Source organism: Mesotoga sp. UBA5847 (genome assembly GCF_002432735.1).
GTDB lineage: Bacteria > Thermotogota > Thermotogae > Petrotogales > Kosmotogaceae > Mesotoga.
Map to the genome: position 1 here is coordinate 33,321 of NZ_DJGL01000094.1, position 55,963 is coordinate 89,283.

48 protein-coding genes and 1 pseudogene are annotated in these 55,963 nt (G+C 44.8%); 23 read left to right on the top strand and 26 right to left on the bottom strand.

Going from position 1 to position 55,963, the window contains the following annotated elements:
• The first annotated feature begins 225 nt into the window (after positions 1 to 225).
• The 4 genes from purB (at position 226) to B3K91_RS11870 (ending at position 5,037) form a co-directional block, all read left to right on the top strand.
• Complete coding sequence (purB, locus tag B3K91_RS11855) at positions 226 to 1,524, top strand: adenylosuccinate lyase (RefSeq protein WP_292589481.1); 1,299 nt, start codon at positions 226 to 228, stop codon at positions 1,522 to 1,524.
• A 4-nt stretch (positions 1,525 to 1,528) separates the two neighbouring features.
• A complete protein-coding gene (locus B3K91_RS11860) occupies positions 1,529 to 2,782 on the top strand; it encodes an adenylosuccinate synthase (protein ID WP_292589483.1) in 1,254 nt (417 codons plus the stop codon).
• Positions 2,783 to 2,813: 31 nt separating this feature from the next.
• On the top strand, positions 2,814 to 4,202 hold the full coding sequence (gene cysS, locus B3K91_RS11865) for a cysteine--tRNA ligase (protein WP_292589485.1): 1,389 nt from the start codon (positions 2,814 to 2,816) through the stop codon (positions 4,200 to 4,202).
• A gap of 391 nt (positions 4,203 to 4,593) precedes the next feature.
• Positions 4,594 to 5,037: an OsmC family protein gene (locus B3K91_RS11870; RefSeq protein ID WP_214078547.1), complete on the top strand. Its 444-nt coding sequence runs from the start codon at positions 4,594 to 4,596 to the stop codon at positions 5,035 to 5,037.
• 46 nt (positions 5,038 to 5,083) lie between these two features.
• On the opposite strand, the gene B3K91_RS11875 is transcribed toward B3K91_RS11870, so the two are convergent.
• The 3 genes from B3K91_RS11875 to ggt all read right to left on the bottom strand — a co-directional run bounded on the left by B3K91_RS11875 (position 5,084) and on the right by ggt (position 9,188).
• A complete protein-coding gene (locus B3K91_RS11875) occupies positions 5,084 to 6,727 on the bottom strand; it encodes a S8 family peptidase (protein WP_292589488.1) in 1,644 nt (547 codons plus the stop codon).
• 146 nt (positions 6,728 to 6,873) lie between these two features.
• Entirely contained in the window at positions 6,874 to 7,326 is a 453-nt protein-coding gene (mscL, locus tag B3K91_RS11880) for a large conductance mechanosensitive channel protein MscL (protein WP_099829951.1), read from the bottom strand.
• A 179-nt stretch (positions 7,327 to 7,505) separates the two neighbouring features.
• Positions 7,506 to 9,188: a gamma-glutamyltransferase gene (ggt, locus tag B3K91_RS11885; protein WP_292589491.1), complete on the bottom strand. Its 1,683-nt coding sequence runs from the start codon at positions 9,186 to 9,188 to the stop codon at positions 7,506 to 7,508.
• A 188-nt stretch (positions 9,189 to 9,376) separates the two neighbouring features.
• On the opposite strand from ggt, the gene nadE reads away from it, so the two are divergent.
• Complete coding sequence (gene nadE / locus B3K91_RS11890) at positions 9,377 to 10,216, top strand: NAD(+) synthase (protein WP_214061211.1); 840 nt, start codon at positions 9,377 to 9,379, stop codon at positions 10,214 to 10,216.
• On the opposite strand, the gene B3K91_RS11895 is transcribed toward nadE, so the two are convergent.
• From B3K91_RS11895 to B3K91_RS11905, 3 genes are all read right to left on the bottom strand, one after another.
• Positions 10,197 to 11,279: a hypothetical protein gene (locus B3K91_RS11895; RefSeq protein WP_214061210.1), complete on the bottom strand. Its 1,083-nt coding sequence runs from the start codon at positions 11,277 to 11,279 to the stop codon at positions 10,197 to 10,199. The two genes, nadE and B3K91_RS11895, sit on opposite strands and share 20 nt — an antisense overlap.
• 448 nt (positions 11,280 to 11,727) lie before the next feature.
• Entirely contained in the window at positions 11,728 to 14,175 is a 2,448-nt protein-coding gene (locus B3K91_RS11900) for a hypothetical protein (RefSeq protein WP_214061209.1), read from the bottom strand.
• A 55-nt stretch (positions 14,176 to 14,230) separates the two neighbouring features.
• Positions 14,231 to 14,695, bottom strand: coding sequence for a hypothetical protein (locus B3K91_RS11905; RefSeq protein WP_214061208.1), 465 nt, complete (start codon positions 14,693 to 14,695; stop codon positions 14,231 to 14,233).
• A 134-nt stretch (positions 14,696 to 14,829) separates the two neighbouring features.
• Here B3K91_RS11905 and B3K91_RS11910 point away from each other — a divergent pair, with 134 nt between their 5' ends.
• The 7 genes from B3K91_RS11910 (at position 14,830) to B3K91_RS11940 (ending at position 23,252) form a co-directional block, all read left to right on the top strand.
• Positions 14,830 to 15,681, top strand: coding sequence for an aminotransferase class IV (locus B3K91_RS11910; RefSeq protein WP_214061207.1), 852 nt, complete (start codon positions 14,830 to 14,832; stop codon positions 15,679 to 15,681).
• A 137-nt stretch (positions 15,682 to 15,818) separates the two neighbouring features.
• On the top strand, positions 15,819 to 17,903 hold the full coding sequence (locus tag B3K91_RS11915) for a peptide ABC transporter substrate-binding protein (RefSeq protein WP_292595273.1): 2,085 nt from the start codon (positions 15,819 to 15,821) through the stop codon (positions 17,901 to 17,903).
• 70 nt (positions 17,904 to 17,973) lie between these two features.
• Positions 17,974 to 19,350 carry a M14 family zinc carboxypeptidase gene (locus tag B3K91_RS11920; protein WP_214060484.1) on the top strand — a complete coding sequence of 459 codons (1,377 nt, stop codon included), beginning with the start codon at positions 17,974 to 17,976 and terminating at the stop codon, positions 19,348 to 19,350.
• Positions 19,347 to 20,333, top strand: coding sequence for an ABC transporter permease (locus B3K91_RS11925; RefSeq protein WP_214060485.1), 987 nt, complete (start codon positions 19,347 to 19,349; stop codon positions 20,331 to 20,333). The genes B3K91_RS11920 and B3K91_RS11925 overlap by 4 nt, the downstream gene beginning before the upstream one ends.
• A gap of 2 nt (positions 20,334 to 20,335) precedes the next feature.
• Complete coding sequence (locus tag B3K91_RS11930; protein WP_214060486.1) at positions 20,336 to 21,268, top strand: ABC transporter permease; 933 nt, start codon at positions 20,336 to 20,338, stop codon at positions 21,266 to 21,268.
• 5 nt (positions 21,269 to 21,273) lie between these two features.
• Positions 21,274 to 22,257, top strand: coding sequence for an ABC transporter ATP-binding protein (locus tag B3K91_RS11935; protein ID WP_214060487.1), 984 nt, complete (start codon positions 21,274 to 21,276; stop codon positions 22,255 to 22,257).
• Complete coding sequence (locus B3K91_RS11940; RefSeq protein ID WP_292589504.1) at positions 22,254 to 23,252, top strand: ABC transporter ATP-binding protein; 999 nt, start codon at positions 22,254 to 22,256, stop codon at positions 23,250 to 23,252. The genes B3K91_RS11935 and B3K91_RS11940 overlap by 4 nt, the downstream gene beginning before the upstream one ends.
• A 73-nt stretch (positions 23,253 to 23,325) precedes the next feature.
• On the opposite strand, the gene B3K91_RS11945 is transcribed toward B3K91_RS11940, so the two are convergent.
• The 3 genes from B3K91_RS11945 to B3K91_RS11955 form a co-directional block, all read right to left on the bottom strand.
• Entirely contained in the window at positions 23,326 to 24,606 is a 1,281-nt protein-coding gene (locus B3K91_RS11945) for an alpha/beta hydrolase (RefSeq protein WP_214060112.1), read from the bottom strand.
• Positions 24,607 to 24,747: 141 nt separating this feature from the next.
• Positions 24,748 to 25,941 carry an ABC transporter permease gene (locus B3K91_RS11950; RefSeq protein ID WP_292595276.1) on the bottom strand — a complete coding sequence of 398 codons (1,194 nt, stop codon included), beginning with the start codon at positions 25,939 to 25,941 and terminating at the stop codon, positions 24,748 to 24,750.
• Entirely contained in the window at positions 25,928 to 26,677 is a 750-nt protein-coding gene (locus tag B3K91_RS11955) for an ABC transporter ATP-binding protein (protein WP_292595279.1), read from the bottom strand. The genes B3K91_RS11950 and B3K91_RS11955 overlap by 14 nt, the downstream gene beginning before the upstream one ends.
• Positions 26,678 to 26,943: 266 nt before the next feature.
• Between B3K91_RS11955 and B3K91_RS11960 the strand changes: the two genes are divergently transcribed.
• Genes B3K91_RS11960 through B3K91_RS11970 form a run of 3 tightly spaced genes read left to right on the top strand, consistent with a single transcriptional unit; the run spans position 26,944 to position 30,331 of the window.
• On the top strand, positions 26,944 to 28,374 hold the full coding sequence (locus tag B3K91_RS11960) for a TldD/PmbA family protein (protein WP_214060114.1): 1,431 nt from the start codon (positions 26,944 to 26,946) through the stop codon (positions 28,372 to 28,374).
• Positions 28,374 to 29,648: a metallopeptidase TldD-related protein gene (locus tag B3K91_RS11965; protein ID WP_292589512.1), complete on the top strand. Its 1,275-nt coding sequence runs from the start codon at positions 28,374 to 28,376 to the stop codon at positions 29,646 to 29,648. Before B3K91_RS11960 ends, B3K91_RS11965 begins: the two co-directional genes overlap by 1 nt.
• Before the next feature lie 17 nt (positions 29,649 to 29,665).
• Positions 29,666 to 30,331: a nitroreductase family protein gene (locus B3K91_RS11970; protein ID WP_292589514.1), complete on the top strand. Its 666-nt coding sequence runs from the start codon at positions 29,666 to 29,668 to the stop codon at positions 30,329 to 30,331.
• A 76-nt stretch (positions 30,332 to 30,407) separates the two neighbouring features.
• Here the strand turns inward: B3K91_RS11970 and B3K91_RS11975 are convergent, their stop codons facing one another.
• The 4 genes and pseudogenes from B3K91_RS11975 to B3K91_RS11990 all read right to left on the bottom strand — a co-directional run bounded on the left by B3K91_RS11975 (position 30,408) and on the right by B3K91_RS11990 (position 34,830).
• Entirely contained in the window at positions 30,408 to 32,465 is a 2,058-nt protein-coding gene (locus B3K91_RS11975) for a heavy metal translocating P-type ATPase (RefSeq protein WP_292589517.1), read from the bottom strand.
• Positions 32,446 to 32,817 (bottom strand): ArsR/SmtB family transcription factor, encoded by a 372-nt coding sequence (locus B3K91_RS11980; protein WP_214061479.1) that lies wholly within the window; start codon positions 32,815 to 32,817, stop codon positions 32,446 to 32,448. The genes B3K91_RS11975 and B3K91_RS11980 overlap by 20 nt, the downstream gene beginning before the upstream one ends.
• Positions 32,818 to 32,974: 157 nt before the next feature.
• A pseudogene (locus B3K91_RS13710) lies at positions 32,975 to 33,939 on the bottom strand (PhoPQ-activated protein PqaA family protein).
• A gap of 213 nt (positions 33,940 to 34,152) precedes the next feature.
• On the bottom strand, positions 34,153 to 34,830 hold the full coding sequence (locus B3K91_RS11990) for a hypothetical protein (RefSeq protein WP_099829973.1): 678 nt from the start codon (positions 34,828 to 34,830) through the stop codon (positions 34,153 to 34,155).
• 128 nt (positions 34,831 to 34,958) lie between these two features.
• Here B3K91_RS11990 and B3K91_RS11995 point away from each other — a divergent pair, with 128 nt between their 5' ends.
• Complete coding sequence (locus B3K91_RS11995) at positions 34,959 to 35,618, top strand: HAD family hydrolase (RefSeq protein ID WP_214061482.1); 660 nt, start codon at positions 34,959 to 34,961, stop codon at positions 35,616 to 35,618.
• Here the strand turns inward: B3K91_RS11995 and ltaE are convergent.
• Together ltaE and B3K91_RS12005 are read right to left on the bottom strand one after the other, a co-directional pair.
• Positions 35,596 to 36,633: a low-specificity L-threonine aldolase gene (gene ltaE, locus B3K91_RS12000; protein ID WP_214061483.1), complete on the bottom strand. Its 1,038-nt coding sequence runs from the start codon at positions 36,631 to 36,633 to the stop codon at positions 35,596 to 35,598. The genes B3K91_RS11995 and ltaE overlap by 23 nt on opposite strands.
• A gap of 314 nt (positions 36,634 to 36,947) precedes the next feature.
• Complete coding sequence (locus tag B3K91_RS12005) at positions 36,948 to 37,370, bottom strand: DUF3795 domain-containing protein (protein WP_292589523.1); 423 nt, start codon at positions 37,368 to 37,370, stop codon at positions 36,948 to 36,950.
• 92 nt (positions 37,371 to 37,462) lie between these two features.
• On the opposite strand from B3K91_RS12005, the gene B3K91_RS12010 reads away from it, so the two are divergent.
• Positions 37,463 to 38,200 carry an acyl-[acyl-carrier-protein] thioesterase gene (locus tag B3K91_RS12010; protein ID WP_214061484.1) on the top strand — a complete coding sequence of 246 codons (738 nt, stop codon included), beginning with the start codon at positions 37,463 to 37,465 and terminating at the stop codon, positions 38,198 to 38,200.
• 22 nt (positions 38,201 to 38,222) lie between these two features.
• Here the strand turns inward: B3K91_RS12010 and B3K91_RS12015 are convergent, their stop codons facing one another.
• The 4 genes from B3K91_RS12015 to B3K91_RS12030 all read right to left on the bottom strand — a co-directional run bounded on the left by B3K91_RS12015 (position 38,223) and on the right by B3K91_RS12030 (position 43,069).
• The gene (locus tag B3K91_RS12015) at positions 38,223 to 39,317 is read right to left on the bottom strand and encodes a KamA family radical SAM protein (protein ID WP_349680369.1); all 1,095 of its coding nucleotides are present in this window, start codon (positions 39,315 to 39,317) and stop codon (positions 38,223 to 38,225) included.
• Positions 39,318 to 39,693: 376 nt separating this feature from the next.
• Positions 39,694 to 41,898: an Ig-like domain-containing protein gene (locus B3K91_RS12020; RefSeq protein ID WP_292589527.1), complete on the bottom strand. Its 2,205-nt coding sequence runs from the start codon at positions 41,896 to 41,898 to the stop codon at positions 39,694 to 39,696.
• A gap of 92 nt (positions 41,899 to 41,990) precedes the next feature.
• Positions 41,991 to 42,632, bottom strand: coding sequence for a DUF4230 domain-containing protein (locus B3K91_RS12025; RefSeq protein ID WP_292589529.1), 642 nt, complete (start codon positions 42,630 to 42,632; stop codon positions 41,991 to 41,993).
• Positions 42,633 to 42,658: 26 nt separating this feature from the next.
• The gene (locus tag B3K91_RS12030; RefSeq protein ID WP_214079569.1) at positions 42,659 to 43,069 is read right to left on the bottom strand and encodes a DUF5362 family protein; all 411 of its coding nucleotides are present in this window, start codon (positions 43,067 to 43,069) and stop codon (positions 42,659 to 42,661) included.
• Positions 43,070 to 43,516: 447 nt separating this feature from the next.
• Between B3K91_RS12030 and B3K91_RS12035 the strand changes: the two genes are divergently transcribed.
• On the top strand, positions 43,517 to 44,473 hold the full coding sequence (locus B3K91_RS12035) for an aldo/keto reductase (protein ID WP_214060587.1): 957 nt from the start codon (positions 43,517 to 43,519) through the stop codon (positions 44,471 to 44,473).
• 231 nt (positions 44,474 to 44,704) lie between these two features.
• Positions 44,705 to 44,932: a hypothetical protein gene (locus B3K91_RS12040; RefSeq protein ID WP_292589533.1), complete on the top strand. Its 228-nt coding sequence runs from the start codon at positions 44,705 to 44,707 to the stop codon at positions 44,930 to 44,932.
• A 239-nt stretch (positions 44,933 to 45,171) separates the two neighbouring features.
• Here the strand turns inward: B3K91_RS12040 and pruA are convergent, their stop codons facing one another.
• Genes pruA through B3K91_RS12060 form a run of 4 tightly spaced genes read right to left on the bottom strand, consistent with a single transcriptional unit; the run spans position 45,172 to position 50,009 of the window.
• The gene (gene pruA, locus B3K91_RS12045; protein WP_292589535.1) at positions 45,172 to 46,743 is read right to left on the bottom strand and encodes an L-glutamate gamma-semialdehyde dehydrogenase; all 1,572 of its coding nucleotides are present in this window, start codon (positions 46,741 to 46,743) and stop codon (positions 45,172 to 45,174) included.
• Positions 46,744 to 46,755: 12 nt separating this feature from the next.
• Positions 46,756 to 47,904, bottom strand: a complete 1,149-nt coding sequence (locus tag B3K91_RS12050) for an NAD(P)/FAD-dependent oxidoreductase (protein WP_214061243.1) — start codon at positions 47,902 to 47,904, stop codon at positions 46,756 to 46,758.
• Positions 47,888 to 49,705 carry an FAD-dependent oxidoreductase gene (locus B3K91_RS12055; protein WP_214061244.1) on the bottom strand — a complete coding sequence of 606 codons (1,818 nt, stop codon included), beginning with the start codon at positions 49,703 to 49,705 and terminating at the stop codon, positions 47,888 to 47,890. Before B3K91_RS12055 ends, B3K91_RS12050 begins: the two co-directional genes overlap by 17 nt.
• Positions 49,698 to 50,009, bottom strand: coding sequence for a (2Fe-2S)-binding protein (locus B3K91_RS12060; RefSeq protein WP_214061245.1), 312 nt, complete (start codon positions 50,007 to 50,009; stop codon positions 49,698 to 49,700). Before B3K91_RS12060 ends, B3K91_RS12055 begins: the two co-directional genes overlap by 8 nt.
• Positions 50,010 to 50,225: 216 nt before the next feature.
• On the opposite strand from B3K91_RS12060, the gene B3K91_RS12065 reads away from it, so the two are divergent.
• Genes B3K91_RS12065 through B3K91_RS12075 form a run of 3 tightly spaced genes read left to right on the top strand, consistent with a single transcriptional unit; the run spans position 50,226 to position 53,034 of the window.
• The gene (locus B3K91_RS12065; protein WP_292589539.1) at positions 50,226 to 50,966 is read left to right on the top strand and encodes a glycerophosphodiester phosphodiesterase family protein; all 741 of its coding nucleotides are present in this window, start codon (positions 50,226 to 50,228) and stop codon (positions 50,964 to 50,966) included.
• Positions 50,963 to 51,730, top strand: coding sequence for a YdcF family protein (locus tag B3K91_RS12070; RefSeq protein ID WP_292589541.1), 768 nt, complete (start codon positions 50,963 to 50,965; stop codon positions 51,728 to 51,730). The genes B3K91_RS12065 and B3K91_RS12070 overlap by 4 nt, the downstream gene beginning before the upstream one ends.
• A gap of 11 nt (positions 51,731 to 51,741) precedes the next feature.
• Positions 51,742 to 53,034: a carcinine hydrolase/isopenicillin-N N-acyltransferase family protein gene (locus B3K91_RS12075; RefSeq protein WP_292589543.1), complete on the top strand. Its 1,293-nt coding sequence runs from the start codon at positions 51,742 to 51,744 to the stop codon at positions 53,032 to 53,034.
• Here the strand turns inward: B3K91_RS12075 and B3K91_RS12080 are convergent.
• Complete coding sequence (locus B3K91_RS12080; protein ID WP_292595284.1) at positions 53,027 to 53,626, bottom strand: MBL fold metallo-hydrolase; 600 nt, start codon at positions 53,624 to 53,626, stop codon at positions 53,027 to 53,029. The two genes, B3K91_RS12075 and B3K91_RS12080, sit on opposite strands and share 8 nt — an antisense overlap.
• A gap of 255 nt (positions 53,627 to 53,881) precedes the next feature.
• Between B3K91_RS12080 and B3K91_RS12085 the strand changes: the two genes are divergently transcribed.
• A complete protein-coding gene (locus tag B3K91_RS12085; RefSeq protein ID WP_292588570.1) occupies positions 53,882 to 55,561 on the top strand; it encodes an HD domain-containing phosphohydrolase in 1,680 nt (559 codons plus the stop codon).
• A 27-nt stretch (positions 55,562 to 55,588) separates the two neighbouring features.
• Here the strand turns inward: B3K91_RS12085 and B3K91_RS12090 are convergent, their stop codons facing one another.
• On the bottom strand, positions 55,589 to 55,735 hold the full coding sequence (locus B3K91_RS12090) for a hypothetical protein (RefSeq protein WP_214061249.1): 147 nt from the start codon (positions 55,733 to 55,735) through the stop codon (positions 55,589 to 55,591).
• A gap of 43 nt (positions 55,736 to 55,778) precedes the next feature.
• A complete protein-coding gene (locus tag B3K91_RS12095; protein ID WP_292595289.1) occupies positions 55,779 to 55,925 on the bottom strand; it encodes a hypothetical protein in 147 nt (48 codons plus the stop codon).
• Positions 55,926 to 55,963: the final 38 nt, after the last annotated feature.

Here is a 55,963-nt window from a genome sequence, read left to right on the forward strand (position 1 = left end):
CCCCATTAGAAGCTCCACTTTTCTATCTCATTCTGAGTTGGTTCTTCGGATATGATAACCAGTCTGCTCTTGTCAAATCCCGGCAGAAGCTGGACAAAGATGGTTCCCAATTCTCTTCATATCTGCCCCGATTTGACCATAACCTTTTTCATTGGAATGACACATATGAAAAACAATGGCAGATGGTTTGATGTAAACTATTATCTGTTGGATGGGAGGTAGACTATGATAGAGAGATATGCGCTTTCCCCCCTGAAAGAACTTTGGGAACTGGAAGCCCAGTACAAAAGATGGCTCGAAGTGGAACTGGCCGTCGTCAATGCCTATGAGAAGACAGGGCGAATTCCTCAAGGAACGCTTGAAAAGATGAAGTCCGCTGCAAGAATTGATTTGGAAGCTATTTCCGAGATTGAAAAGCAAGTAGATCACGATGTCATTGCTTTCATAAAGTTCGTGACACAGGGAATGGGGGATGAAGCCCGTTATTTCCATCTTGGATTAACATCATCCGATGTTGTGGACACTGCCCTTTCGCTTGCCGTTAGAGAGTCCGGGCGCCTTATTGTCGGGTCTCTGGAACAGCTCTCGAGAGCACTGAAAGAAAAAGCAGTTGCCTATAAAGATGTAGTATGTATGGGTAGGACTCACGGCATACATGCTGAACCCACTTCGTTTGGGCTGAAGTTTCTATCGTTCTTTGTTGAAATAGAGAGGGCAATCCTTCGCTTGAACGTAGCTATAGATGGTTGCTCAGTTGGGAAACTGAGTGGAGCCGTTGGAAACTACGCTAATATTTTGCCGGAGATCGAGAGTATTGCTCTTGGCGAGCTCGGTCTGAGGCCGACCGCTGTTTCCTCCCAGATCATCCCGAGGGATATACACGCCGAGTTTCTTTCGGCGCTGGCAATTACGGCCTCTTCAATAGAGAGAATGGCTGTGGAGTTCAGGCATCTCCAGAGAACAGAGGTCCTGGAAGTTCAAGAGCCATTTAAGAAGGGGCAGAGAGGCTCTTCCGCTATGCCTCACAAAAAGAATCCCATTATATGTGAAAGGCTCACCGGTATGGCGCGTTTGATAAGAAGTTACGCAGGTGCTTCACTAGAAGATATCGCCCTTTGGCATGAAAGGGACATCTCCCATTCCAGTGTAGAGAGAGTAGTCCTGCCGGATGCGACAATGCTTCTGTATTATATGGCTGAGAAGTCTGTTTATCTTGTGAGCAATCTTGTTATCTATCCCGAAAGAATGAGAGAAAACTTCAAGGCCTCCAGAAACCTTGTTTTCTCCCAGAGGGTCATGTTGGCCTTGATTGAGAAAGGTATGTCGAGAGAGGAAGCTTACAGGTTGGTACAGGAGTTGTCAATGGATTGCTGGAACGGCAATCTTGATTTCGAACAGTTGGTTCTTACTAATCAAGTGATCACAGGGCTCATGAATTCAGAAGAGATTGGAAGACTTTTCAATCCTGATTATTTTTTGAGAAACGTTAATTGCGTATTTGAGAGAGTTCTTAATGGAGGTTGACCGAGTGAAGAAACTGGCCGTTGTTGGAGCCCAATGGGGCGATGAAGGAAAAGGAAAGGTTGTCAATTACTTTTCCAGGGATTTTGAGTGGATAGTAAGGTTTTCCGGTGGCGCAAATGCCGGTCATACGATCTATGTTGAGGATAAAAAGTATGTGAATCATCTTTTGCCCTCGATAAATCCCGTGATTGATTCAAAGGGCTTTCTTGGTGCAGGGATGGTAATAGATGTCGGGCAGTTGATTGAGGAACTGAAAATCCTGGAAAGAGATTTCCCAGGCATCTCCAGTAGATTCTATCTTGATCCCGAAGCCTTCATCGTTCTTCCCTGGCACAAAGAGGAAGACCTGTTGCTTGAGAAGATGCGCAAGGTACCGATCGGCACAACGGGAAGAGGGATAGGACCCGCTTATACCGACAAGGCATCGAGAGAGGGGCTGAAGCTCTTCGTCCTCTTTGACGAGGCACTCTTGAGAGAAAGACTCGAAGCGATATATCACATGAAGCGGAGCAAGTATAACAGGGATTTCGCTGTCTCTATAGAGGAAATGTTGGTCTATCTGCAAGGTTTTAGAGCTGAGCTTGAAAGGCTCAGCGTCAATTTCACAAGTGCGGTAGATATGTATAGAGTCTTCAGGAGTACTTCCGTCTTGTTTGAAGGAGCTCAGGGTGTTCTTCTGGACCTGGATTTTGGCACATATCCCTTTGTGACATCGGGGGCGTGTATGGCTCACGGGGTATCCTCGGTAGGTTTTTCTACTTTTGAACTAGACGGTGTCTACGGGGTTCTCAAAGCTTACACGACTCGAGTAGGAGCCGGCCCCTTTCCGACAGAAGAGTCCTCCGGGGTAGGTGGGCTTCTGCGCGAAAGAGGAAAGGAATTCGGTGCAACAACTGGTAGAGCGCGAAGGATAGGCTGGCTGGATCTTCCCGCTCTTAGGTATGCAAAAATCAGGTCTGGTCTAACGGGCCTCGTTATTACGAAAGGAGACGTACTGAACGGACTGGATGAAGTGAAAATCTGTGTGGCGTATGATGTCGATGGAGTCATAAAGGAATTGCCTTCTACTTCGTATGATTTTTTCAGAGCAAAACCAATTTACGAAACTGCTAGTGGATGGCCCGTTACTGATCACGTTAACTTCCTGAAGTACATGACTTTTATCGAAAGAGAAACGGGTGTCGAGATTGACTATATCTCATATGGGCCGAAAACTGAAGAGATGAAAACCAGGAACGATCTTATATTGAACATATAGCCCGGTTTTGGGGAAGGAGGGAAGGCAGAGAATGGAAATACTACTCACGAACACGATGTCACGAAGAAAGGAAGTCTTCAAGCCGCTAAGGGAAGGCGAGGTGGGCATATATACTTGTGGACTCACTGTTTATAACTTCGCTCACATTGGTAACCTAAGGGCGTACGTCTTTGCCGACACCCTCAAAAGGATGTTCCTTTTCAACGGGTACAAGGTCAATCATGTCATGAATATTACTGATGTGGGCCACTTGACCGGAGACGAGGATGAAGGCGAGGACAAGATGGAAGCCGGTGCAAGACGCGAGGGGAAAACCGTCTGGGAGATAGTGGACTTCTATACCAAGGCTTTCTTCGACGATCTGAAGAGATTGCGCATCATCTTCCCAACTGTCACATGTAGGGCAACCAGGCACGTAGACGACATGATTGACATGATAAGCAAGATAGAATCTAACGGATACACATATGTCGCTGGTGGAAACGTATATTTCGACACTTCGAAACTGCCGGACTATGGAAAGCTGGCAAGGCTTAAGCTTGACGAGGACAAGATGCGTTCTAGAGTGGAAAGCGATCCCTATAAAAGGAACCCCTTTGATTTCGTCCTGTGGTTCACTCGATACAAGTACGATAGCCATGCAATGCAGTGGGACTCTCCGTGGGGCAGAGGTTTTCCGGGATGGCATATCGAGTGTTCTGCGATGTCTTCGAAGTACCTCGGTGAAAGATTCGACATCCATACGGGCGGCATAGACCATATTCCAATTCATCACACAAACGAGATTGCCCAGAGCGAGGCCGCTTTCGGTCATGAATGGGTTAATTACTGGCTCCATTCTGAATTCCTCGTCATCGGCGAGGGGGAGAAGATGTCCAAATCCTTGGGCAACTTCATTACTTTGCAGACGCTGATCGACAAGGGTTACGATCCTGCAGAGTATCGATACTACCTTCTGGGAGCTCACTATAAGAAGCAGTTGGCTTTCACACTCGAGGCTCTCGATGGAGCGAAAAGCGCCATGAAGAGGCTTACCACTAAGATAGGAGAACTGAAGGGATCAGAAGCACCTGTTAGTAAACTCAATTCAGTGCTTCTGAATGAATTTCATGAAGCAATAAACGACGATCTGAATACACCCAGGGCACTCGCTGTTTTGTGGAAGGTAGTAGACAGCGAGGATCTTTGTCCTGGCGAAAAGCTCTCATTGATCAACGAATTTGACAGAGTTCTTGGACTAGGTCTTTCCGAAATCGAAACTGAGGTAATTCCCGAAGAAGTAGAAGAGCTTGCAAAGCAGAGAGATCAGGCTCGAAGGGGCAAGGACTGGAAGAAAGCAGATGAACTGAGGAAACTGATTTCCGAAAAGGGGTATGAAGTTCTGGACGAAAGAGACGGATACAAGATAAGAAAGAAGTGAATCGCAGCGAACACCGGTAGATGAAGAGTTTTCCGTGAATTCAACGTTTCTCGATGTCACGTTTGCAGTAGGATCTTGGCCTAAGATCTGTCTTCAAGCAGAGTTTTTTGACTTGTGAAGGAGGTTTTTCTTACAGGTTCGGTTTTCTTCACGGTTCTCACTTCAGACAACGATCTGTCCATCCGTACCATATCGTACGATATAAATACTTCAGTTTATGAACTCAGAACCAGTAGGTAAATGACAAAGGACTTCTGTTCATTGCGTTTCTGCAGACTTGGTCCGTCATTATTGCGGGTATTTAACTGATAATTTATATCGGCTTAACTGAGAAGAATCTCCATGCTGTTAGAATATTTGTGAAAGATATAACAAATTAGGAGGTATTTGTATGCCAGATGCGAATTTCAGAGTGAGAGCAGTTTCGGAAAGTCCGACGCGAGTTGCCGTAAAGGCAAGGAATTTTACTATGATAGTTGATGAGCCACCAAATCTCGGTGGTGACGATAAGGGTGCCAATCCTGTCGAGTATGTTTTGGCCGCATTGGCCGGTTGTTTGAATGTAGTCGGACATCTTGTAGCAAATGAGATGGGCTTTCAAATAGACAAGCTGGAGATCGATGTTTATGGCCCGCTGAACCCGGCCAGATTGTTTGGCAAATCGTATGAAGACAGAGCGGGTTACAAGGAAATAACCGCAGAGATGAAGGTTGACACCGACGCAGATGAAGAGACACTCAAAAGATGGGTCGAGGCTGTGGAGGACCGTTGCCCGGTCTCTGATAACCTGGGAAATTCTACACCGGTAAGGGTGGTTGCAAAAGAACTTACATAGGTCTGATAAATCTGAGAGGGCTCCTTCAGAGGAGCCCTTTCAGATTCTAATAACCGGACGATTCGTTGACCGGAAAGAACTGGACCGGAGTCTCGAGCTCATTATGCCCGCTGCTGAAAAAAGATAGAGTCACGGCGTTCTCAATTTCCGGGTGCCAGGTTGTAGTTGCACTGGAGCTAGAGAAACCGTAATAGCCCAGGAGGTCGCCTTTGTCGATCTCTTTGTTTCCATTGAAATCTCTCCAGACCCTTATTTTGATGTAATTTTCCGTGAGTCCGCTTACGTAAAATGAACCGTCTGCCTCAACTTCGGCTTCCTTCAGAACCTGGCCCGAAGTGGAGAGGATTTGGACCAAGAGAGGTCTCCGCTCTTCGTCGAAATTTAGAGCATCGAATGCCTGAATAAGGCCGTATCCATAGTACTGATCCCATCCCGGATCTCCCAGATCAAGGGCCGTTCCCCGAAGGATCTTCCTGATAATCTCTTCGCCAGAAGAATCTCTGCCTGCGTAACCTTGTGCCATCAAGAGAGCCGCAAGCCCCGTTACATGTGGCGCCGCCATCGAAGTGCCATACATAGCGGAATAAGTGTTTCCCTCGCCAAACGAGTATCCCGTGCTCAATATCTGTGGGGATGACGAACCTCCCGGAGCGACAAAGTCAAGATGTTCTCCGTAGTTCGAGTAGCTTGCCCTTTGCATCGTATTGTCGACTGCGCCTACTGATAGTACTTCTTCGTAGGAAGCCGGGTAATACGGCCTTGAGGAATAGTAATTGCCTGAGGCAGCTATCATCAAGACTTCATTTTCCGATGCGTATTGGATGGCTGCTGCAACAACCGGAGAGTCCGGCCCCGCAAGGCTCATGTTTATAATCTTTGCTCCGTGATCAACCGCAAAAATGATGCTACTAGCGAGTATGTCATCGGTGGTTTTTCCTGCTTCGAAAATTTTGATTGGAATGATTGTGCAATACTCTCCCCATGTAATCCCAGAAACACCCAAAGAATTATTCGTTTTCGCAGCAATCGTACCTATGACATGGGTTCCGTGGGATCTAACGGGATCATAATCTGTAGGGTCATCATCACCGTTTATTAGATCGTATCCCGGAAGAAAGACACCTTCTAAATCCGGATGATCCAGCCTAGCGCCCGAGTCAATAACAGCTACAACAACCGTTGACGATCCCCTTGCAATTGTCCAGGCTTGAGGCATCTGAATCATCGGGTAGTTCCACTGATAAGGATACAACGGATCGTTGGGGACACTCTCCTCGGATTGAAGAGTGAAAATCTTTTCCGGCTCGATTGATTTAACTCCTTCAATGCCATACAACGAAGATGGATCGTTTGTTTTCACAACTGCATAGCCAAGAGACCCGTCTCTTGAATAGAACTCATCAAGGATCTCTACTCCAGAAACGCCTGAGATTATTCCTGAATTAAACCCTCTATCAAATAGGACAACGAATTGATTACTCAGGAAACCCTGCTCAATGTCTTTAGTGGAAAACGTGGGAGAATATGCCGCGGTTCTTTGAAAATTATCGATTGCTGAAGTTTCTGGAAAGTAAAAAATGACCTGACCTGAAAGAGAGTAATAAACCTCGGGTTTGATGCATCCCGTTAGCGAAAAACAAAGAACAATAAATAGCGTAATCAAAAGCGCGAAAAATTTCCTAAGCAGCATCTGAACCTCCGGATCTAGATAGAAAGATTGTACCATCATCTCTGAAGCATTGTATTCCTTTGACAAATCGATTTAGATAACAACCACGAATGGAAACACGCAAACAAAAAAAGCGGCCGCTAGGCCGCTTTTTGCTTGTTATTATCTCAAGTTTTCTTTCCAAGTTCAGATGTACAGTTAGGACACCTCACTGCATCGATAGGAATCGATGTGTGACAGAAAGGACAGGTCTTGGTTGTTGGTGCAGCCGGAGCCTCTTCTTTCTTCAGTCTGTCCCGCATTTTGTTGATTGCTCTTATAATCAAGAAGATCACAAAAGCGAGAATAATGAAATTAATAATCGCGTTGATGAAAAGACCGATGTTTATAGTTGCTGCACCGGCCGCTTTTGCCTCTGCGAGTGTTGCATAAGATTCCCCTGATATGTTTATGAATAGGTTGCTTAAATCAATGCCGCCTGTGAATAGACCGAGAATTGGCATCAGTATGTCGTCTACAAGAGATCTCACAATTACTTGAAACGCACCACCGATTATGATACCAACAGCAAGATCAATGACGCTGCCGCGACTGATAAACTTCTTGAACTCTTTCCACACACCACTCACCCCCCTCTACCCATGACGTTATAAAAAGATTATAATCTGGTTTAATTCCAAAAGCAAAGTCCAAAACACTCTTAATAAGCGGTTCGTTTTGATCTACTCACCAACACCATTATTAAAATTAGACTCTGCATTGCTTTCGATTGAGCTTCGGGGAACTCCAAAACATCATCTCAATAAGCGACAGCCTGCCCGTCTCTTCTGGGATCGGCTCCTCCAAATAGTATTCCAATATCTCTGTTGAACAAGACGGCATGAACCCCACCGAAGTAGGGATCATAGTCGTTTCTTACAGTTATGTCATGTCCCATTTCGATTAGCCTATTGTAAGCGTTAATTGATATCCTTCCTTCTATGGTCATCGGGCCAGTCTGTGTCCTAAATACTCTGGGTGCGAGAATTGCTTGCTGTACAGTCATTCCGTGGTCAATGATGTTGCTTATCGTTTGAGCCACAGTAGTGATAATCCGTGTACCTCCTGGCGCGCCGATAGCCATATATGGTTCACCTTCAGGATCAAGAACGAGTGTAGGACTCATGCTGCTGAGAGGCCTTTTCCCGGGTTCGACTGAGTTTGCTGAGCCGGGGGTTTTTACGAAGTCGTCCATGTGATTATTGAGAATAATTCCTGTTGTCGGTACAACAACGCCGGAACCAAAGAAGTAATTTATGGATTTTGTAATAGCAACCATGTTTCCTTCTCTGTCCATAACAGAAAGATGAGTAGTGCTTCCGCTTTCGAACTTCCAGGGGTCACCGGGTTCGACGGAATCAAGTGGAATGCGCTTATCGATTTTCTCAGCAAGGATCCTAGCATAATCTTTCGAAGTTAGTCCCTCGAGAGGAACATCTACAAAGTCAGTATCTGCCATGTATTTTGATCTATCTGCAAAAATCAGTTTCATTGCCTCCGACCAGATGTGGATCGTCTCGGCAGTGTTGTCTCCCATCGATCCGACATCGAAATTTTCCATAATATTTAGGAGTTCAATCACATGAGTTCCTCCAGAGCTGGCAGGTGGAACTGACAGAATAGTGTAACCTCGATACGTGCCAACAACTGGTTTTCGAACCTTCACTTCATAATTTGCAAGATCATCCATTGTCATTACTCCGCCGCGTTTCTGAACTTCGGCCACAATCTTCTCGGCAATTTCCCCAGAATATATCGCATCTTTCCCGTTCTCTACGATAGATCTTAGCGTATCGGCCAAGTCCTTTAGTACAATAGTCTCACCCACTTCATAAGGAATACCTCCATACTTCAAATAGAGGTCTACGCCATTTTCCATCATCATTATCTTCTCGTAGTTATCGCTAATAATTGAAAAAAGGTTAACTGTTACAGGGATTCCCTTCTCGGCCCAGTCTATGGCTGGCTTAATTACTTCTTCTCGAGAGAGCGTTCCGTAGTTTTCAAGAGCGTACAACAGGCCGGCGACTTCACCCGGAACCCCGACGGCCTTTCCTCCGATGACGCTCTCATAGTTTACTGGGCGATTATTCTCGTCAAGATTGAAAAAAGTGGGGCTTGTAGCGTTCGGTGCAGTTTCTCTGAAATCAATAACTACTGCTTCGTCCATATCGGCCAGCTTAATTATCATGAATCCTCCGCCGCCAATTCCAGAAGCATTAGGTTCCAGAACACCTATCGCAAATGCCGCAGCTATCGCAGCGTCTACCGCATTCCCTCCCATCTCGAGAATTCTAACGCCTACTTCTGAGGCTTCGGGTTTTGCGGCCGCAACAACTCCATTTCTTCCGTCTGCATCCCTTCCATAAAGGTTAAGAGGGTTCGATGCCAGGACGGTCCCAGCGATTAGTATTGATACAAGAAGAAACATGATTTTTCTCATTTTTCTCTCCTCCTCCTTAAACATGAGATTACCTTAACGTATAAGTCTAGCATTTCCGGCAACTGAAATTTCTTCGATTATATTCTGCAGCAAACATTCGATGTCAGACTTCCCAATGGGTTCTTTGAGTTGAATATTCAGTTTTCAAGAACGGAGGATTAGTCTAGTATAATCTTATTGGTGATCGTATGCGAGAAATTGTCGATTTTATAAGAAGCACTGTTCTGAAGTGGGGCTATCGAGGGGCTGTGATAGGAATAAGCGGAGGAATAGACTCCGCGGTGGTAGGTAAGCTAGCCGTAGACGCCCTAGGTAATAGAAACGTATTTGGCCTTCTCATGCCCGAACGCGACTCTTCGAAGGATACCCTGGAGGATTCGAAGCTCGTAGCGCACTTCCTGGGAATAGACTTCAAAGTCAAGAACATAAGTTCGATTCTCCGTGCTGTTGGTTGCTATAGACTCCAACCGCCGGCGCTTTTAATACCTCAGTCGGTTAAGGAAAGGTATGTAAGGGATAAGTGGCAGCAGCTTTCTTCAGACCCTTTCCTTGACGACCTGGCCGACAGGGGCAGTGAAGAATTCAAAAGGGGACTGGCTTTCTATAGAGCTAAGCACAGAGTCAGGATGGTTTCGTTGTATCTGGAAGCTGAGAAAAGGGGTTACGCTGTACTTGGCACGACAAACAAGACCGAATGGCTTTGCGGACTTTATGTGAAGTGGGGAGATGATTCAAGCGACATTGAGCCAATCAAGCATCTGTTCAAAACTGAGGTCATTAGCCTTGCTAGAGAATTGGGAATTCCGGAGAGGATCATAGAGAAGCCGCCGAGTCCTGACCTTATTCCTGGTGTTACCGATGAGACTGCTTTTGGGATGTCTTTTACTGAGCTTGATGAGGCACTCATAAAGATAGAAGCCGGAGAAAAACCAAACCCTCACGACAAGAAGGCCGTGAGGATCATGGAAATAGTGAAGGCGGCCGAACACAGACAGTTCAGAAATCTGTCTATTTTTCAGCAGAAGTGAAGGTCTCTAGACCGTTACTCCACGAAATACTTATCAGATTAATCGCCACTCTTTCCAGCTGATGATCAGCAAATTCCGGAAAGTCGGTGAAATCATGCTTTTTTGCTTCCCCGGGTCCTACGCTTAGGCCCTCTAGCTCCTTCTCAGCAACGTAAAGCTCCTTGCCCATAGGATCAAGCAGTCTGAAGGATATATGGACTCCCTTAACAGTCCCAAGGTCTGAATTATTTTTTATCCTCAGAACAACTCCCTTCTTCTTGCTGAAGGTTCCGACCTTCTCTATACTTGATTGAACCACGACTTCACGATGGAGAGAGTCGGTAGTCTTTCGATCCCCGGCCAGATACAGGTCTGCAGATTCTGGAATGCTTTCTTCCAGATCCAGAGAGGATACTGATATTTCCTCACCGAGCGGTTCAGGCAGCGATTCATTCTTAGTTTCAAAACTCTCTAGAGACTTGTACAGCTGATAAAGATCCCACAAGTTGTCGTTGAAGACTCTGTGCTTTTTCAATTCATCAACAATAATCTCCGTACTGAATGAATCTAAACAAACCTTTGAGTTCTCCTTGCGGATCTTTGCGCCGTCTTGTCCGAAGAAAACTCCAGAAAGAACAAACCATTCGTCAGGTAGCGGAAAGACAAATCTTCCCAAATGCTCTTCCTTTGAAGAAAACTCTATTGTGTTAACAATAATTGGAACCACGTAATCTGTATCTCTCTTTGCGGGAATCATCGATGCCTCGTTGTCCGATACGACTCTAATAGTCTTGCCTAAAGTTCTCGATTCGAATGCCCAGAGCGATACCGAGTCTTCGTAAAGTTTGTCGCCTACGACTTTGATTCCATGTAGTTTAACTGAACTGAAGTCCAGCTTGCTCTTGGTTAGAGAGAATCTCGAAGCTTCCATTTTCACTTCGATAACGGCCATTAATCGGTCTCTGTATTTGGCAAAGACTGGATCGGAAGGAAATGTGAAAGTTATTCCGTCATGCTTCGATTCTTCAATAAACACTGAGCCTGAATCACTTATAAGAAAAGCCGAGTACTCAATAGTCTTCATGTTGTTTCCCCCTTTCTCTTTGTTATCTCCGATAACAGCATTATACCTCATACGGTTGTTGTGGTTTAAGCAAAGTCGACTGGCGGGCAAGTTTTAAGTTCCTTTAACAAGTAGGATAACATAATGATTTTGAATCCCCATCATCGAAAGATTCAGTTTTACGAATAAAATGCCAGGGTGTAACTAGCTCTTTGGCCCACGCTTCTCTTGCTTCATTCACTTCTGATTTGTGACTACATGAGATCTCGGTCAACGGTACAGATATAGTGCTCCTGAATAAAAATGTTTCAGGTTCTTCGTTTCCAACAAAGGTTGTGGGTATTGTGGAAAACAGGTGCATGCAAGTTTCTATGAGAATGTTAGAGACACCTACATGAAGAAGAGGGGGAGTATCCCCCCTCTTTGATTACTCTTAATGCAAAGTCCTGACTGAAGCGCGAAACCTCTTTCAGGGCCTGGTCTCTAATCCTAAGTAGAGTCCCAATCGAGAATTGCTGTATTGAATGCCAATCTTTGGGAAAAGATCTCCGAGACCGATAGTTGAACCGACATTTACAAATAGATACATAGCAGAATGATCTAGATTAGTGTTTGATCCATTTACCTCAATTCCGACTCCCATCTCTTTCAGAAAGAAGAGTGGACTCCATCCCCAGTTGATCCGATATAGTAGTTGGGCTCCATTGATATACCAGTAGAAGTCTTCGTAGAAACCCACTCCAAGACCGACAGACGTTCCCAAGGTTGGAGAGAATGTTGCATCAAGAGCAAGCAACGGTGTTATCTTTCCATTTGAGACTCTTACGCCCGGTTCTAGGGAAATCGAGAAGAGACTTCCGTTTAGACTCAACGGGACGGAAGTTGTTATTCCACCCGATGTGTCCAGTCCAATGTAAGCATGCGATCTGAATCTTGTGGAAGGATTGAGAGGCAACTGGAAGAGCTCAGAAGAGAGGCCGGCGCTTGCAATAGGAGCTTCGGGAACGCCCAGATTGACAGTAAGAATTGCATTGACCCCTTCAAATACCTGCCCACTGTACTCGGCAGTTAGAGAGAGTTTATTGGTTCCGAATGTGAACGATGGCATTAGCGTCATAGAGTGGTTGGAATCATGGGACAGGTGAAGAGTTAAAAAGCCCAAAGAAAAGTGCTCGCCATCGTACGATACAAGAGGCGCTCTCAGGATTGGATTCAAGAAGTGAAGGAAGGTTTTCTTAAGATAATTGCCTTCTGTGTAGTCCGCCGCTGCAGGGTCGAAGTCGTCGGGTTCAACTTCTTTGACAACGTATGGGCTACTCTGTAGATCAAAGGTAAATATCGACATTCCTTTCTCTTGTCTGGAATGTCCAAATCCATATACAGTAGAATCGAGCACGACGGCCTTTTCGAGATTGGCTCCCTCGGTAAGTCTGAAAACCTCACCTGATTCAACATCTACGGAAAAGGCATCCATGAACCCCTCTTCGTAGGAGGAGGTAAAGATTATTTGCCCATTGTTATAGTCGATACCCCTTCCTTTGAGGTATGGATCTTGTAGAATGATCTTGAATTCACCTTCGGTAAATTTAGCGATCGCTCCGTTGATACCGTCCTTCGAGAGGAGCATTATCAAACTACCGTCTTCGAGTGCTATTATGTCCTTGATCAACCACGGGATTGTTGTTAGCTGCATTTCTTCGAAGTAGATTGTTGAAAATCCCGTCTTCGTGTCATAAAGCGCTTTTATCAGTCTTCCATTGTAGATATCAAAGGCAGTTACCATGCCCTTGTCCAGAAGCCTAACTGAGAGAGGAGGTCTGTACGACCAGATCTCTCTAAAAGTTGTACTTCTCTCAGTGACTGAAGTCATCAGGTAGATGTTCCCTTCGCGCCATTTAAGGGTAATTGCTCCAAAGTCAGAGAGTCTTCTAGAAAAACCTCCATCAACAAACTCTTCAATTCCTCTTTCAACTGCCCCATTCCATGAACTTGCTTCTCCAAAAACAGAATAAGAGAAAATGACGCCGTTTTCCGTCTTGGTCATGTCAAGTATCTGTCCATTCTTGATTGTCTTGACTTCGTTCAATGTTCCGTAGTCTGCGGCTTCAGATTCCACTTCTTCTTTCCAGTCACTATAAAGCACGTCTAGTGTTTCGTCAAATGCGATTCTTGAGGCGTTGATTACCCCTATTACAGGCATTCTCCCCGAAACTTCTTTGTGAAACTCCTTCACAGATTCTATTCCGAACCTTCTGACGAGATAATCATAGAAACTGGCAATGTAGTTGTAATAGAGAGCTCCTCCGCGGTAGTCCTCACGCGATACGGACAGAGCATAGTCCAGGCCAGCGAAGGAGTCGGCCTTCATATTCTGATATGTCATCTCTTTCCCCCACAATGGGTTGTTCAATCTTCCCTCGGAGAAGTAATTAGAGGATTCGGCGAACAAGGTCACTCCTTCAATAAATGGTGAGAACATCTGCGGCGAAAAGAGTTCCGTTCCTAGGAGCACTCTAGAAATGAACGCAGGCACACCTGTTGTGTAAGTCAGGTGGGCGATATGAGTGAATTCATGCATCAACAACTGTCTATACAAATTTGACACATTCATTCTCGTTGAGAGTATTGTGTCGGCAGGCCACACAAAGATCTGAATAGTCTTGTGGTTTTGAGGCTGAGCGATACCGTTCGTATTTGCCCCGAAATCTTTCAGAACGATGTTTATTCTTCCGGGGTCGTTGCCCACCAGTTCAACGGCTTTCGGTCTTATAGATTCAAAAACATTACCTACATGGATAGCGATCTCCTCGAACCCCTTATGGTAGTAGATATCAGCATTTGGGAATTCAAGAACTTTGTTGGCCAGCGAAATGACTGCGATTAGAGCCACGGCTGCCAATAGTATCGTTTTTCTCATGGCATACCTCCTGCCTCAGATCATAGGTGAATGAGTTCTACCCGTGAACGACACGTTATACTCCAAACGTGTCCCTAAAAAAACGCTTAGTTTCCCTTACGTTTAGGTATCTCCTGAAGGTCAATTTCATTTTTCCGCCTGTCCAGACTATCTTCATCACGGTACTGTCTGTGTTAGCACCTCCTGATGAAGAGTCCATAGTACTGGAGACCTTGACCTTTTTCAGTGAATCTTTCGGAATGAAGAGATTGCCAGGTGTTTCGTTCAAAACCTCTTCTCTTGTCTTTTCGTTGTACCTGTCAAGCATAGAAGAGCCTGCCGACATCACAGATGCCATCTTCTTAAAGAACCCTTCGTTTCTTTCTTCGGAGGCTTCCTTTGCCTTCTTAACGGCTTCATTTGTTATTGATTTAGTCAACTGCACCAACAAGAGTCCCTCTGGAATCACAACAACATCGTAAGCCTTGCTTCCAAGAAGCCCCGAAGAGCCCCCTGGAAAGACCGCCAAAACATCGTCCATATGAAAAACCTCCAAAAGAAAAATCTGCTTACGGTTCCGTTATATTCTATCATTGATGTGCTGTCTTACCGCAAACTAATAGTCTGTTGATGCATAATGGTGTTATGAACGAAGTGAAGCTGGAGGAGGCACTTATGTGGGCATTTTACGATGGCGAATTTGTTCAAGAAAAGGGTAAGCATGTTCAACTGGAGAATAGGGGACTCACTTTTGCGGACGGTCTCTTTGAGGTTGTAAGGACAATCAAAGGCAGGATATTATTCTTCGAAGATCACTTCACGAGGATGATTAAGAGCGCTGCTTTCTTCAACATGGAGATTCCGTTCACTTCGCAAGAGACAAAGGAGTTTGCATCGGAACTAATCAGAAGAAATGCAATTGAAGATGGGGAGCTCTATATACAACTTACAAGAGGAACAGATCTTCACAGAGAACACAGATTTCCTTCAGAGAAAACCCCAAGCACGTTCTTTATGCTTGCACTTCCATTGAGAAGAATTGATGCAGAGAACTGGAAGAATGGAGTTAAGCTTTTAACCTATCCTGATCTAAGACACAAGCTATGTGAGCACAAGACGATAAATCTGCTGCCCAACGTTCTTGCCAAGAACTTCGCCTATAGCAAAGGAGGCTACGAAGCTTTGATGTTTAGAGACTTTGAAGGCAAGAAAGTTGCCACAGAAGGTGGCAGTTCGAATTACTTTCTTGTGAAGGACGGTGTTTTTTTCACTCCAGAAATCGATAACATTCTCCCGGGCATAACGCGGGGAAAAGTGATCGACCTTATTAAGAAACTGGATTATCAGGTTGTCGAAAAACCGGTTACCGTAGATGAATTCCTTGAGGCTGAGGAAGTCTTTCTCGTAAGCACAGTCTCCAGGGTGATGCCTGTCAGAGCGATAGACCAAGTCTGTTTTAGCGTTTGTGGTGATTATACTAGACAGATAATGCAGTCTTACGAAGATCTCTTCTTCTCTTCCAGGTGAATGATTTGGTATTAACTTGTGTTGGAAGGTAAACAATGCGTATAAATCTTCCCTGTTTTGGGAAATCTTCTCTGTGACTGGTATATAATTACATAAATTTTCCGTGTTCCAAATAATCTTTCTTGGAGGTGTGCGGGATGAAAAAGCTCCTGGTTTTCTTTCTAATTATTCTCTTCTCAGCGTTCTTGTTGGGACAGGTTCTCCCGGAAGAGGCGATTCCTGTAATCGAATCAAAAGGAATCATGTCTTCAGTCGATGAATCACCGTTAACTTATTCAGAATTCAGGAATGCAGTTGAAAAGGCCTTTCCCGGCAAGGGAAATCTGATCTCCGGAGCAGGAGAGGTCTTGAGAGCAGACTTCGCCGTTGCGATGGTTGAGGTTCTCGGTCTGAAGTCTGAAGCTCAGTCCTACGATGAGATTTGCACCACAGCAACTGACGAGTGGGACGCTCCGGTGGAGGCATGGGGAGCCCTCACTGTTGCTTACAGGAGCAATCACCAACTTCTCGATTTCCGATATGGCCACTTGATCGAGGCCAGCTCACCCATCACAAGGGAAGAGGCCGCCATTTCGATCTACATGGCTATGAATCCTCCAGTTAGGGGCGGAATGGCAACGACTGCGGTTACTGCCGATGCTCCTGGTTTCAACACCTTGTTCACTTCTTCCGGACTGACATGGACGATCTGCAATATCATTGGCGATGGAATAACCGGAACAGACAAGGACGGATTCTACTTCCCGAGAATGGTCAAGAGAATGCCAAGTCTAGAAAACGGGCTGATGGTAATAAACGAAGACGGTTCACTTACGATAACTTACGAGTTAAGAAAGGGAATGAAGTGGCACGATGGAGAGCCAGTGACTGCCCATGATGCGAAGTTCCAGTGGGAAGTTATGAACAGCGGCGCCCCGGTTACGACGAACTACTTCGAGAGGTCAGTATCCGAAGTCAATGTAATTGACGACTATATATACTCTATTACCCTTCCTGAACCCCTAAGTAATGCCGAGCTGGGGTCTTCCGTCTATGCCTATTATTTCGGCTGGTTCCAGCTGCCGGAACATGTCTACAGAACAAGCTTCGAAGCAGCAAAAGCAAGCGGAAACTGGGATCGTTTTGTTGAAGAAGCTACGAAGAATCCTATTATGACAGGACCCTACAAGTTCAAAGAATATGCTGAAGGTCAGTATGTGATAATGGAAGCTTTTGATGACTATTATATGGGTAGGCCGAACATCGACCAGCTGGTAATGAGAATCATTCCTGACATGGACGTTGTTTTTGCTTCCACACTAAATGGAGAAATCGATTTCGGTAGGTACACCCTCTCCCTCAAACAGTCGGTACAGCTGGAGAATCAACGGGCAGACATGTTCAACGTTTTCTATACACCAAACATTGCTTACGATAACCTGAACTTGAATCTAAGGGATCCCGAGGATACAACAAAACCCCATCCGATCTTTGGAGATAAGAGGGTAAGGCAGGCCGTTCTCTATGGTATAAACAGAGAGCAGATAAGCAATGTAGTATACGCTGGACTGGCCGAAGTGGTGGATACCTGGATTACTGATCTTCATCAAATGAGAGAAGCTCTTAAGGCGCCAGATGTTAAACATTACGAATACAATCCCGCAAAGGCCAAAGCACTGCTTGAAGAGGCTGGCTGGAAGCTCAACAACAGAGGTATCTATGAGAAAGAGGGTAAAACCTTTAAGTTCAAGCTTTCTCTTGCTTCGGGAAGTGGAGATTATCAGATGATGGCACAGATTATCCAGGGCATGCTGAAACAGGTCGGAATGGACGTCGAGATCGATGTGAAGCCTGCTCTCGTTATATGGACAGAGGCTTTCCCTTACGGAAACTATGATGCTTTGCTTTCCGGCTGGGGTTATGGTGTCAGCGACGAAGCAGCCAATTACTGGACCACCGATCAGATACCTTCTGACGAGAACTACTGGGGAGGAATGAACTATACCGGCTGGGCAAACGCTGAAAACGATGAGATAATTAACGCGGCCGCAAAGGAGCTTGATCCAGAGAGGAAACAGGCTCTCTATGAAAGGCATTTCGCGCTCTGGACGGATGAGCTTCCCGTTCTGCCGTTAGTAGTTGCACCAACACCTCATTTTGCAAAGAAGTACATCAAGAGTTTCAACTCTGGATATGATAATGGACTCGGCTGGATAATCCAGAACTGGTACATAGATAGATAATTGGCTTCTTTGGGGGAGAAGATGAGCTTCTCCCCCATGTTTTCTTACATCATCTTTCGGAGGTTTCGACATGAAGTTCAGAGAACTTATCGATGCAGTCCCCGACTACAAGGAGTTCTTCACAGTCGAGGAAATGGACCAGAGATCGTTCGAACTCGCAAAGAAGTATCCAGACAAAGTCAAGATATATGAGGCAGGAAGATCACGTGCCGGAAATCCAATCTATGTTCTGGAAATTGGTAAAGGTAAAAAGAACGCACTTCTGTTCGGCTGTCCCCATCCAAACGAGCCGATAGGTGCAATGATGCTGGATTTCCTGAGTGAGAAGCTTGCAAGCGATGACGCTTTTCGCGATGGATTCGACTTCACCTGGCATCTGATAAAGGTAATTGATGTCGATGGCACAAAGCTGAATGAGGGATGGTTCAAAGACTCTTCTTCAATAAGAAAGTATGCAGGCAACTTCTACAGACCGCCGGGCCACGAACAGGTTGAATGGACCTTCCCTGTTGATTACAAAACTCTGCATTTCCACTCGCCATTGCCGGAGACAGAAGTGCTTATGAAGCTTATTGAAGAGAAGAAGCCGGATTTCATGTACTCTCTTCACAATTCCGGGTTTGGAGGGGTCTATTATTATGTGAGTGACGCAGTTCCAGAACTCCATGAAACTTTCAGGAAACTTCCAGGTTTGTTTGGTTTGCCCCTTTCTCTTGGAGAGCCGGAAGCGCCTTTTTTGGAGCAGCTCGAACCTGCTATTTTCAAGCTTTTCGGAATGGCTCAAGAGTACGATTATCTAAAGAAGAATCTTGGTCCAAACAAAGACCCAGCAGACGTCATCAAAGCCGGTACTAGTTCTGATGATTTTGCTTCATCCGTGGCCGATACGTTTTCCTTGGTTTGTGAGATGCCATACTATTATGATGCAAGGGTCGAAGATATGTCTGAAGCCGAGATTACGAGGAAGGAAGCGCAGAGATTCAACTATCAGAGGTCCGTCGAGAATTTTGAGTTTGTGAGCGAAGTGTTGAAAGCGCTTGAACCTTACGTTATAGACAGAAATTCGCCGTTCTACAGAGTCTTCAAGAATGTTCTTGAAACCTACCCAGATCAACTTCAAGCGCAGAAGAATTGGATTGAAAATGACCAGTCTCTGGAGAGAAAGGCAAGTATGGCAGAGGTCTTTGATAATAAGATTGTCAGCCAGTTCTATCAATCATTGATGCTAGGGATGCTAAAAAGATTAGTCAGGGAGAATGATGACGGATCGGAGAAGCTGTCGGCAATCTCCAAGATGGCTGATGAGGCATTTGAGAGGAAAATGGAGTATCTTGAAGAAAATCTCAACTACACTACAATCCCCATAAAGAGTCTTGTCAGTGTTCAGCTGATTGCAGGTTTGAATGTTGCCGATTATATTCAGAGAAGGGAAAGCCGGATATCGTGAAAGTATATTTCCTGAAGAGGTTTCTCGAACTTATCCCGGTCTTCTTTGCAATATCGATCATAATATTTGTGATAATGAACTCCATGCCGGGAGATCCTCTCCTCCAGATGAGAATGCAGAATCCTCGGGCAATGGCCAACGATCCTCAGAGGATGAAGGAACTAAGGGAGTATTATCGCCTTGATGATCCTCTTCCGGTGAAATACTTCTCATGGCTGAAGAGTGTTATGATTGGCGACCTGGGATATTCGAGCATGTACAAGACTCCGGTAATAGACCTCATTGTTTCACGGCTGCCGAATACTTTAATCCTTACTATCACCGCATGGTTGATTGGGCTGGTAGTAGCTCTTCCTATTGGGATACTTTCGGCAGTAAAGAAATATTCTGTTTTCGATTACTCAACGACTGTATTTGCTTTTGTGGGAATCTCTTTGCCTGGATTCTGGTTTGCTTTGATCGCGATAATAATTTTCAGCGTTGGTCTCGGTTGGTTTCCCGTTTCCGGTATGTCAACCTATGGGGTCACAGGTACTTGGAATGTCTTTGTTGACAGACTGAGACATCTCGTACTTCCGGCCTTTGTTCTAGGTTTGGTACAGGTTGCTTCTTGGGTAAGGTATATAAGAACGTCTCTGCTGGAAGTTCTTGATCAGGATTATGTTAGAACTGCGTATGCGAAAGGGGTTCCCGATAGAAAGGTCATCATCAAGCACGCTCTTAAGAATGCTATGATACCGATTATCACCATAATCGCCCTAGACATTCCGTATTTCTTTGGCGGAGCATTGATCATTGAAACGGTCTTCTCCTGGCCGGGAATGGGGAGACTTATGTACAACGCGGTTATTTCAAGCGATTACAATTTGGCGATCAGTTGTCTGATGTTTCTAGCGATTGTAACCCTAATATCGAATCTGGTTGCCGATTTACTGTATGTGTTGGTCGATCCAAGAATCAGAATGGGCAGAAAGGGAGCTTAGCTATGCGAAAATTCTTCTATAAAAGGAAACTTGACGAAATCGAGGAGAAGGCGCGCCCGATCCATATAAACAGTTACAGGCAGTTGGTATGGGCAAAGTTCAAGAGTCATAAACTTGCCGTGTTAGGTGCCGTGATGCTCATTGGAGTTGTTATATTCACTCTGATAGGTCCGCTCTTCATCGATGTGGGCTACGAGGATATGGATTTCTCTAACCTCTTTTCTCCGCCGTTTACAGAAGGTCATTTATTTGGAACAGATGAACTGGGACATGATGTGCTTGTTAGAGTAATGTATGGTGGAAGAATATCTCTATTCGTGGGTTTCGCCTCTGCAGTCATAACCACTCTCATTGGAACTGCCGTAGGTTTGTTTTCAGGCTTCTATGGAGGACTGGTAGATAGATTCCTGATGAGATTTGTGGATGTGATGCTTTCTATCCCTATGTTTCCAATTCTAATCACCCTTACACTTGTCTTTGGCTCCGGGATATCTAATATCATTCTAGTGTTAACGGTCTTCGGCTGGATGGGTGTTTCCAGGTTGGTCAGGGGACTGGTTTTATCGATAAGAGAGACCGAGTATGTTATGTCGGCCAAAGCTATGGGGGTCAGAAATGTGAGAATCATTCTCAGACACGTTCTGCCAAACGTAGTACCAATTGTAATTGTCTCTGCAACATTGAACATGTCTTACGCGATTCTCGCCGAGTCGTCCCTTAGCTATCTTGGGCTTGGCATACAGCCTCCCATGCCGTCATGGGGTAATATGCTTCAGAGAGCCATGAACTATATTCTTGGCACAACTACTGGGGTAAATCCATGGTGGCTTACCGTCTTCCCGGGATTCTTCATATTCATCACAGTACTGAACGTGAACTTTCTTGGAGATGGACTTAGAGATGCTCTGGATCCGAAATTTGTGAGTGAGAGTTGAAAAACATGGAAAGAATACTCGAAGTTGACAACTTGAAGATTTCCTTTAAAACCCAGCTTGGAAGGATAACACCTCTAGACGGGGTCTCCTTTAGTCTATCAAAGGGAGAGACTCTCGGGATCGTGGGAGAATCTGGCTGTGGCAAGACAATCACAGCTTTCTCAATAATGAGGTTGCTCCCAAAGAACTCCTTTCTCGGTGAAGATACAAGAATTGCTTTCAGAGGGAAGGACATTTCGACGCTCGGCAAGGAAGAGCTTCAGAGGATTAGAGGCAAGTCGATATCTATGGTATTTCAGGAACCCATGACCTCATTGAATCCCCTCTACACGATCGGATGGCAGATTTCCGAAGTATATAGACTGCACGAAGGTCTTAGTGAGGAGGAGGCAATGTCGAGGAGCGTGGAAATGCTCCGGCTTGTTGGGATTCCAGAGCCTAAGAAGAGAGTCACGGAATTTCCACATCAACTGTCTGGAGGAATGAGGCAGAGAGTAATGATTGCTATGGCGCTCGCCTGCAGCCCGGAGGTGCTCATTGCCGACGAACCAACTACAGCGCTTGACGTAACCATTCAAGCCCAGGTTTTGGAGCTAATGAACGAGCTGAAGGATAAGTTCAGCACAGCCACGATAATCATTACGCACGATCTGGGAGTAATTGCCGAAATGTGTGATCGAGTTCTTGTGATGTATGCCGGTCAAATTGTAGAGAGCGGTGGGATATTCGATATCTTTGACAGTCCAATGCATCCCTACACAAAGGGGCTGATCAACTCGATACCGAAGATAGAAATTTCCAAGAAAGAACAGAGAAAACTGAATGTTATAAGTGGTTATGTTCCGCATCCTTCAAGCTTTCCTGAAGGATGTAGATTCAGGCCCCGGTGCTCGGTGGCATTTGATAGGTGCCTGGAAAAACCTCCTCTGATCGATTCTGAAAACGGGCATTCAGTTCGTTGCTGGCTTTTCGAAAGGAATGATCGATGATGTCATCTCCAATAGTAGAAATCAAGAATCTGAAGAAGTGGTTTCCTATAAAGAGCGGTTTCAGGAAAAAATCGTATCTTAAGGCTGTAGACGGCGTGGATCTGCACATATTCAAAGGTGAGACTTTAGGACTTGTCGGAGAATCGGGTTGTGGAAAGACTACAATAGGAAGAACTCTAATAAAAATCTACCAGCCTACAGATGGAGAGTTTCTTTACAGAGGGGGAGGTTCCACGGATGACAACGTAGATATCTTTTCTCTTTCCGAATCGAAAATGAGACCCTTCAGGAAAGAGATACAGATGGTCTTTCAAGATCCATATGCATCTCTCAATCCGCGAATGACAGTACATGACATAATTGCGGAAGGATTGAGAGTACACTCCGTTGGCAAGAGTAAAGAAGAGAGAAAGTCTATGATATCCGATGTCCTTGAAAAGGTAGGTCTGAGGCCAGAGTATATGTATCGTTACCCTCACGAGTTCTCCGGAGGGCAGCGACAGAGAATAGGAATAGCCAGATCGATGATCCTGAATCCTGCTCTTGTCATTTGCGACGAGCCTGTTTCAGCGCTTGATGTATCTGTCCAGGCACAGGTTATAAACCTTCTTGAAGATCTAAAATATGAGTTCGAGCTGACTTACCTATTCATTGCACACGATCTCGCGGTAGTAAAGCACATTTGTGACAGGATTTCGGTTATGTACCTGGGAAAGATAGTGGAAACCGCGGAGACAGACGAGCTTTTCAATAATGCGCTTCATCCCTACACTCGCGGACTGCTTTCTTCTATCCCCGTGCCGAATCCTCATTTGAGAAAGACGGGAAAGAGAGAGATAGTGAAAGGAGACATACCTTCACCTGTCGATCCGCCCGATACATGCAGATTTGCAAAGAGATGCCCGAAAGCCTTCGACAGATGCGGTAAAGAAAGCCCGTCGCTTAAAGAAGCAAGTGACGGTCATTTTGTATCGTGTTTTCTTTATGGTGAATGAGGATTGCCGTGAGCAGCCTATCAAAGTTTCTATGGGCCTAAATGCTCGATTGCGGAAACACCATGAGCGTTCCTTAGTCGAAGATGTATATCCAGGAGAACATTGTGTCGATGAGTTGTCTGTCGACATGTCTGAACTCATAGTAGTGATCGGGTGTTGACAAGCCATCTCTTACAGGCATGAAATAGTGGTCCAGACCGGGTAATAACTGGAAATAGACGTTGATTCGTGTCCAGAGTGCATTCATAAACATTATGTAGTCCTGAACGGTTGACTCGAAATCTGCATCACCCTGGACTATTAGGACCGGTATTTCCAATTCCCTTATGGTCTCAATATGATTCATTCTGTCAAGTTCATAGTAGTAGCCGGCCGTTGCCGCAAGAACAGGAGTACCTGGGGGTAATTTGCCATCTAGCGCGGCCTGCAAGTAATCTGTAAGAAGTTGTGTCTGCTGCCCTCTATCTGTCTCGTAAATCGATGCAAAGTACTTCTGCTTATCGATTATTACCTGAAGCTCTCTTCTGGCCGGGGTGGCAAGAAGAATAATCCCATCAACTCTAGGGTCTCTGGCGGCGATTACTGGGGCAACTCTGCCTCCGAGTCCGTGCCCAGCAAGAAATATTGATGAAACTGACGGTATTCTCGACGCGGCTGTTATTGCACTGACGACATCCTCAATCACTTCTGTTTCGATGCTAGGAGGGGATTGAGACAGCCGCTCTCCGAATACAAAGGATCTCTTGTCATACCTCAGAACGGCCACACCTTGAGTCGCCAGTCCCCAGGCTATCTGCCTGAATGGTTTGTTCGGCCCAATTGTAGAATCTCTGTCCATAGCTCCCGAATCATGTATGAGAATCACAAGTGGATACTTGTCAATCTCTTTGGGAACGGTAATTACTGCGGGAAGCCGGTATCTTCCCTCGCCAATTGTTATTTCAAATTCATCAAACTTGCTTGTATCGATATACTCGGCTATACTTCCCGGTTGAAGAGTCGGTTGAATTACAAAAGTGTCGACCTTTCCCTGATCATCAATTACTACGTTGAAATCTATAAATCCTCTCTCGAACTGAGCGTGAAAGATGAAGACCGTGAAACCTCTTATCTCGCTCCTCTCTGTCGAGAAGACAAAAAGATAGTTTCCGTACTCGTCTCTTAGCTGCTGGAATTCTCTTTCCATTTCCTCAACATTGTACAGACCTTTTGCCCGCACGCTCTGCATTTCGTATGCAAGATAATAGTTGCCACGCAACAACAACTGGAGGTACCTATCGGCCAGTACCTCAGACCCAAGGAGTAGTGTGAAAGCTAAAAAAGCAGCAATTCCTAATGAAATTATTCTTCTCAACCCTGGCTTCTCCTAAAATAAGATTCCAACATTTTCGTTTCTAACTCAATGATAAACCAACAGCCCTCAATTGATGAAATTAAAACGGAGGGCGTTTGCCCTCCATTTACGATAATCAGGCTACTTCATACCAAAGGCATCTCAAGAACCTGAACTATCCATTATCTTTTCGCTGTTGAAGACCTTTGTCAAGAAGTATATGAACAGTGATATGTAAGCCAGATTACTCAACAACATTAGCACAAATCTCGTCATCACAAAGTTAGCAGTAATAATATCCTTCATGACGAAGATGGAGTTTACAAGCGGGATGAAGTAAAGCAGGAGGTTATCGGGTGACTCCATCTGCATAGTTGCAACTCCCAGTACTATTGCGATAATATATATGGGCATCACATAACCGCTTCCCTCTTTCATGTTTCTTGCTAAGGAGCCAAGGAGAACAATTAAGGCGGCTGCGAGCCCAGACATTGTCACCAGTGTAATGAAGAGACCAAAGAGAGTTGTGGCTGACAGGGATGAGAAATTGAGCTCACCAGCCCCAAATGCAGGTCCTCCAACTCTAAAAGCGATTATCAGGCCGATGAAGGTGAATATGCTGTTCAGGATCGCAATAGTCATTACATACAGAATCTTCCCTGCAGCAATTGATGATCTCGACACCTGATTAACAAGCAGGACAGGCATGCTTCCCCTCTCTTTTTCGCCCGCAGTTGTGTCGAGGCCTATATTCATGGATCCGGCGAAGATGTAAATGAGCAGGAAATACGGGATCAATGTGGCCAGCAACTCTGTTCCCCGAGATTCTTCCGGCGCAACATCTCTTTTCTCTACACTTACTAGATTGAGATCTTCGAGTGTCAATCCATGTTCGAGAAGCTTCTCCGAAAGAAGTAGAGATGAATATGACAATAGGGCATTCTGAACTATTTGAGCCCCATACGAAGAACCTCTTGAAGTCGAATTATAGAAGAGACGCGCATCTATCTTCTCTCCACCACGAACTCTTTCCGCGGCATCTGCGGGAAACTCTACCATGATTGAGTTCTCCTGGTTTCTGACCGATTCTTCGCTAAGATTTTCGTCAATTTCAAATGAAATCATCTGGTCAAGAAAATTCAGGAACCTCCTATCGGGCAAATTAACTATCTTCAGCTTGTAGACTGTTTTTTCGTAGGTTTTGGCTTGGGATGAAGAAACTGTGTTCATTACGAGGAAGATCACTGGCATGATCAACATCGGCAAAATAAGAACTGCGAAGACAGTTCGGGCGTCCTTGAATATATTCTTGAGTTCCTTTCGAAAGATAATTAGAGCATCCCTAAACAATCTCAATCACCCCTTCTCTGTCGGCAATCTTAAAGAACACGTCTTCAAGATTGTCTTCGCCAAACTTCTCATAAAGCCCTTCAAGAGTGTCGTCTTCAACTAGCCTGCCCTTGAAGATAATTCCAACTCTATTACATAGCTTTTCGGCAACAGACATGATGTGAGTGGAGATTATTATCGTCTTTCCCTGGTCGCGGTAGTCTTTGAGAAAGTCGGTGACTGTTCTTGCCGTAAGGATGTCCAGACCATTTGTGGGTTCATCAAAGATTATAACTTTGGGATCATGAATAAGACTGACTGCTATCGCAGCCTTTTGCTTCATTCCTGTAGAGAGCTTCCCGATTCTCTTGTCAAGGAAGTCATTCATATCCAGATATACTGATAATTCCTTTGTCCGTCTAGAGATATCTGTGTCCCTCATATGACTGAGTTCGCCGTAGAATTTAAGCAGTTCCTTTGGTGTTAGGTTTCCCGATAGTTTCATATCGCTTGTAAGGAAACCGATTCTCTTCCGAACTTCTGTGGGTTGAACTACGCAGTCGAATCCCATTACGCTTGTCTTTCCTCTGTCTGGCTTGAGAAGAGTTGAGATAATTCTGAGGGTTGTAGTCTTTCCGGCACCATTTGGCCCTAGAAGGCCATAAATGCTCTTTGGCTCGGCGGAAAAGCTCAACGAATCTACTGCTACGACCTTTTTTCTTCGACTTTCGAAAGTCTTTGTGATTTTCTCAACCTTGACCATTTTTTGCCTCCTAAAAACGTTTGTTCCAGGGTGTAGAATAGCATTCTGTTGTTAATGTGAAGTGAAGAAATAAGAATCGCAAAAGAATATTTCATTATAGCGTGGATATTGATTAATTATATTCACAACAGAATTCATTTATTTCAATCCTTGATAAATTATAGTATAATTTGTCATAAGAAACCTGCTCGGAAATCCTAGAGTCTACTCTTCGGAGAAGGCTTGCTTAGTGATGAACAAAATACCATTGCATTAGGAGGTTCTAGATGAAGGTAGAAGATTCAAGATATCTAAACGATAAACGGGACTTGATGAAAAAACTTTTGCGTTCTCTGGAACGTGACTTTCCTTACGTTTCAGTTCTCGGCACGGATGTCAGGGGTAAACAGTACCAGGTGATGACAACTGGGATTAGCGTCAACGATTCGAGATGGTCCGAAAGAGGGTTCGTGCTCAGGATTCATGATGGAAGAGGTTACTTTGAATTCTCGTTTAATCAAATGGGGAATCAATCAGTTGAGGAAATTGTCAAGTATGTCAAGAGAAAGCTTTCTGCGTTCAGGAAAAGTATGAATGAGAAAAGTCTAGACGCTTCAGAAGTATCGATGTTCGAAGAAGAGGAATCAAAACTCTGTTTCAATGACGAAGTTGTAATTCTTCCGGGTTCTCTTTCGGCAGGAGAGATAATCGATAGACTTTCTTCTTTTAAGGATAGGGCTCACGAACTCTCCAATGAAGTGATAAACGTTATGGCCCTCATGGAAAACGTGCAAGTGAGTAAGCTCTTCATTTCTTCCAGGAAGGAGCTCTCACAATCCTACATCTGGTCTCAAGGTTATTTGTACGTCGTTGCCAGAAGAAACAAGAAGACCAAGTATAGTATGAAAGGTTTTTCGGGACTGAAGGGTCTGGAGGTTCTAGACGAGATGGAAGCGTTCGTCGGAAAAGTCGTCGAGAATGCTCGACTTCTGCTCTCGGCCGAGAGAATAGATCCAGGTGAGTACGATGTAATTTGCTCGCCCGATGTTGCGGGACTGATTGCTCACGAAGCTTTCGGACACGGAGTCGAAATGGACATGTTTGTGAAGGGGAGGGCAAAGGCCGTCGAGTATCTGGGAAAGCAGGTTGCGTCTGAGTTAGTTACGATGCATGACGGAGCGGCCGGTGTAAGAGAGGTTTCATCTTACGCTTTTGATGATGAAGGCAGTCTGGCAAAGGACACGGTGATAATAGAAAAGGGAATTCTCAAGAGGGGAATTTCAGATTTGATTTCTGCATCTGTTCTTGGAACTGAGCCGACCGGCAACGGTAAGAGGGAATCGTTTGAGAGAAAAGCATATGCACGCATGACGAACACATATTTCTCTCCGGGAAAAGATGATCTAAAAGATATGATCGAATCAATAGATTATGGTTTTCTTCTTGAGGACTATTACAGTGGAATGGAGGATCCCAAAAACTGGGGGATTCAGTGTGTCATAGCCTACGGACGCGAGATCAATAAAGGCCAGTTTACAGGTCGCATAGTATCTCCAGTAATGATGACAGGATATGTACCTTCATTGCTGAAGTCGATTTCCATGGTATCTGGAGATTTCAAGCTCTCAGGAACGGGAGCCTGCGGTAAAGGTCACAAGGAGTTCGCTAAAGTCTCTGCGGGCGGACCGTATATTAAGGCAAAAGCGAGGTTGGGATAATGATAGAGACAATTGTAAAGAACCTTGAAGCAAATTCAGTAGATGCATGGAGAATAAGGGAAGAGAATATTGAGAGTGAAGAGTATTTCTTTGTAGGGAACAAGGCAGATCTTGGAAGGGCGAAAAAGGTAAAGAAGTATGAAGTAACTGTCTACCGTGATTTTGAAGAGGGCGAAAAGAAATACAGGGGAAGCTCGACGGTTACCGTAAACCCGGGAACAACGGTTGAGGAAATCGTCCAGTCAATACAGGAGGCCTTTTTTGCTGCAGGGTTCGTTAAGAATCCCTGGTATCCAATGGCACCGAGATTTTCACGGAGATTCGAAACAGCCGAACATGACCTTCACGATCTTTCAAGAGACGCGATTGGAGCAATCTTTTACAATGAAAAACCGTCCAATTCATGGTTGAATTCTGTTGAGATTTTTGTGACGAGAAACGGGTACCACATTCTCAACTCTGAAGGTCTCGATGTGACTTTTTCAAAATATAGAACATACATCGAAAGCATTGTAAGTGCTTCTGGCAGAGAAGAAGTTGAGCTGTACGATCAGTTTCTCCTTGCGCTTCCCGATGTTGAACGTATAAGCGAAAGGATTTCCAGGCTACTTCTGATGGTCTGTGAAAGGGCTAATGCTGTTCCTACGCCAACTTTAGACAGGATACCGGTATTACTTACGGGAGAGCCGGCGAAAGAGGTAATGAGATACTATTTGAAACAGGCAAATGCACGTCTTAAGTATGACAGGATATCCGAAGCTGAACCTGGAGACTCTGTTCAGTCAGGAGAATCGGGAGATAAGATAACGCTTGAAGTCGTACCGGAACTTGAAGGTTCATACTTCAGCCTTCCTGTTGACAATGATGGTTTTCTCATTGAGAAGAGGACGGTTATCGAAAATGGGATCTTGAAGAATTACTGGGGTGACATCAAATATTCCCACTACCTGGGAATCGAACCAACAGGTGCTGTTATGAACTTCTCGGTTGGTCGTGGCAGTCTCAGCATTGACGAGATGCGAAAAGTTGATCATCTGGAGGTTAGTAATTTTTCGGCAGTTGACGTTGATGAAACAACGGGTGATTTCGGAGGAGAGATAAGATTAGGCTGGTATTTCGATGGTTCGGAGAGAATCGCGGTGTCGGGAGGTTCAGTAACCGGTAATCTAAGAGAACTTGATTCAATCTATCTGTCGAAAGAGACAGAACTGGACGGAGATTACTATGGACCGATCTCGATAGCAATAGAGGGGTTGAAGATTTCGGGTGAGTAGTTTTTGCGAAGGTGCACATGATTATTGAGACAATAAGAATGAGGCATTCAACGAGGAAGTTCCTCAGTTACGACCTGTCTGCTGAGGAGAAGGAAAGGCTAATGAACTTCTTCAGGGAGCTTCCCACTCTTCATTCTTTGCACCTGAAATGGACCCTTAGAGATCTAAACAAAGGATCGGGTGTTATATTTGCACCGTGTCCCGAAAAGCCGAACTGCCTTGTGGAATACGGATTCCAGGGAGAAATCATTGTTCTGGAAGTGACCAAGATGGGATTAGGCAGTTGCTGGAATGCCGGGATTAGAGAGGAAGGCTCTCCTGCAGGGATTATCCTTGGTAAGGAAGATTCAGGGAAGGTAACCTTAAACGATGTCCTTACCGGAATGGTGAGAAGGAAGGAGTTGAAATCTCTTGTCGAGGGACCGTTGCCCAAAGATGAGAGGTTGCTTCAAATATTGGAATCATGCAGACTTGCCCCTTCTTCGATGAATAGGCAACCCTGGAGATTCAACGTTCAGAATGGCGATCTATACATCTGGACAAAAGGCAACGTGATTGGAGGGGGCCACTGGATAGATCTTGGGATTGTGCTTTCACATGCATATATCACTGCGCTTGAATTCTTCTCGAAGGTTTCGATAGAAAAAGCTGCCGGAGACAAATACAGAGTGATCATGAGTTAGCGGCTAGTTGTTGCTTCGTTCTGAAACTTTGACTTCCTGCAGACATCGGATTGCGAAAAGAAAAGGTTCTTCTCGTTCATTCTCTAAGTAGTCTTAGTGAGTTCATAACAGCTACGAGAGTTACTCCAACATCTGCGAATACAGCCCCCCACATGTTCAAGAGACCCAGAGCGCCAAGGCAGATGAAAAGGATTTTTATTCCCAAAGAGATTACGATGTTTTGGATAGCTATGCTATTTGTCAGTCTTGAAAGCTCTATCGCTCTCGCGACTTTTGTGAGGGAGTCACTTGAGAGAACTACGTCTGCTGTCTCTATCGTTGCATCTGCTCCAGAATTTCCGATAGCGATCCCTACGTCAGCTCTAGCGATTACCGGAGCGTCGTTTATGCCATCGCCAACGAAAGCTGCATGTTTCCCTCTTCTCAAAGCCGATTCCACAATGTTCATTTTTTCCTCGGGGGTTGCTCTAAAAACGAAACCATCAAGCTCAAGGCTGGTGGACACAGAGGCCGCAGCATCGTAGTGGTCACCGGTAAGCATCACTATCTCCTTGATCCCAAGTCTTCTCAATCTAGCCAGGGCTTCTGATGAATCGTCCTTAAGAGCATCTGACAACTCAAACACTCCCTCAATGCTGCTATCTATTACCATAAACAGCTTGTTGGATCCATTGTCTCCCTTGTACTCGATTCCAAGATCCTCTAGGAGGCGATAGTTGCCTATACTGATTTCCTTGCCGTCGACTTCGGCTTTGACGCCCTTCCCAGCTATCTCTGAGTAGTTGGAAACGCTCTTGTAACTGGGAATCTCAGAGACCAACCTAACGAAACGATCTGCAATAGGATGAGTAGAATAGCTCTCAATAAGAGCTGCATATTCCAGCAACTCTCTTTCACTGTATTGGCCCACTTTTTCCATCCTAGTGATTTCCGGTTTTCCTTTAGTAAGTGTCCCCGTCTTGTCAAAAAAGATCGAGTCTACTTTTCCTAGAGACTCAAGATAGTTGCTTCCTTTGAAGAGTATTCCCTCTCTCGAAGCCTTTCCGATTCCTATGAAGTAGCTTAATGGCACGGATATTACCAGAGCGCATGGACATGAGATTACAAGGAGTATTAGCGCTCTGTGAAGCCACTCAGATATCGTACCTCCAAAAAGCAAAGGCGGGAAGATGGCGACAGATGCTGCAATCAATATAACAAACGGAGTATAGATTCTTGAGAATCTTGTGATGAAACGCTCCTTGCTCGACTTTCTCAGAGTTCCTTCTTCTACCAATTCAAGCATTCTGCTTGTATATGACTTCTCAAGAGTAGCTGAAGCTACAACTTCTATCACACCGGACTTATTGAGTGTTCCTGCGATAACAGCGTCTCCTTCACCGACCAAAACAGGATCGCTTTCTCCCGTAAGAAGCGATTTGTCGAGTGAAGTGCTTCCTGAGTCTATTACTCCATCGATAGGGATCCTGTCACCAACTCTCACAATGAATCTGTCGCCGGGCCTAATCTCTCTTGCAGGTACTGTCTTCAACACTCCATCTACCATTTGGACAACTTCATCAGCTCGAAAATCAATGAGTTCTTTCACCGATCTCCTAGACTTCTGCAAAGCCAGCGATTCCAGAAGCTCGCCAAGACCGTAGAAGATCATTACTGCCACTGCCTCTGGCAGTTCGTGAATCAGAAATGCACCCAGGGTCGCCACAGTCATCAGGAAATTCTCATCGAAAAAGTCTCCCCTCAGGAGGTTCTTCAGGGCCCTCAAGATAGTATTGCCACCGGCGACGAGATAAGCAATCACAAACAGACCATATTCGAGAAACTCTCTGTCTCCGTGAAGAATTGTGGACAAAGCGATCGCAATTAGAAGCAGAGCTGTTGAAACAATCAGTCTTGTCAGTTCCACAACGGGAAAGTCTCTCACAATCTTGGAGTGTTCTAGCAGTGAGAGTTCTGGATCTTGTTTCTTTATTATCTCATTCAGTTCGTCCAGTGAGTGATTATTCTCACCATATATAACAACAGTTGCAGAAGAGAAATCAATCTTTGCATTAATCCCTGATCGTTCAAGCCGGTCTTCAATTTTGACTGCGCATTTAGGACAATCTAGACCTTCAATTCTGTACTTCTTCATCCGACTCAACCTCAACCAATTCGTCAAAGTGCTCTTTTGCGATCTTTATCAGATCAATAACGTGATAGTCGCCTAAAGAGTATAGGACTGATTTCCCTTCTCTTCTACTCGTTACGAGTCTGAATGACCTAAGTAGCTTGAGATGATGAGAGATTGTTGGTAATGTTAATCCAAGAATTTCTGCAAGATCACATGTGCATAGGTCGGCATTTGAAAGGAGGAAGACGATCTTTGTTCTGGTCTCATCGGAAATAACCCTAAAAAGCTCCGAAAGACCTGAGACTTCTTCCGCAAACTTTCTGTATCTCTCTTTGTCGACGTGGATTTCTCGACTTGGGCAAAGAGTGCTCATCAAAAACCCCCTTAACGATTAGATGCTTATCTAATCGATTATACTTCTTTTGGCTGCACTGGTCAAGTTATTTGCCCAATACTCACGCAGGCGTTGAAATAAGAAGCCCTTACCACCAAAAGTGAAAACACCCTCAACGTAATAGACTGTCGGTTGTTCAAACGAGATTCAGTTCCTGGTTATCTTCGATAACCTTGAAGTCAAACTCTGATCTTTTGAAGTGGCCTTCAGGAGAAGAAGATGTCAAGATTCTTAGTTCCTTCAGCTCTGAGTCCCCTCTCTCGACTGTCGGGATGAACTTTGTGGAACTCCCGGATCGTTCTTCTGAAATGCTCAATGAAGAGAGAATCTCTCCCGTATTGAGATTATGGATCATCGAACTGATTGCTTGGGTTACCGTAAAGACTTCGTATTCATGTCCTGCGTTCGCAGCGTAAACCATGGAAGAATAGCCTGATAGTTCGTCTATGTACAACCTTGAAGCGTCTATTGGCCAGTAGGGATCGTTAGTTCCAACAACAATGAGTTTCGGGATATCCAGTTCAGAACGATAGGTGAAGGGATCTATGTACTCAAGCAAATCTCTCTTTGTCGGATCATCTAAACCATCTAGGATTCCACTTTCAACATATTCTCTTATTGAGGTACTAAAGCTTCCCCAGAACTCGAGCTGATGTTCCATTTTGCAGCGACATTCAGATTATCAAACGTGATGGGAACGATTCCTGTAACTCTCTTATCCATGGCAGCGGTGAGCCAGCAAGTCCATCCCCGTTTAGACCCGCCTGTCAAGATGAAGCCGTCTACAGTGTCTCCGTTATTCCTCGCATAGTTATCTAGGAGACTCATGGAAATGATGGTCGATTGAACTACAGGTAAGAGAGCGGGCCAACTGTAGTCACCGGTCTCAATGCATTAGGAGAATGAGTAACTCAATAACCAATCCTCCCTAAGGCCACCAAAGAGGGGTTGGTTTGGAATATCGAATAGGACTGCAACATATGTTCGGTTTTGAAGTGCCAGCAATCTAAATAGGGAGAGTTCTTCCTGAGAATACTTGAAATTCCCTGTGATGAATACTACCGCAACATTAGATTTCACGCTGGGCGGTCTAATAATCATTAGGTGGTTCTGCCACTGAATATCCTGTCATAAAACGGAATCGAATCGAATTTTTTCAATCTCTATCAGTCCTTGCGAGGGTGTATCTACAACATGTGAGTTTGCTTCTTGGAGGGTTGAAGGAAGAGCGTGTGTTTGGAGAAAAGCATTTATCGTGACTCCTGAAAGTGCAGTTGCAGCAATCAAAATTGACGAAATGACATAATCCTCATATCAATCACTCAATACCTTTTCCAGAATATTGGTAACTACTCTTAGCCTATCAATCACATCATCCGGTGCAACGATCCTTATCGCTTCATTTGAAGCAATAAACATTATCAGATCCCCAAATCGGAAGAAGCGATAAGTTTGAAGCTTACTGTCAAGTTCAAAGGTAACCTCTTTGAATTCAGCCTCGCGGGGAACCACTCTGTTCCACAGCATTGGCTCCTCAACGTAGTGTATGCTGGAGACTCTTGCTGTCTCAACTGTGTCGGTCCTTATGATACATAGATGTCCATCTTCGTGTATTCCGTAGAATACCTCGTGCCTCTGGTCAAAGCAAGCAGGATGGAATAAGAATTCACTTCCCCCTCTAAGAACTAGCCTCACCGCTTTCTTCCGCTCGACTGCTTTCAGTAAAGTGAAGCTCACCCGATCCTCAGCTATCATCTGTGATTTCATGCTGTCTTCGAAGAGAGAAGGAAGGCGGTAAGACTCAGAGTAGAAGTATTTCCCTCTTTTTCTAGAGTACTTGAGTGGTGCTCCCAGGTTTATTCTCAAGTATCTGAAGTCCCTTAATGCCTGCCGGCTTGAGATTCCGAACTTCTGAGTATACTCTTTCATGGAGGCTTTGTCGTTGGTTGACAGGCGGTTGTGAAGCCAGATAATTCTCATTTCTCTAGACATGTCTGCCACCTCCGGTAGCTCGGATGAAGCCTGCCATCTTCGCAGAACCGTATTTGAAGATGATAGAATTGCATTAGTATTATACAGAATTGAATAGACTAAATCCAGAAGAGGGCAATGGAGAGCGTATGATTAGAGGGATCATTTTCGATCTGTTCGGCACTATTGTAAGTAATAGAAGGCTTTTCAGACCAATTTGCTCGAAGATGGCAGAAGACGTTGAAGTTCAATCGGAAGAGATAGAAAGAGACTTTGTCAGTCTATACAGAAGGTACTTCAATGACTGTCATAAGATGCCGTTTCAACCTGAGAGATACTACTACTATCTCCTTATAGCGGATCTCATCGACAAGTACAAGTTGCCGGGAGATATGGAATCATACTGTAATTACATGTATGATTCTTTTTCAGAACTGCCGGCTTATCCCGATTCAAGGGTCTTGAAGAGGATCTGCAAGGACTATAAAGTCGCAATTCTGACGAATGCCGATGACGTCTTTGTCAGAAAAGTGGTTGAGAGAAATAGAATCCCTCATCATGTGCTATTGACTTCCGAAACGGCAAGATCATATAAGCCTTCAGAAGTGATTTTCAACGAGGTTCTTCTAATGTTGAAACTTGCCCGGAACGAGGTTTTGTTCATTGGCGACAGCATACAGGTCGACATGCTTGGAGCCGCCGGAGCTGGGATAAAGGGTATACTTATTGATCGCTCAAAGTCTTATTTTGATTACGCACCCAGAATCGAAAGTTTGGAGGATTTGCCTAGTTTGCTAAGGCAGTATTGAGAGCAGATTCGAATTCTATCAGGACTCTGTCGATATCATCGCGCGAGACATTTAGATTCGTCACAAAGCGCCACTCTCCACCTTCTGGGGGATTTATCTTAATACCTTTATCCAGCAGTGTTTCTACTATAGGTTGTGAACTGACTTTCTTCGTGATTCTGAAGAAGACCATGTTTATATCCAGCCTTTTATTGAAAACATCCACATTCGGGATCTTCGAAAGGCCTTCGGCGAGATACTTCGCATTACAATGGTCGATTGAAAGACGATCTGTCATCCCTTCTAGAGCGTATATTCCTGCTGCCGCGATGATTCCGACCTGGCGCATCGCTCCTCCCATAATCTTTCTTCCCTTTCTTGCTTTGGCAATGAACTCCTTGGTCCCGGCTAGCATTGAACCAATCGGCGCCCCAAGTCCTTTCGATAGGCAGAACATTACCGAATCGGAATTTGCGGCGATTTCTGCCGGGCTAACCCCAGAGGCAATTGCAGCGTTGAAAATCCTCGCTCCGTCTAGATGGAGGGGGACATTTCTCGCTCTTGCCAATTCGTAGACTTCACTCATATACTTTAGAGGGAGTGCAATACCGCTTGAGTGCGCGTTTTCAAGGCAAATGAGGCCGGTTCTTGGATAATGAAGGTCTTCTGATCTGATCGCTTTCCTTATTCTCTCCACAGAGGGCATCCCATCGTCACAATCAAGGGTTCTCATTTGAACGCCCGCTATGACCGCAGAAGCACCCGCTTCGTGAACTATTATATGATTTGAGGCCGGGATTATTACTTCATCACCCCTGAGCGTGTGAGTAAGAATTGAGAGCTGATTTCCAAAAGTTCCGGAGGGTACAAAGAGAGAGGCCTCCTTTTTGAGAATACTTGCTGCGATCTCTTCAAGCTTGTTTACTGTCGGGTCGTCTCCGTAAACATCGTCTCCTACTTCGGCGTTGGCCATCATCCTGCGCATTTCCTCTCCTGGAACTGTAACTGTATCACTTCTAATATCGATCAGCTTCACGACAGCACCTCCAAAGGTTTGTTATGAAAACAATTATAAACCAAAATCATGATATTGAAAAAAAGCCGGATCTAATGATCCGGACTATATGGGGTTCCTATCTAAGGGGGATAGGGGGGTTATAAACTATAATTATTCTAGTTTGTTTTTGTTAATATCACTTTGTGTTAATAGGGCAACACTATGCAGGATGAATTACTTATTGCTTAATACCCGTTCGAGATTTTAACATAGCGCTGTCTGAAATCAATGGCTGTAGCTACACTATATAGGTGCTTATAGAAATGGACACTGCAACATGCAGTAGATAGATGTTACACTAGAAGAAAGATATTCTCGAGAAAAAGAATAATCGCGGTTCCGGCAAAGCCTTCATATCGTACCTGCTCTTCACTGTTCTTGAAATGTTCTCTGTGTACCTTATCTAGCCTGCTCCTTGCGCCGGGTAGAGTTCTTAGAAACCTATCAAGTGTCTCGCAAGGGTAGCGATCGCATTCTCCACAATTTGAAATAGCCCTTTTTTCACAACAGATCTTGAAAGGGCAACCATCGCACAGTCTGAAATGCACATCACCGTGGCAACCGCTGCAGTTGATATCCATGAAGCTGAGGTCGAATCCGAAATCTTTTGACCATCTACTTGCCGTTTCCCTTCTCATTGAATCATCGTTGGCTAGAGTGGCTCTGTATGTGTCGCACTGAGTGCAGTCGATCCCGCAGAATGCTATTATATTCATACCAGTACCTGAACCTGCGACAATCAATAGCGTCTACACATGAGTAGAGCATAGCATTATGAGAGAAAAAGACAAATCTATGGAGGTAGAACTTGAAACCAATAGTAACCGAAGAGGTTTACAAAGTGAGATACTACGAGCTGAAGAACGATTGGAAGGCCTCAATTTCTGCTATTATGGATTATTTTAACGACATAGTCACTCTTCAGACAGTTGAGATCGGCCACGGCGTGGAGGTTATGAGTAAGGGCGAATATGCCTGGCTTTTGCTTCGTTGGGATATTGCAGTTAGCAGGTATCCAGATTTCATGGAGAGCGTGGTTGTCAGGACTACCCCGCATTCAATGGATAGGTTCTATGCTTATAGGCGTTTCGAGATATTCGACAATTCAGGGCAACGTATTGTTGAGGCAAATTCGCAGTGGATCTTGATCGATCAGAATCGACGAAGACCTGTTCGAATTGGAGAAGAGCTCTACAGAAGATATGGTATTGACGAGGGTTTTCACCGACCACTTTCTTTCCCTAAGATCTCTGAGTTTGAGTCAAAGGGAGAAATGACTACTCTGAGAGTTCGAAAGTCAGATCTAGACACTAATGGTCATTCGAATAACGTATCGTATGTTAAATGGCTTATGGAAGCGATTCCGGAAGAATTTGATGGCAAGACACTTCGAAGACTTACTATTGAGTACCGGCATGAATCTAGAAAAGAGGATGAGGTTCTTGTGGACGGGGTATTTCGGAATAAAAGTAGTTTCGTTGAGGGCCTTCATAGAATAAGCAAGCGTGAAAAGCTTCTGACGCTAGCCAGAACGGAGTGGATATGAAGGACGGTGTGTGCCGTCCTTCTTAAACAAGAGTATCTGGATCTACGTAGTCTTCCAGCCAATAGGCATCAGGATTTCTATCGAAAGCCATAAAGAGATCGTATCTTCTGGGATCTGCGGCTCTATGGTACTTCATATATATTTTGCTCTCATCAAGACCTACATATTCAATCTTTCCAGTTGCATGAGACATAACAAATCGAGCTCTCTTGGCAAGGCCCGAGACGCTGTCTATTGACTTCTTGAAGATTTCGTAACCTCTTTCGGCAGGGACTGCGTAGGTGTGATTGCCTTTTGTAGGTCTGCACTGGAATACATAATAAGGGGGAATCCCAATGAACGAGAGCTTCTTGAATAGATCTGACATGACCTCAACGCTGTCGTTCACTCCACTTATCATAGGTGTTTGGTTGCATATTACCGCTCCGGCATCCCTCAAAATGTTTAGGCCCTTTACCGCTTGATCTGTCAGTTCTCTCGGGTGGTTAAAGTGGGACATTATATAGATTCTCTTCTGTGGAGTACTGTACTTACTGATCATTTCTGGCAGATCGGGATCGTTTATTATCCTATAAGGATTGAATGCAACCATTTTACTCCCGAACCTTATTATGCCCACGTGATCTATTTCTCTTAGCTGTCTCACAATGTCACCGAGTTTTTCTGTGGATAGTATTAGTGAATCTCCTCCTGTGAGAAGAACATTTGTAATCTCTCTGTGTTTCCTAATATACTCTATTCCTGGCCTGACGTCATTCACTATCTCTTTGTTGTCTGTCGAAAAGAGTCTCTTTCTAAAGCAGAACCTGCAAAAGCTTCCACAGACCTTCGAAACAAGGAGCAAAGCAGTATCCGTATACTTGTGTTCCGTTCCAGGGGCTACAGCATACTTGTGCTCCTGAGAAGCATCCAAATCCCCCCACTCGTCGAGTTCTTCAAGATCGGGAACGATTATCCTCTTTATTGGGTCGTGAGGATCCTTCCAGTCAATAAGTCCCAGATAATAGTCGTTGGCCCTAAAGGGATAGACTTCCGTAACCCTTCTCATTTCTCTTATCCGTTCTTCACTAAGGCCCTCGATTTTGTCAACACTTGTGAGGTATTTAGGACTATGCAAATTCACCACTCCTTACATTTGGATTTGGTTACACTAGAACACTTCTCTTCTAAATCGAGAAGATCACAAAAAACCAGATTCCCGAACAACTGGACTACTCAACATTAACCATGAACCTACACTTATCCTAGAGGAACACGAAGTATCAATGATATTAATCATACGAGTAAGCCAGCTTCGCACTCAAGAAACATGAGTCTGTGCACAAATAACGATAAATTATAACACATGAACTACTGTGCCTCGCTTAGATCGACGCATGATCTCGTTATGGATCTTCAAATGAGCTTTACAAGACCATACACCTTGGGGGTATAGAGAGAAGTGAAAAACCCCTCCGGAAAGAGGGGCTAGTATTGGTGAAATATCGGGATTTCTATTCGGTCACTAGAATGATATTTCCCATGTAATCGCCTGCAGGAGAGTATATCTTTCTGTTGAGTTGAGAATCAACATCATCAAATACCGCAGTACCGATTAAAGTATCTCCCGATTCGTTGACCGCGAAGAAGTGAATCTCATTGAAGTTGAAGATCCAGTCTGTTTTAACTACTGACTGTCTTTCCTGAGACAGAATCTCGTGCTGACCAGCAACGATTCTTACCAAATCACTATCAACTGAGCGAAGTGCATATGAGATTATCGTTACCTTTTCTGAGGTTTCAACCATAACTGTGAATCGATTCTCTGTTTTCATTCCCTTTTCGTCCATGACTTCCAGGAGGACCTCATTCTTTCCGATATCTTTTCTGGTGGGAATGAATGAATACCTCCCTTCAACTACTTCGCCAGGTCCCGACAAAAGCCTGAATTCAAGATTATCGCCATCTGGATCGCTCGCGAACTCTCTAAGGTATAAAGAATACTCGCTTCCTACCTCCGCGATGCCGTCTGGTATGAATAGATCTGCTGGTCTGTTCTTGTCTCTCACGTCTATTCTAATAAGAAGGCTATCCGACAAACCGAGGCTGTCGTATGCAGTGACAGTGGCGAGTTTCTGCCCCTGGTCGTTGTAGTCGGGAGAGAATACATAACTGGACTCCTCTATTCTTCCATAACCTTCCATCTCAAACTCGAGATCATCTCCATCGGGATCGAAAAAGAGACTGCTCAGGTCCAGGTTAAGGGTGAATGTCTCCATAATCGTTGTATTCAGCGAAGGGATGACCTTGACAGGGGCTCTGTTCACGTTCTCAACGTCCACGGTAAATGTGCCGATGCTTTCGAGTCCCTTGCTGTCTCTGGCAAGCAATTTGACTTCATGAGTGCCTTCTGAGTCGAAATCGGGAGAGTAAAGATAGTGACCATCTTCGATAGCGCCGGGTCCTTCAACGATTTCGAAATCCAAATCATCTCCATCGGGATCGAAAACGAAAGCCCTGAGATATATCCTTAAGGTCTCACCCTCTTTAACTCCCCAATCTGGTATAGATACTGTTGGCGGTCTGTTGACTTCGTTCACTCTTATCCTAAAAGCTGTAGTGCTTGTTCCACCCTTCTCGTCTTCCAGGAATACTGTAACTGATTCCTCGCCGGCTTCGCCGAAACGAGGAGTGTACTTGTACTTGCCATCGACAATTTCTCCCGGTCCTTCGATAGCAAAGCTTACCTCGTCTCCATCGGGATCGATAACCCTTTCGAGGAAGTCAATTTCCAATGTATCCCCCTCGTTCAAGACAATGTCACTTAAGAGAAGCTCTGGGGGACGGTTAAAGTCTTTGACTTCGACCTCGAAGCTTGAAAAGGCTTCGTTCCCGTAACTGTCTACTACCCTGATAATCACGCTCTTCGTTCCAGCATCTGCAAAAGAAGGCTCATATACGAATAGACCATCTTCAAGTAGTCCAGGACCTTGTTCTATACTGAAGAAGATTTCATCTCCATCTACGTCGACGGCAGCAGAGGCAATATCCACCGATATACGTTCTCCCTCGTTGACTACTTGATTCTTGATTTGCATTACTGGTGGAGCATTGACATCAATGATTTCGAGTGGAATGTCGCGAGCTGTCTCATTACCGTGAGTATCTCTGGCAGTTACTCTCAAGACGCCATCACCGGCATCGTTGTAGCCTGGGGAATAGGTGTAGATACTTCCTTCCAGCTCGCCCGGCCCCTCAACCGAGAATTCCAGGTTGTCTCCATCTGGATCAACGGCAATTGAATTCAGGTCTATAGAAAGCGTCTCTCCTTCATTCACTACAACAGGAGATGTATCGATTTCGGGAGGTCGATTCACCCTTATCACATTAACAAGCATTACATCTTCAGAGCTCTTTCCTTGTTCATCCGTTGCGCGAATCCTGACAGCGATCTCCCCAGCGTACGAAAACCCTGGTTCAAAAGTGTAAGAAAAGCCAGACAAATCACCGGGCCCATCTATCAGTTCAAGAGCAACCTCGTCAACTTTTTCATCACTGACAAATTGCTTCAGATTCACAGAGAGCTTTTCACCCTGGTTGACCACCTGCACAGGTAATTCGATCTGCGGCTCCTTGTTTAGGACTCCGGGAAGCGTAATAATAAGTATTATTGCAGCCACGGCAGCAACAACTAGAACGTAGACCATCCATCTCTTCATAAACATCCCCCTTTCTATCTAATCGAAACCTGAGTTCGTTCGTATTGCTTGACCTAAATGTTTTCATTTCGTGGACGTCAGCTTCTATAAGCTCAACCTTTTCTATCACTTCTGATTGTTTCAGATGAAGGTTGTGCGTCAGGCACCTGATCTTGCTCAAAAAGAACAACTACCTCATCGAACCCCATTCCAAGAAAGAGCCCATGAAAGAAATTTCTCGCGCTTTCTTTTGAAGTCTCTTCAACCCCCATCTCATATGCACTCTGAAGTGCCTGTTTCTCAATCTCCTTACTGTATGACTGAAATGTCTTAAGCATATCCCTGTTCCCAAAGATTCTTACGAGTACTCCGCTTTGATTGATTACTTTGATGTCTGGAATCTTACTCTGAGGTATCGTCACTTCGAGTTTGGGAGCAGGAAGGGTGAGTTTTATTCTTCTTGCTTCACCTTCATGGACCTCTATGGAATCTTCCCTTAATCTCCTCAGATCGAGATAACCACGTACCTGGAATGGAACGATGAAGATGAATCGTTGGACCGTTCCTGGAACGAGACTTCCTCTCTCGGGTTCGAAAATCAGCAAGGTAGTCATCTTGGCAGTGCTCAACTCAGAGATTCTCTCTACCTTATGGATTATCGATTCCGATTTGAAACTCGTCTTCTTTCTCGACTGGAAGAAAAGGAAAACGAGTATAGCTATTATTGCGAAAAGTACTATATTCAGAACGAACAACTAGTCACCTCCAAAGTTTGGCTATTTCAGAAGCTATTCATGTAATTTGCCATTAGACTACCCATAGCAGCCATGGAAACTATTGTTATAACTATGAATACAAGGGCTAGGATTATTAGTATTCCCTGAATTCTGAAGTAATGTCTAAGGCTGTCAAGCGCAATTTCCAAGTTGATTGACGCCTTTGATTGGACAAACGAGTCTAATTCCTTCTTCGAACTCCTAAGTTTCAGCCCCATAATCAAAGCAACTACTGCGCTTATAGCACCGAAAATCGAGAAGGGGTTTGCCACCATACCTACGATAGACCCAATAATCCCAAGAACGGCACCTACTATAGTCCATATACCGACAAATCCAGCCCAATAGCTGAGACCGCTCAAAGTTTGATAAGTGATACCTTCTATGCCGGATGCCCCATCCGTTCTCTCCAACATATGCAACACCTCCTCTTCTAGTCTCACTCCAAGTTTATCAGAGAAGAAAGAAAATCCATTCAACAACTGAGTTGTGTGTAACGGGTTCACTCCAATACTCTTTCTGTCGATGATAAAAAGTCGCCAAACGTTGATCCTAATTCATATGTAGAAATCGAAGTCCAGATACTGTTGATGAGATCAGGGATTTGCCGAGTGCATGAAAGAAGCGGTTGACGGGCAACCAGAGGCTTACCATACGCAGTTTGACTGGCCGTTCTGGCTGCATAACCAAACCTTGCTCCAGCCCTTATCGTCCTGCTTTTTGACATCAAACCACGCTCTCGTGTTCTCAAAAGCTTTTCGCTAACCGATTGTCGTTTCCCCCTCCACATGATTTGTATCAAAGAATACAATGATATAATTAAAACAATCTATATCGGCATTGAGAAGGAGGTTCGACAAGTTATGGAATATCGCAAAGTTGGAAGAAGTGGTCTTCTTATTAGTGAGCTCAGTCTCGGATCATGGCTTACTTTTGGAGCGCAACTAGATATCGATAACGCAAGAGAAACCATGAGAGAGGCATATAAAGCGGGAATTAACTTTTTTGATACCGCTGAGGCATACGCCAGCGGTATGGCCGAATCAATGATGGGCGAGATCCTGAAGGAGTTCAAAAGAGAGGAAGTTGTCGTTTCCACGAAGATCTTCTGGGGAGGAAGCAAACCAAATCAGAAGGGACTCTCAAGAAAGCACCTTCTTGAGGGGACCTGGAATTCTCTCAAACGACTCCAGCTTAAATATGTTGATATACTATATGCTCACAGACCAGATCCCGAGACTCCGATGGAGGAAGTAGTCCTTGGAATGGATTACATTGTCAGAAACGGTCTTGCCTTCTACTGGGGGACATCTGAATGGAGTTCTAAAGAGCTGGAAGAAGCCCACAAAGCTGCCGAGAAGTTGAATGCTATTCCTCCTGTTGTTGAGCAGCCGCAGTACAACATGTTTGTGAGAGAAAGGGTTGAATCGGAGTATCAGTCTATCTACAAACAGTACGGTCTTGGTCTTACTGTTTGGAGCCCTCTTGCCAGTGGTCTTCTTACGGGGAAGTACAACAGTGGTATTCCGGAAAACAGTAGGTTAGCCAAGTTCCCCGGTTTGAAAAAGCATCTTGAAGAGAACAGAATATTCTCTGAAGAAAATCTAAGAAAGGTTGCCAAGCTGGCAGATGTCGCAGAGAAGCTCGAGACGGGACTCGCTCAGCTGGCACTTGCCTGGATCCTCAAGAACGAAAACGTTAGTTCAATTATCCTTGGAGTTAGTAGGGTTGAACAGCTTAGAGAAAACCTCAAAGCCCTAGATTTGAAGGAAAGATTGACCGACGATGTTGTGAAAGAAGTAATGGCGATAATCGATTAAGATTTTCGTCTCAATAAATGGAAAATGAGAAGGGAGGCGTTATAAATACTGAAGAAAGCATTCTTGTTACTCTCTTGATCTTTCGTGATCATGCTCGCGAGTTCATGCTTGTACTTGTTTCCAGTATCTATTCCGATCGTTGAAGGGATAATAGAAGCCATTGATTTTGAACTTCGCGGGAGTCCCGTTGCGTTTTCGAGCTTTGCCTTCGGAACCGAGACAGTTCCTTAGTTGGACGAGATCATTTACGAGGCCAGAAAGCAGACGCAGTTGGATCTTCCTCACAATTTCGCAGTTGTTGGTCTTGAAGTCATGGCGCGAGTTGAATGGGCTCTCCAAAAGCCTCACCCACAAGACTCAATAGACATCGACTTCTACGTGTTCAGAGAGCCAAGAAAACAAAGATCTGCCGAGGTTTTTAGACAGCCCGTCTTTCATAGCAGATCACTGACTATTTAATGTGATTAATCCGGGAGAAAACTATTTCGAAATTGAATCGAGAGATTCCAAGACTCTGGAAATGTTTCTCGAGATTATCACTGGAATGGCAGAAGATGTCCATTGGGTGGCAATCTAAAATTATGCCGCCACTTCAAGTTCAACAGCAACCATCCATCTCAGCGGAACAGTTTGGGTCAAGAGAGTTATGGAGCGAAATTGATAATGCAAGAAGGGCCCGCAAAGGGCCTTCTTGCATACTAGAGGATTTTTTCGCTAATCGATTTTCCCTGGAGGAAAAGCAGCAAATAATCTCTTCCACCTGCTTTGGAATCTGTACCAGACATATTGAATCCACCGAACGGTTGGACGCCTACAAGTGCTCCAGTACACTTCCTGTTAAAGTATAGATTTCCAACGTGAATCTCTGCCTTAGCTCTCTCGATTCTCTTCCTATCCTTGCTGTAAAGCGCCCCAGTTAGTCCGTACTCCGTACCGTTGGCAATCTCGATTGCGTGATCAAAATCGTGTGCTCTAATAATCGCTGTTACCGGTCCGAAGATCTCTTCTTGTGCAATCACTGCATCAGGCGACACGTCGGCAAACACTGTAGGCTCTATGAAATATCCTTCTCTTTGGAGAGAGTTACCTCCGGTTATCAATTTGCCTTCTCTCTTCCCAACATCAATGTAGCTCAGAATCTTGGCCACTGCGTCTTCGTTGATGACGGGGCCGATGTAGTTGCTAGGATCAGTTGTATCTCCGACGGTTAGAGCCTCGGTTTTCTCCTTCACTAATCGAACTATCTCGTCATAGACATCCTCGACCACGATAATCCTTGATCCGGCGGAACATTTCTGTCCTTGAAAGCCAAACGCACTAATTACAGCTCCAGATGAAGCTGCACAAATATCGGCCGTTTCATCAATGACCACACAGTCTTTGCCTCCCATTTCCAGAACCACTCTCTTCACCCATATCTGCCCATTGTTATGCTTTGCCGCCAGTTCGTTAATTCTCAATCCAACTTCTTTCGAACCCGTGAACGAGATGAACCTTGTAAGCGGATGCTCTACCAGATAATCGCCGATTTCACTTCCCGAACCTGGCACAAAGTTGACTACCCCATCTGGAAGTCCCGCTTCCTTAAGTATTTCAACAAATTTAGCAGCTATCACCGGTGAGTCCGATGCGGGTTTCAGTAGTACACAGTTTCCCGAAACTGCGGCCGCTGTTGTCATGCCAGCCATAATCGCCCCAGGGAAATTCCAGGGAGGAATGATTGCCCCAACTCCTAACGGGATATATATCAGTTCATTTAGTTCGCCTGGAATCTGAACAAGTGGTTGAGGACTCGCGTATCTGAGGGCTTCTCTAGAGTAGAATTCAAGAAAGTCTATCGCTTCTGCAAGATCGGCGTCTGCTTCTATCCAACTCTTACCAACTTCGAGAATCATAGTTGCATCAAGTTCGAACCGTCTTTCCCTCATAATGCGTGCAGCTCTTAGGAAAGGCTTGACCCTTTCTGAAGCCGGCAGCCTGCTCCATGTATTGAATGCTTGATAAGCGGTTTCCATTGCCTTGTCAACAAGGTCCTTGTTGGCTTTTGAAACCCTCCCGACGACTTCATTTGGATTTGCTGGATTTGTTGAGATGATTTTCTTGTCGGTCGAATAGTATTTGCCTCCGATGAACAGATCATAATCCTTACCTTGAGATCGGATCTTCTCAAAAGCATGATTCATTAAGGATCTTACGTCGGGGTCGTCGGGATTGATATAAGGCTCGTTTCTAAAAGGCGGAATTATCTGGAAATCTGTCGCTTCAAACATCTTCGTAACCTCCTATACTACGTTTTTTTCTATTGTAAAGCCTTCCTGGAATCTATTTAGGCTCAGGTTTGAAATGTCAACGCTTCTCGGTTCTCCATGTACTATCCATTCGGCGACAGCCTCTCCAACAGCCGGTGCTAACATGAATCCGTGACCGGAGAACCCGATTGCATAGTAGAAGTTATCAATATCGACGGCGCGATCGATGATGGGTTGAGCATCGGGAGACATGTTATAGAGACCTGCCCAGTGTCTCAATACTCTAACGTCGCGTAGGAATGGAAAGAATTTAGGCATCTTCTCGGTCATTTCTCTTAGGAACTTCCAAGTTGGGGTAACATTATGTCCAGGGAGTTCGTCCTTGTCACCCTGCCCCATGATGAAGTTTCCCGCCTTTGTCTGTCTTATGTAGAAGTTGTTCTCGAAACTTATGACCAGCGGATCCATAATATGCTCTAGAGGCTCCGTTACGAAGATCTGGTGTCTATAGGACTCGGTAGGAAGCTCAACTCCAGCCATCGCTCCCACCTCATGGGAGTATCCGCCGGCAGCGTTAACGACAACTTCTGTTTCGATCTTACCTTTGCTTGTTTGTACAGCCACAATTCTTCCATCTTCGGTAATGATATTTTCTGCAGATGTATGAGTTAAGACCTCAACCCCCATTCTCTCAGCGGCCCTAGCGTATGCAAACGTTGTCAGGTGAGGATTTGCGTGACCATCACTTGAACAGTAAGCGGCGGCTCTAACACCTGACATGTCGATAAACGAGAACCTCGAAGATGCTTCGTTTTTTGTCAGGAGCTCAACATCAAGATTCTCTTCCTGTTGCATCTTGGTGTTTCTTTCGAAAAGCAAAACCTCTTCTTCTGTGTAGGCCAGAAGAAGATAACCTCCCTGAAAGTATTCGATATCGAACCCCACTTCGCTTTCGAATCTCTTAAAATGCTCAACACTCCGCATTGCCAGTCTCACATTCATTCTCTCAGACCATTGCTGTCTTATGCCTCCGCCACACCGACCAGTAGAACCTGAAGAAAGATAGTCTTTCTCAAGAACAACAACATCGCTCACACCGTTTTTTGCAAGATAGAAGGCAACTGCAGTTCCGATTACACCTCCGCCGATAACAACAACTTTGTACCTACTCTTCACTATCATCAACTCCAGTTTCAGCTATTGCTTTGAAGCTTACAGGCATAGAAGGTGGTCTGAAGATCCCTGGAGCAAGCTCTTCAACAGGCACTCCCGTCTCCCTTGACAGAATCATCAAAGTATTTAGTCTGCACGTCCTACCCCCGCAGGGTCCCATACTTATTCTCAAGTACCTACGCAGTTCTTCGAAATCCTTATACCCATCTTTTATCGCTTTTCTTATCTGATCAACTGTGACTTCTTCACAACGGCATACAATGGTTTCTGCCTCTTGTGAAGGCACGAAAATGTTTCTGACTCCTTGTGCAACTTCCGAAGGAACAATGATGTAGACAAGATTTGTTTTGTTTGGAGACCTAGCTACTCTTTCCACCTCTGCCGTACATATCACTTCCCCATTCCTTCCCAATGCACTTACATACTGACCCTTTACGGGCAGGGGAAGAAACTCGTAGGGGATACCGATCGATGAGGTTCCGTCTTTGTTCTCTCTGAACATGAAAATCGCAAGACCTGGACACTTAGTGGCGCAAATGCTACAACCAGTACACCTGGAATAGTCTATTGTGGGAATAGAGTTGATGTTCTCTCCAACTCTTATTGCTCCAACCGGGCAACTCGTTTCGCAAGGATTACAGGGGATCGGCTCAAAGCACTCGATTATGGGTCGCAACTTCCCTTTGTAGCTATCAAAGTCACATTCGATTCTTTCACTAAAAGAAGCCTCCTCAACTTTCCCTCCGAGTTTTCTTATACCGGACCTCGTCTTTGATGAGGAAGGACCACTGCGGAACTTCCTTAATGTTTCCTTCAAGTAGTTCAGCTTTTCCTGATCACATCTGCCAGTTAAGTCTTCAACGATTGTAAGTCCAGCGATTCTTCCTTCTATCATTGCCGTTGTTGCCTCTTCTATTCCCGAAACATCACCAGCCACGAACAGGTCGGGTACTGAGGTTCTCATGTCATCATTTCTCAGAGGGACATAACCTCCTAACTCCTGTATGTATTCAATCACGCAACCAGCTTGGGCAGCTAGTTCTATCGATGGAGATAATCCCACTGCGATGCATATGGTATCGACCACGAACTCTCTTTCTGTTCCCGGAATCGGTCTCCATCTCTCGTCAAGCTCAGAAACCACAGCTCCTTTGACTGAATCCTTTCCGATGGCTCTTGAGATTGTGTGCCTTAGATTTACTGGGATACCCAGTCGTTTCACTTTGTCGGCATGCACCTGATAGCCCCCGATTTTGTCAGAAGCCTCGATTATTGCTTTTACCTCTGCACCGGCCTGCATCAGCTGGTAAGAGACAATAAGACCGATATTTCCAGACCCGATCATCAGAACGTTCGTGCCGGGAAGAATACCGAACTGGTTCATGAGAGTCTGGACGGCACCGGCTCCGTATACACCTGGTAGATCATTGTTCTCGAACTGCAGGAATTTCTCTGATGCGCCCGTTGCTAGAAGTATCTTCTTAGGCATTAACACTTCAGTCGTGTCCCTTTTCATATCTACTACTGGGACACCGTCGGGATAGATTGCGATGACAGAGTGCTCCGTCAGTATTCTGGCATTCTCGAATGAGTTCAGCTCTTCGTTCAATCTATCGGCTATCTCATATCCCCTAACTGACGCAAAGAAACCCTCATTGCCAAAGAACTTGTGTGTCTGCTTGATGAGCTGTCCTCCAGTGGAAACCGCTTCATCTACCAGCAGTACCGACAGACCGCTTCTCGCTGCTTCTAATGCGCCAGACAATCCGGCCGGTCCACCGCCTACAACAAGAAGATCGAGATTATTCACTGATCTCACCCTTACCTGGCTGCCTTCTAACTCTCATTCCGGGTCTCACCGGAGTTATGCAAGTGCGAACATTTGGTTTTCCATCTACTTCCATTAAGCAGGAAGAACACTTTCCTATTGCGCAGAAAAGCCCTTGAGGGCGGTCTTTCTTGGGGCTGTATCGCAGATTTCTTATACCGTTTGCATGTAGAGCAGCCGCAATGGACTCACCCAAATACGCCAAAAGCTCTCTCCCTTCGAAAAAGAAAGTGATCTTCTCGCTGCGCTCAAACGAAAGCAATGGATGCTCAGTAATTCTCTCCAAGGTATCGCCTCCATATAATGTCTATTACAAGTATAATTCCTTTTCTTCTCCTGAAGAAAATCAGCATATTCACGTATACTCATGAACAGGCAAAGTATGCTGCTATAATTGTAAATATGTGCAGTTGCCGGAATTGAGGAGCGAGAAACGGGGTTTCAGATGTTAGTCAAGTTGATTTGCATTGATGAAAGTCATTTGCAGGAGACGGAGGTTCTTATGGATTCCAGACCTATAATTCTAGGACACAGGGGCATGGGTATAGGGGATGGGGAAAATTCCCTCCTTTCTTTAATCAAGGCAGTTCAGATTGGAGCAGATGGTGTAGAACTTGATGTTCAAATTACCAGTGATGGGGTGCTTGTAGTGAATCACGATCCCGATCTGAAGAGAACATTCGGGGCAGATGTTGTAGTCGGAGAGACGACTTTCAAGAACTTGAAGAAGATGAATCTCGTCAATCCAGAAGGCCTTACCACGCTCGAAGAAGTTTATCTTGAGCTTCCCGAAACGGCCTATATCAATGTTGAGATCAAGGATCCCCGGGCCGCTGATGTAGTTGTTCCGTTGGTGAAAAGCTTCAATGCGATGGAAAGAACTCTCTTCTCTTCCTTCCATCACGATTGTATGCGAAGAGTTAAGGAATGTGATATTCAGGCGAATATTGGGCTTCTTATCGGTGAAGAAGCAAGAGGAAAGAATCCTGCCAAGTATTTTGAAGAACTCATGGAGTACAAACCCTTTTCATTTAATCTTCCGGTTCAGCTGTTTGATGAGATTGGTTTTGAGCTGGGAGTGAGTCTAATCGACTTTGTCAGAAGCAGAGGGATAAAAGTTGCGCTTTGGACTCTAAACGATCCTGGACTACTTATGAAGGTCAAGGGTGAAGCCGACATAATAATAACTGACAATCTTCAAGGTATAATGGCTGCACTTGGAGGAAAGAGCGAAAGAAGGTGACGGCATTGCTGTATCTTGAAAAATTCGCTTCGGCAATATTGACACCGCCAGGACTTTTCATACTCATCTTTCTAATAATTGCAGTTATCTTGATCAGAAAGGGCGAAGAAAGACGGACAAAGGTAATAGGAATTGTTGTTATTGTTCTGTGTTTCTTTGTGTATCTACTTTCAACTGGTCTTGGTACTCACCTTTATCTTCAGCCTTTAGAGAGGGCATACACTGCTCCTCGTGCCGTGAACGGTCAGGCAATAGTGGTACTAAGCAGTGGGATAATCATTTCTCCTGAAGGTCAGGTGCTCGACAATCACACCGTAGCGCGGTTATCGAAGGCATATACTCTACATCTTCAGACAAAGTTGCCGATAATTGTGACAGGATCATTCATGCCCGGTCGATCAACGTCTACTGTTGCCGAGCTAATGAGGGATTGGCTTCTTGATCGAGGTGTCGCATCTGCCAGGGTGATTGTCGAGCCTAGAGCTCAGACAACCTGGGAAAATGCGCATTATACGGCAGATATCTGCAGTCAGTTCAACTGGAGCAGTGTAATTCTCGTGACTTCTGCCGTTCATATGAAAAGGGCGGTAAGTTCGTTTGAGAAGTTCTCTCTACGTGTTACGCCTTTTCCAACGGATTACATGTATGACCACACAAAACTCAGCTACGTAGATTTTCTTCCTAACCAGCGGGCGCTCGATGCAAATCTTTCTGCTCTTCATGAGTATTTTGGGCAGTTGAGATATCTTCTGAAGAGTCCATAAGAAGTGAGATCATGTGTGATTCCTTTGTAGTTCTTGGTAGTTCTACAGCAGATGGCAGAACGATTTTCGGAAAGAACAGCGACCGTGAGCCAAATGAGCCGCAATCGATCCATTTCTTTCCTCGTTTAACAGGTAATGGAACGGATTTGTTCACAACAACGCAGAGAGTCAGCCAGGTTAGCGAGACTAACGCGATCCTCATTTCGAAGCCATCGTGGATGTGGGGTGGCGAAATGGGAGTCAATGACAAGGGAGTTGTTATAGGAAATGAAGCGGTTTTCACGAAGGAGACGGTCCGGAGAGACGGTCTCCTGGGTATGGACATATTGAGGATTGCTTTGGAGAGATCGGAAAGTGCCGAACATGCTGTCAAAACGATTGTTGAGTTGATTGAAGATTACGGTCAGGGAGCTAACGGAGGTTTCACCAAATATTTATATTATCACAACTCTTTTCTGATAGCAGATAGAGAAAATGCGTGGGTTCTGGAAACCTCCGATAGCTATTGGGTTTCGAAGAAGGTGAAAGGATCTGCCGCGATATCAAACTGTCTGACTCTTGGAGACGACTTTGATGACGGTCATCCTCAGGTCATTCGAAACGCAGAAAATCACGGATGGCATAAGCCCGGGAAAGCGTTTAGCTTTGCCGAATCATACGAAAAGAAACTAATTAGGAAATTCTCGGGCGCAGGAACAAGACTTAGAAGAATGCAAGAGCTTCTGGAAGAGGGAGAAGTAAGTATCGAAAGAAGCTTTGAGATTCTTAGAGATCACGAAAATAGCAAACACCTCGGTTCAATGCGAAATATTTGTATGCACGCCGGTGCCTCATTAGTCAGCAGTCAGACTACTTCTTCGATGGTAGTTGTTCTGGGAGAGAAGCCAGAAATATGGATAACTAATAGTAGTGTCCCCTGTCTATCTGTGTTCAAGCCAGTATGGTTTGATAGCTACGAATCAAGCCTTCCATTTGACGAACCGGAAGACGGGATCAACTACTGGGGGAGCTGGGAGAAATTCATCCGGCTAGCTATTCTACGAGACTCAAAGGCAAAAGAGTTGTGGAGAGAGTACTGCCTTCAGTTTGAACAGGATCTGTTGTTGACTGCCGGGAAAATGAAAGCAGATGATCTCTCGGAGCAGGCATTCGATAAGAGCAGGAATATTGCGAGAAAAATGACCTCGCTTCTAGAGGAAGAAGAGGTAGAAGCAGGCTTCTTCAATAGAAAGTACTGGAACAGACAGAACAAGAAGCTTCAGGAGCTGAAATCAAGGAACTTCAAGAAGGAGATTCCTACGTGAAAAAGGGGTTCTCCCTAAGAATACTTTGAGCCGTCGTTTCCGGCCCGTGGCCTGGAAGCACTATCAAATCAGGTCTTTCAATGAAGAACTGCTTGAGCTTTCTAAGACTCCTCTCCATCTCTATTCCATTGCCATCTGGCAAATCAGTTCTTCCAACCGAATTCGAGAAGACTGTATCGCCAGAAAAAAGGTATCTCTCTCCGTACATGAAGCAGCAGGAACCCTTTGTATGTCCGGGAGTGTGAAGACACTTCCAGGGTCTGTGAAGAATCTCGGGAGTTACAATCAAGCCTTCTTCTATAAGAAGACGAGTCTTTCCGAAAAAGGTGAGAAAGCTTTTACTTGGATCTAGTAGTAATGGTCTGTCCAATTCATGTATAATAATCGCGCTTGCGGCAATCTGATCGGCATCGTGCGTGTGATCGGCATGGCCGTGAGTTAGAAGAATGCGTACTTGCTTGTCGCTCACAAGTTTGGTAAACTCTTCTGAGAGACCATAACCGGGGTCTATAATTGTTAGCACTTCCTCTTCTTCTATCACATAGCAATTCTCATCCAGAGCTTTGGCCAGTAGTTTCTTGACATCTACCATAAACAGCCCTCCCGTCGAAATCGTTCCAGACACCTGCAAAGTCATAAGATATTGAGCGATTCCTATTGTCAGCACTTTAAACAGCGCTAACACTCATGGCAGGCAGCAACAATTGATGCTGAATGTCACTGAATAGCATGGACGGTGACATTAGTTCGCTTTTCTGATCGTAATGCATCATAATTAAATTTACTCAAGAGATTTTACCAGAAAGGCGGTCGCATGATACAATATCGAGGGGTAGAGGAGTTAGATTTGAAAAATTCTAGAATTTGCGGTCTGGCCTTAAGATTCAATTATGATGATCCCGAAAGTTTCAGATCTGAGCTGAGGGCTATTCTTGATGAAGAGGATCTCTCGAGAGAAGATCTCGGGATATTGGTAGCTCTTGACTTTGTATACTCTCAGACATTCGACGAGACGGGTGTATTTGACTTCTCCGATGTGGAAAGTGAACTTCTGGCAGAAGGACTATACTTTCTTGCGTATTTTTTTGCCAGGAATTCAGAGGACAAGATTGCTTACCTTGTTTCTAAGCTTGCAGTGGATCTAATTGCAAAGGAATGCGGAAAGGAACAGGAAATCAACCTCAAAATGCTCCATATGATGACTTCATTTGAAATGGGCTTTGGAGAAGAAACACTCTCGCTTTTCGCCGAACTCGTGAAACTGGAGGAGTATGTACCGACCCAGAAGCGCTTTGAATACTACAATGATCTTGGCCTGGTCTCGACTCAGCTCCAGACCGGTGACAATCCATGGAAATTCTATGAGAGAGCAAAAGAAGTGGCCGAATCACCAGTAAGAATGCTAATGGTTCAGCTGAACATGATTGACTATCTCTACTCGAAGAACAGATTTGCTGAGGCAATAGAGCTTCTTGACCTGGTCCAAGGATGCAATTTTGAAGCGGTTTCAATAAAAGGATACAAGCTAATGATTAACTTGAAGATTCTTCTTCAATTGAATGACCTCAGCAGAGCGGCAGTTATTGCCGAACAACTTGAATCGCTCATAAATTCTCATATCGAATGGACAGACATTGCAGTATCATATATTTTTCTTGGACACTTCTACGTGAAGAGCGGTAACGTTTCCAGAGCGGAGAATTATCTCAATCAGCTCAAGTCTCTTCCGGATGAGTCTTTGACCAGTTACATCAAGGGAGAAACGCTGATTCTTGAAGCGTCAATAATGCAGGTTAAAGGAGAGCACTTTAGGGCTCTTGAAAACTCTGTTGGCGCATTCGAGTCTCTTACTCTCTACAGTACAACTTCGCCTCATCTGAAGGACTTTGTGAACAATCTTTTCGAGAGCATCTCCTCAATTTTCGGTCAGCTTATCAGAGAGTTAAGGCTTAAGGACGACTATACTGCTCTCCATACGCTTCGAGTCCTCAAAATTTGCTATGAGTTCGGAAAGGAACTTGACCTAGAGAAGATCGATCTTTTCAATCTTTCAATTGGCGCGATGTTGCACGATTATGGAAAGGTCGACATTCCTTTCGATACGCTGAATAAGCCGTCGGCTTTGACCGAAGAAGAGTTTACGGAAATAAAAAGACACCCGGTATATGGCGAACGTTACTTGAGAGACCTGAATTTTCCGAAGGCAGTAAGAGATATTGTTAGGCACCATCACGAGAGAATAGATGGAAACGGTTATCCCGATGGCCTAAAGGGAAACGAAATCCACATGCTTGTTCAAATAGTTGCGGTGGCCGATGTCTTCGATGCGCTGACAACCGACAGGCCGTACAGAAAGGCCATAACGAAAGCAAGAGCGCTGAAGTACCTAGAAGAAAAAGGCGACCAATTGATCTCAAAAGGTCTCCTCACAAGATTCATAGAATTCTCTCAGCGCAAAGAAATAAGTGTTAAAGAAGAAGAAATAACTGCATTGTGGCGTTCAATAATCTCCGAGCTTTTCAAATGAATCGGAATAATGTCAACTCTAATTAGATCAATAACCCTCGGGAATCTTCCAAAGTCCCGGTCCGCCATCAACGGTTATCTCGTCCTCGGGGATCTTCCACAGGCCTGGTCCTGCAAAAGCCATACTTCCAAAAGCAACTAAACCCAACAGAATGATCGCAATAATCTTCTTCATTAAAACAACCTCCCTTAATCCCAACAGGCTAAGTGTAGATAAATCAATGACCTTCAGGAATCTTCCATAGACCCGGCCCACCGCAGACGGAAATTTCGTCTTCAGGGATCTTCCAGAGTCCTGGCCCTGCAAAGGCAACACTACCAAAAGCAACGAGTCCTATAAGCAAAACTGCAAAAATCTTCTTCATAGTCAAACACCTCCCTTAATCCCAATAGAGTGCTTCAG

What these genes read in the sequence shown, in the direction of transcription:
- purB (WP_292589481.1), top strand. Translation starts at nt 226, where the DNA reads ATGATAGAGAGATATGCGCTTTCCCCCCTGAAAGAACTTTGGGAACTG.
- cysS (WP_292589485.1), top strand. Translation starts at nt 2,814, where the DNA reads ATGGAAATACTACTCACGAACACGATGTCACGAAGAAAGGAAGTCTTC.
- B3K91_RS11870 (WP_214078547.1), top strand. Translation starts at nt 4,594, where the DNA reads ATGCCAGATGCGAATTTCAGAGTGAGAGCAGTTTCGGAAAGTCCGACG.
- B3K91_RS11875 (WP_292589488.1), bottom strand. Translation starts at nt 6,727, where the DNA reads ATGCTGCTTAGGAAATTTTTCGCGCTTTTGATTACGCTATTTATTGTT.
- ggt (WP_292589491.1), bottom strand. Translation starts at nt 9,188, where the DNA reads ATGAGAAAAATCATGTTTCTTCTTGTATCAATACTAATCGCTGGGACC.
- nadE (WP_214061211.1), top strand. Translation starts at nt 9,377, where the DNA reads ATGCGAGAAATTGTCGATTTTATAAGAAGCACTGTTCTGAAGTGGGGC.
- B3K91_RS11895 (WP_214061210.1), bottom strand. Translation starts at nt 11,279, where the DNA reads ATGAAGACTATTGAGTACTCGGCTTTTCTTATAAGTGATTCAGGCTCA.
- B3K91_RS11900 (WP_214061209.1), bottom strand. Translation starts at nt 14,175, where the DNA reads ATGAGAAAAACGATACTATTGGCAGCCGTGGCTCTAATCGCAGTCATT.
- B3K91_RS11905 (WP_214061208.1), bottom strand. Translation starts at nt 14,695, where the DNA reads ATGGACGATGTTTTGGCGGTCTTTCCAGGGGGCTCTTCGGGGCTTCTT.
- B3K91_RS11910 (WP_214061207.1), top strand. Translation starts at nt 14,830, where the DNA reads ATGTGGGCATTTTACGATGGCGAATTTGTTCAAGAAAAGGGTAAGCAT.
- B3K91_RS11915 (WP_292595273.1), top strand. Translation starts at nt 15,819, where the DNA reads ATGAAAAAGCTCCTGGTTTTCTTTCTAATTATTCTCTTCTCAGCGTTC.
- B3K91_RS11920 (WP_214060484.1), top strand. Translation starts at nt 17,974, where the DNA reads ATGAAGTTCAGAGAACTTATCGATGCAGTCCCCGACTACAAGGAGTTC.
- B3K91_RS11930 (WP_214060486.1), top strand. Translation starts at nt 20,336, where the DNA reads ATGCGAAAATTCTTCTATAAAAGGAAACTTGACGAAATCGAGGAGAAG.
- B3K91_RS11935 (WP_214060487.1), top strand. Translation starts at nt 21,274, where the DNA reads ATGGAAAGAATACTCGAAGTTGACAACTTGAAGATTTCCTTTAAAACC.
- B3K91_RS11940 (WP_292589504.1), top strand. Translation starts at nt 22,254, where the DNA reads ATGATGTCATCTCCAATAGTAGAAATCAAGAATCTGAAGAAGTGGTTT.
- B3K91_RS11955 (WP_292595279.1), bottom strand. Translation starts at nt 26,677, where the DNA reads ATGGTCAAGGTTGAGAAAATCACAAAGACTTTCGAAAGTCGAAGAAAA.
- B3K91_RS11960 (WP_214060114.1), top strand. Translation starts at nt 26,944, where the DNA reads ATGAAGGTAGAAGATTCAAGATATCTAAACGATAAACGGGACTTGATG.
- B3K91_RS11965 (WP_292589512.1), top strand. Translation starts at nt 28,374, where the DNA reads ATGATAGAGACAATTGTAAAGAACCTTGAAGCAAATTCAGTAGATGCA.
- B3K91_RS11970 (WP_292589514.1), top strand. Translation starts at nt 29,666, where the DNA reads ATGATTATTGAGACAATAAGAATGAGGCATTCAACGAGGAAGTTCCTC.
- B3K91_RS11975 (WP_292589517.1), bottom strand. Translation starts at nt 32,465, where the DNA reads ATGAAGAAGTACAGAATTGAAGGTCTAGATTGTCCTAAATGCGCAGTC.
- B3K91_RS11980 (WP_214061479.1), bottom strand. Translation starts at nt 32,817, where the DNA reads ATGAGCACTCTTTGCCCAAGTCGAGAAATCCACGTCGACAAAGAGAGA.
- B3K91_RS11990 (WP_099829973.1), bottom strand. Translation starts at nt 34,830, where the DNA reads ATGTCTAGAGAAATGAGAATTATCTGGCTTCACAACCGCCTGTCAACC.
- B3K91_RS11995 (WP_214061482.1), top strand. Translation starts at nt 34,959, where the DNA reads ATGATTAGAGGGATCATTTTCGATCTGTTCGGCACTATTGTAAGTAAT.
- B3K91_RS12005 (WP_292589523.1), bottom strand. Translation starts at nt 37,370, where the DNA reads ATGAATATAATAGCATTCTGCGGGATCGACTGCACTCAGTGCGACACA.
- B3K91_RS12020 (WP_292589527.1), bottom strand. Translation starts at nt 41,898, where the DNA reads ATGAAGAGATGGATGGTCTACGTTCTAGTTGTTGCTGCCGTGGCTGCA.
- B3K91_RS12030 (WP_214079569.1), bottom strand. Translation starts at nt 43,069, where the DNA reads ATGTTGGAGAGAACGGATGGGGCATCCGGCATAGAAGGTATCACTTAT.
- B3K91_RS12035 (WP_214060587.1), top strand. Translation starts at nt 43,517, where the DNA reads ATGGAATATCGCAAAGTTGGAAGAAGTGGTCTTCTTATTAGTGAGCTC.
- pruA (WP_292589535.1), bottom strand. Translation starts at nt 46,743, where the DNA reads ATGTTTGAAGCGACAGATTTCCAGATAATTCCGCCTTTTAGAAACGAG.
- B3K91_RS12050 (WP_214061243.1), bottom strand. Translation starts at nt 47,904, where the DNA reads ATGATAGTGAAGAGTAGGTACAAAGTTGTTGTTATCGGCGGAGGTGTA.
- B3K91_RS12065 (WP_292589539.1), top strand. Translation starts at nt 50,226, where the DNA reads ATGGATTCCAGACCTATAATTCTAGGACACAGGGGCATGGGTATAGGG.
- B3K91_RS12075 (WP_292589543.1), top strand. Translation starts at nt 51,742, where the DNA reads ATGTGTGATTCCTTTGTAGTTCTTGGTAGTTCTACAGCAGATGGCAGA.
- B3K91_RS12080 (WP_292595284.1), bottom strand. Translation starts at nt 53,626, where the DNA reads ATGGTAGATGTCAAGAAACTACTGGCCAAAGCTCTGGATGAGAATTGC.
- B3K91_RS12090 (WP_214061249.1), bottom strand. Translation starts at nt 55,735, where the DNA reads ATGAAGAAGATTATTGCGATCATTCTGTTGGGTTTAGTTGCTTTTGGA.
- B3K91_RS12095 (WP_292595289.1), bottom strand. Translation starts at nt 55,925, where the DNA reads ATGAAGAAGATTTTTGCAGTTTTGCTTATAGGACTCGTTGCTTTTGGT.